The following is a 57,671-nucleotide window of genomic DNA, read 5'->3' as shown; positions in this document are numbered from 1 at the left end:
ACTCCTGACTGGTGCCGTTAGGCAATGCGAAATCCTGGGCCTTGAGCTCAAAACGGTTCGAACCCGGAGTGGTTTCCTGATAGGCCAGTGTGTAGCCGCCGTTGACTGCAACAGCATCACCCTGACTGTTCTTAAATTGAATATCCAACAGTGAGGCACACTGCTCTATGGCGACCGAAGCATCGGCCGCAGGCTCAGGCCTTACGGCCGTGGATAGGGTAGGCGACATAAGGTAACGTTCGCCGTAATTATCCATTCGCAGATCAGGCTTAACCGAATATTGAATACCGCTCTCAGAAGATTCGACAGTCAGCTGGAAATCGTGGTTCATCCCCTTGTTACCGGTAATATTAGCGGTGTTATTCAAAATTGGGGTGTGGTCAACACTGTCGGCGCGAATATAGCTGTAGGAGATCCCCTTGGCTGCGCCAGTGCTAGAGAGTTCATTAACAATTTGCGGATTGGTGTTAGTAAATTTTATTGTACCGTTGATCTGGTTGGGGGTGAGTTGTGCTTCGGCACTTGCCTGGGACGTCACCGTTGCCGAACAGGCAAGCAAGACTAACAGACTCAACTTGCTCAGAGGAAAGCGTGTTGGAATATATGAATGATCCATAATAGATCTCCGTACGTTCAGAGGCTAAAAAGGCCTCAATAGCTCGAAAATAATGGCAGACAGTTGAGCGGAACGAACGAATAGGGCCTGGACCCTGAACACTCCTACTCTTTTCGGTAACCGTTCGACCCCCGCATTTCTGCTTGGGCACTGGTTTTGCGTCGCCGGGTTACCCCGGGTTTGCCTTTATCGTAGAGCAGGTAATGAATATGAGGCTTGATGCCTGCATATCATTGGCACTTTACGAAGTGAAATGTTGCTGCCAATCAATGTATCAAAGTGTTTCGCACCTTGATTTAAGCGAACCATACCGAGTAAAAAATTCGTTGGCAAACAAAAAAATTACAACGTGAGGCAGAAAATTGGCGCATAAAAACGCCCAGTCGACAGGGAATTGACAAGTGTCAGTGGATTGCTTTTTTGACGAAATAAGTAAAAACAATAACCTATTTCACAAATCAAGATTGAGGCCGAGTCGCCCATATCTTGTAAAAAGATTTCATATTTAAGTGGTCTGATGTGATCTAAAGGTTAATTTTTGTGAGGAGTGACTAGGGCTGAGTCCTGGTAACAAGACATCCTTCTTGCCTGATTTTAGCCTAAGTACAGCATTCACTGCTTTGAATTAGCCATAAGATAATCTGAAGGAGTCGTAACCTTAGATTATTCATTTATTTGACGGGAAATAATATTTTTAAATTCGACTCTAAATCATAAAGTCGTTAATTTTACTTTCCCAACTCCAATCAGTGTTTCGTTTTGTGCTCAATGGGTTATAGTTGGATAGGGTTAGGTTTACTTGCTCTGATTTTTGGGGCTGGAACAGATAACTGGAGAGTTTCAATATGCGTCTATGGGTCATGATTAAAAGCCTATTATCAGGGATGTTATTAACTGTTTTTGTTTCTGGTTATGTGGATGCTGAAACTGCGTCAGATATCGTAGATAGGTCAGATGAACAGATGCGTGGTGATTCGAGCTATTCGGTAGCGACAATGAAGATCATTCGCCCGGACTGGACCCGCACCATGAGCATGAAAAGCTGGACCAAAGGTCAGGAGTTGTCACTGGTTCTGGTGACTGCACCGGCGAAAGATAAAGGTAGTGCATCTTTGAAGCGTCAAAAGGAGATGTGGAGCTGGATCCCGAGTATTGAACGGGTCATTAAAATTGCGCCTTCTATGTTGAGCCAATCATGGATGGGCTCAGATTTTACCAATGACGACCTGATCAACCAGTCCTCTATCGTGGTGGATTATGAGCATAAATTGGTCAAAGAGGAACTGTTCGATAACGACAACACCTGGGTTATTGACGCCATCGCGAAACCCGATGCTCCTGTGGTCTGGAGTAAGGTGAGATTATGGATATCGAAACAAACTTACCTACAGCGCAAAGTTGAATTTATCGATGAGTTTGATGAGCTGGTTAATACCATGGAAACCTATGATGTTAAGGAGCTGGGCGGTCGTAATATTGCGACCCGTATGACGATGGTTCCAGCTGATAAACCCGATCAAAGAACCGAATTAATCACCCATGAAGCTCAGTTTAACTTCGATATTGGCGATGACTTTTTCTCGCAGCAGCAGATGAAGGCGTTAAGGGATTAGTCTAATGCGGTCTTAGTACCTAGGTTCTAGGAGCTAGTTCCTTTTAAGGAAATCTTATGTTGATCAAGCTGGCTTGGCGAAATTTGTGGCGGCAGAAGCGGCGTACTATTTTAACGGCTATGGCGCTGGCGCTGGCTTTGGTGCTTTCTCTGTTTATGCGCAGTATGCAGGAGGGGAGTTATGCCAATAACATCGAGAACAGCGCTAAGTTTTCAACCGGATTGATTCAGCTACAGCATGTTGAGTTTGAGGAGAGCCAGAGCATTGAAGATCTCCTCCCGGCAACCGATGAGTTTATTGCCCCTGCCCGCGAAATGGATGATGTGGAGCGAATATTACCCAGACTGGAGTCTTTTGCTTTAGCGGCTGCCGGCGACAAGTCAAAAGGGGTCATGGTACTGGGCGTTATGCCTGCCCTTGAAGATGAATACTCAAGTATCTCCGATAAAGTGGTTGAGGGTGAGTTTATCAAGGCCGATGACAGTGCGGTGCTCATCGGTCAGGGACTTGCCGAGTATCTGTCTTTGGCTGTGGGTGATGAGCTGGTGCTGTATGGGCAGGGCTATCGGGGCCAGACCGCAGCGGGACTCTACAAGATTAAGGGAATAGTACATTTCCCTCTGCCTCAGCTTGATAATCTGCTTATCTACATGCCGTTACCACTGTCACAAACCCTGTTTAGTACCGGCGAGCAGGTTTCTGCCTGGGTTATCGATACTCGGGAGCTTACCCGGCTCGAACAGACGTTGGCCGATCTGAAGCGCGCTTATTCATCTCAAAAGCTAAAGAACAAGGTCAATGTTCGTGACTGGGAAGATCTGGCTCCCGAGATGGCGCAGCAGATCGCCATGGATAAGGCGGGGGGCATTTTTATGATGTACCTCCTTTATGGCGTGGTGGGCTTTGGACTCTTTGCGACTATTTTAATGATGACACTTGAGCGTTATCGAGAGTTTGGTGTGATGATGGCCACCGGATTGGTAAGGGCTAAATTACTTGGTTTGGTGGTGCTCGAATCGAGTTTTATCTCGTTACTTGGGGTTACAATAGGGCTGGCGCTCGGTACTCCTCTGGTGGTGTGGTTCCATTATCATCCTATTGAGTTAACCGGCGAAACGGCAGAGATGATGTTGGAACTGGGCTGGGAGCCTATCCTCCCCATGTTGTTATCGCCTTGGCTGTTTATCGATCAGATACTCATTGTGCTCGGGCTAATGTTGCTGTGCTTACTCTATCCTCTGTGGCGTATCTACCGGCTCGACCTGGTCACTGCGCTGAAGGGAGGTGCCCATGTTAATTAAACTGGCTTGGCGTAACCTGTGGCGTAATAAGTTGCGCACCGCGATCATGTTGTCTGCGATGGCCTTTGGCTTAATTGGTGTCGTGACCATGATAGGTTTTATGAATGGCATGTACGGCAACATGATCGATAACGCCATCTCCTGGCAGACCAGTCATGTGCAGGTTCATCATCAGGACTTTGTCGATAATCCTGAAACTACTCTGGCCATTGTCGAGCCTGAGCTGATCACGGCCGAGCTGGATAAAATAAGCGAGGTGATCGCCTGGTCTGAGCGATTTATTGTCGATGGTATGGTGGCCTCGGCGCGGTCATCCCGCGGTGTGCGGGTCAATGGTGTCGATATCGACGCAGAGGCCAGGGTGACACCGATAGCTTCAAGCGTTAAAGAGGGCAGTTGGTTACCAGCAGAAGGGCGCCATCCTGTCGTGGTGTCATTAAAGACCGCACAACGCTTGCGTTTAAAGTTAGGCTCTAAGGTTGTCATAACCTTCAGTAATGCGGAAAAAGATGTCACAGGTGCAGCCTTTAGAGTGTCAGGATTTTTCAGTACTCCCTCCAGTAATTTCGACGATGGCAATATTTATGTGAGGCGGACCGACCTGATGGCTATGGCTGGTATTGATGGCAGTCATGAGATCGCGGTGCTACTCGATGACAAGAATAAAATGTCAAATGCCTTGGCTATCTCGGTCAGGGACAAAATCCGGCTAATCACATCCAGTGAAAACAGCGTCAGAGACTGGCAGCAGATACAGCCTATGTTGGCATCAATCATTGCTCAGATGGGACCCAGTAATGCCATCTTACTGGGCATATTTGTACTGGCCATGGGGTTTGGTGTGGTCAACATCATGTTGATGTCTGTGTTTGAGAGAACCAGAGAGTTTGGCGTCTTAATGGCGGTGGGTATGCAGAAGCATAAGGTGTTTGCATTGATCATATTTGAGACCAGCCTACTTGGTGTTACAGGGGCGACACTGGGGCTTATGTCCAGTTTAGGCTTAATAGAGCTGCTTCAAATTACCGGTATTCCCCTGGGTAATATGGCGGAAGGATTGGGTGCGTTTGGTGTCGATACAACACTATACCCGCAAGTCGCTGCCAGCGAGTATCGTTATATCTTTATCACTGTAGTGCTGGTCTGTGTGTTGGCAGCCCTGTATCCGGCGAGGCAAATTTTGAAACAACGCCCGGTCGATGCCATGGCAGAGAAGCATTGATAACACAGACTAAAATTAATTTATCATTGCGGTAGCGGTTTAGAAGAAGGGAGAGAGCGGGTATGAGTATTCAAACGACTCAGCTTCGTAAAACTTATAATCAGGATACGGATTTTCCAGTTCATGCGGTTAAGCAACTCGACTTGAGTATTGAACAGGGGGAGTTTGTGGCCGTGATGGGACCGTCAGGTTCGGGGAAAACCACGCTGCTTAATATGATTGGTGGTATAGATATCCCCAGCGCCGGTACCGTGATAATTGACGGTATCGATATTTGCGCACTTAAAGATAAAGCGCTTATTGCCTTTCGGCGTGACAACATCGGCTTTATCTTTCAGGACTACAGCTTGTTGCCGGTATTAACAGCCCTTGAAAACGTCGAGTTTGTAATGCAACTGCAGGGGCATAGTGAGAAGGAGTGCAGAGAGCGGGCTATAACCTTGTTGGATCAGGTCGGTCTTGGAGAGCAGTTACATAAAATACCATCGAAACTCTCCGGCGGCCAACAGCAGAGGGTGGCCGTCGCCCGGGCATTGGCGCCGAGTCCGAGATTCGTGATGGCCGATGAACCAACGGCTAACCTGGATGCTAAAAGCACGGCGGAACTGCTCGACATTATGCAGCAGCTCAACGAGAAGGAGGGGACAACCTTTATCTTCTCGACTCATGATCCCAGAGTGATAAAGCGTGCCAGAAGGGTTATTGTATTTGAAGATGGCCAGTTAACTGAGGACAGGGCTCAATGAAGCCTGTCTGGGTTTGTTGTTTATCTCTCGCTGCCATCTTTTTCGGGGCACAGGCAACAACGCAGAGCCGAGCCGCTCCCATTCCCGGCCTCGAGCCTGACTCGAAATGGGACCTCGATGGTTATGTGAAATATATGGGCACAGGTACCTTTCCTGATACCAGCTCGGATCTCAGCGATCACCTGTTACACCAAAGGTTTAATTTCGAATACCGATTCGACAGTTCCTTAAGAATCAACATAGCCATGAGAAATAGAATTTTCTATGGGGATACTTCGAAAACGCCGGGTTATGGAGATTTGATCGAGTTTGACTCTGGGTATTGGGACATGTCATCGACCTGGATGGATAGAGATGGCTGGGTCGGCAACAGCCAGTTTGATCGCGCATATGTTAATTGGTCGCCAGCGGATGACTGGCAGCTGAGAATGGGACGGTTTCGCATCAACTGGGCCATGACAACCTTGTGGAATCCCAATGATATTTTTAATGCCTACTCTATATACGACTTCGATTATGAGGAACGTGCCGGTGCAGATGCGGTACTGGTTAGTCGAAAGCTGGGTTTTGCAAGCTCACTCAACCTTGTATATAACCCCAATCAGGACAGTGACCTAAATAGCTATGCGGCGAGATATCTGTTTAATTCTGATGGCTGGGATATGCAGGTCTTGCTGGGTAAGTCTGGCTTCGATCGCATTATAGGGGCGGGCTTTGCCGGAGATATATCCGGTGCGGGCTTTCGAGGGGAGTTTACCTATTTTGACCCTGTCTTTGACTATTGGCCAAGATTGCCTGAAGTTGGAAATGGTGTAAACAGACTGTCATCAGAACGCTTTGGCAGGGCACAGCCCACACCGGTTACACTATCCTCTCTCTCTGCCCCCTCTCCTGATGAACTTGAAGCGACAAGTGTTTCGACACTAGAGGCCGATTACAGTTTTACCGGCAAACGGAACTGGTTGATCAGAGGCTCTGTCCTGCATATATCAAATCCGACAGAATCAGATAGCGCTCTGCTTTATCTTAATCTGCCGCTGACGGCCAGAACCTTGAGCTTTACCGATTGGACCTACTATTTCGATGTGGGTTTTGATATCTCATCCCTCAGTCGCTTAACCTTGACGACCAGCTATTATCGGGACGGATCCTATTTTATCGGGGCAAACGGCAGTTATTCTCTGGCCGATGATTGGCAGTTGTTGATGGTACTGCAACGATTCGACGGCAGTAGCGATAGTCTGTTTGGTCAAACGGCGGCAACACTTGGCTTTGTACAGCTGAAGTGGAGTTTTTAAGGAGGGAACGAGTAGAGCTTGGTTAGAGGCGTGAGGATAAACGTCTTTGATTGAACCGACCCCCGACTCATTTCAAAGACGTTAAACTAGCTGCTAAAAAGGTGTGGATTTAGCAGGGATCACTCTTTATCGTTCAGGTGTTTGACGATGGTTTCAGCCGCTTCACTCTCGGTGGCTTTCTCTTTAGTGCATTCGATATTAGCTGTTGGAGTAACACCGGTAGCTTCTTCTGCGATATGCAACCAGTCCGGATGCCAATAGAAGCTGGCTCCGCCTATGGTGCTCCAATTACGCACTCCGCCTTTTTCACCTTGATAAATCAGATCTTGTATCTTATATGACATTGTTTAACCCCGATAAATATTTGTTATTAGAGTGTGTCATCCTGCGCTTAATGATATTTATTGTTTGGGAACTTGGTCACAAATAGAGGTTTTATCTGGATTATTTTAAATTTTTGGAGGAAAGTTCCGGTTTGTTCTGCTACCGCTGGTGGTTGTCGGGAGCCTGATCAAAAGAGTCATCAGAATAGTGGCCAGTTGACTGGCCATTTTCCAATGAGTTAGCCACGATGTTAGTCTTGTGGGCGGCTTAAGCGACGAATAACCTCTTCATGCTGTGGATATTCGGCCAATAAACTTTCCTGACTGAAAAGCTCAAAGTCATCGAAGGTAAATCCGGGAGAAACCATGCAGCCTACAAGCGAGAAGCCGGATTGATTCATTGCAGAACCAAATATACATCCTTTCGGTACCAGAAATTGTGGCCGCTCACCAGCGGCAAGATCCAGTCCCAGCTGCGCCGTCGTTAACTCTCCATCCTCGGAGATCATATAGATGGTTAATGACTCCCCCGCATGGAAGTACCACATCTCGTCGGCAGTTAAGCGGTGAAAGTGCGAAACTTCTCCGGTTCGTAGCAGGAAGTAGATGCTGCTCCATAACGCTCTTTTGTCGTCGAAACGGCTTTGAGAAGTAAAAGAGGAGCGATAGTAGCCCCCCTCGACATGTTGCTCTAACGCCAGTGCCTGAATGAATTCATCTGCGGTTTGCATACTTATGGCTCTCGATATCAATGGTTTTATTGAGTGTATGACACACCTTCAATAATCTCAGCATCGGCAGCAAAAAAGTTAGAGCTGTCATCAATTTTCATTTAAGGGAGGGGGTTTGCAGATCTCAAAATGAGGGAAGTTAGGTGGCTGGCTGTCATCCCGGAATCGAGGAGCGAGATATCCGGGATCCAGCTTTACTAACAAGCCTTAGATTCCGTAAAGTTCGTCCCTCACTTTACGGAATGAGGAACTAGTTAAAACTTCATTGATTTGGTACTGCGAACCAGGACTCGACGAGTTCTCGGGTCGGAACACTGCCCTTGTGTATCAACTGCTCATCTATGATCACCGCGGGTGTCGACATCACCCCGTACGCCATGATTTGTGATAGATCCTCAACCTTCTCAAGATTGATTTCTACACCGTTTGCCTCGGCTATCTCTTTAATAATCTGAGCCGTTGTTTTGCAGTTGGTACAACCTGAACCTAAAACTTTGATATTTTTCAAAATACTATCCTAATAAGTGTGGAGAGAAAGCATTGAACACCCAACCAACAAGGGTAAAGGCAGTCAACAGAACAAAAAACAGGGTCGCTAACAGACGCCATTGCATAACCTGTTTCAGCAAGATGAATTCAGGAAAGCTGGCTGCAACTGTACTCATACAAAATGCCAACGTGGTACCAATGGGCAAACCATTAATGATAAGGCTTTCCATTACAGGTATGACGCCTGTGGCGTTAGAGTATAACGGGATCCCGAGCAGTACGGCTGCCGGCACCGACCACCACTGTCCCTGACCTAAATGGGACTCTATCCAGCCAGCAGGAACAAAGCCATGAAGTGCTGCGCCAAGCCCGACGCCGATAAATACCCACTTCCATACCCGCATGAAAATTTGAACCGTCTCCTGTTTTGCAAACTTATGTCGCTCTTTCAGCGTCAGTTTTTGAGTCGTGTCCTGATGAGCTTCAATACCTTTCGCCTGTTGATTCTGCCCACGCTTTAAGGCGTCGGCGGCAAAAGACTGTAACCAACGTTCTGCCTTTATAGCATCGAGAAACAGACCACCTAACATGCCTACAGACATGCCTACAGCGATATATAGCAGGGTAAACTTCCACCCCAGTAGGCTCATTAAGAGCAATACCGCAACTTCATTGATTAAGGGAGAGGTGATCAGAAATGCCATAGTGATCCCAAGTGGGATCCCCGCAGAGGTGAAGCCTAAAAAAACAGGAATACTCGAGCAGGAGCAGAAAGGGGTGATAACACCAAACATGGAGCCAAGCATATAGCCGACAAAGCGATTTTTACCGGCCAGATAATCACGAACACGCTCGACATCTAACGAGGCCCGAATGACCCCAATGACGTAGATCATCACTATCAACAGCACAAATATCTTGCTGGTATCTTCTACAAAGAAATGTGCCGCATCGCCCAGCTTCGTCTCGGCTTGTAAGCCGAGCAGATCGAAGACCAGCCAGTTGGCAAATTCAGTGAAAATTTGGAACATTGATTACCCCATTACAGCTTTTTACCGATTGGTATTAGTCGCGTTACTGTTCAGGCTAATAGTTAAATTGAAATTCATTGAGCCTGAATTTGATTTACCTATAAGACGAAACTAAGTTGCAAAGGATGCATAAAAAAATAAAATATTTTTATTTTCGTGGTGTGTAGCAGCAAACGTTTTGATTTTCATCCAGTTTGACTTGGCAGGAGTTGCTCAGTTGTTGTTTAAGTTTTAAACGGGCCCTAAGCAGACGTGACTTAGTCGCACTGAGGGTGAGCCCATGGCGAGTGGCGTACTCTCCCTGAGGCATACCGTGAATATCGCACGCTTCGATGATTTCACAGTCCTGTGGCGGGAGTTCATTTAACACTCTGGGTAAACAGTTGGCTAATTTATCGACAACATCTTTATCGATGACATACTTATCGGTGAGGTAGGACTCTGACTCCTTGAGTTCCACATCTTCAACCATAGGTAACACTTGCTGTTTCCTGGCATGATCAACAAGCAGGTTTCCAGCGACTCTGAATAACCATGCCTTGGTATTTCGAATGTCGCAGAATGCTTGTTTTTGGTCCATGGCACGAATAAAGACGTCATGTAATATATCTTGGGCCAGGGAGTCGTCGCGGGTTTGGCTTTTTAACCAAAATGACAATGGACTCTGATGTTGAAGCCAGGCCTCCATCAGGCAAGGCATGGTGTTGTTTTCATTGGGAGTCAAATTGGGTTCTTTCATTAGGCTTACAGTCACGCCAACTTTAATCTGATAATAGATAAAAAAGTACCATACAAGCCAGATGAAGCATAACCCTGTCTTTGAAAAGTGAGAAGAGAGCGCAACCTAGGAAATATGGAAGGCCGGCAGCTCTCCACTCCTTTTGACCTACTAACCCTTATTTAAGAGCCCGAGGCTATTTGCTTAGTACGTAGGGCCGTTACAAGCCATGCGTACAGGGAAGCTACGGGTTAGCTCCGCGAATGCTATCGCCAATGGCTATGCTGAAGCACCTCTCTTCGTGGCCGATTGCCAGATTGACGACATCGGCGTCCAGCTTACCGTTATTGGTAAAGTTTTCTAAAATTTTGCGTACCTCATCTAATTTCATGCCATCCCTGTAGGGCCGGTCTTGTACTAAGGCCTGAAAAATATCGGCAACGGCAATGATCCTGGCCTCTACGCTCAACTCTTTTTTGTTGGGGTGAAACGGGTAGCCGACACCGTTGAGTCCCTCATGGTGGAAGGCCGCCCAGTGAGCAATTTCATCGAGTCCATCTATATGACGAAGAATTTCAAAGGTTTCGTAGCTGTGCTGCTTCATGATTGAGAGCTCAATCTCATTGAGTGGGCCTGGTTTTTCTAAAATGCTGTCAGGTGTGTGCAGTTTACCGAGATCATGCAGTAAGCCTGCAACTTCTATTTTTTCGCACTGTTCAGCAGATAAACCATAGATTGATGCAAGGTAACGGGCTAGCTGAGCCACCCTCATAGAGTGCTGTGCGGTAAAAGAGCTCTTCTGATCGACGATATAAGCCAAGATCAAGGAGAGCTGTTTAAGCTGAGCGATGCTTAATAACTGGCTGGTTTTTAACTGGCCCATGTCCCATGTATAACGGGTGATGTGACGGTTTTCCAATGCAATCCAGAAGGCTTCAGATGCTTCCAGCTCTGTGAAAGCATCGATCAGTTTAGGAGCAAAATAGCTGCCGGAATAATTAACGATGGTATTTACTATCTCTTTTCTGGCAAGCAAGATATCGGATTCATAATGTGTGGCAGCCATGATATCGATGCGATCCGCAAGGAAGATGAGGTTGGCCATGCGTGCATCTTGTTGAGTCAGATCTATCTGCTTTAGCTCCTCCCAAGGTGTGTGATGATACAAAATCGGCGTGGCAAATTTTGACAATGGCTCAAAATCTTTTAATAAACGATAGCCAATTTTGCAGTGAATATCGGCGTTACTCCAGTCAAAATAGTTGACCAGGTTTGTATGCATCTGCTCGGTGGAAACGCCGCAATCGTGGAGTAACCCCAGTTCAAATGCATACTGGATCTCACCGTCACTGAAACCGACTTGATGCCCGATCTGGCTGGCGATATAGCCGACGCGTTTACCGTGGTTTGTATCGTTCATCCCGACTTGAGAAACAGCTGTCTCAATCGCAATAATCATCTGACGAAGATCTACCTGTAACTGTGAAAGCGAACTCATTACGTCACCTTGATTTTATAGCTTTTTTAAACCTTTATTTGCTATAAAACTCCATGTGTATAACTCTCATACAGAAATGAAAGCTACTCCAAAATGTATACTATTTAGTTTAGTTCAACTTTCTATTCTTGTGGCTTTCATTACTCCGGTTAGGCGCTCAGCTTGAAGTGAGCACACGCTTCCTGGAGTGATGAACTCGACTCCATCAGTTGATGACACTGGTTAACCGTCTCTACCGCCGTTTGAGCGGTCGAGTGAATAACACTGTCAATGTTATGTAATCCTTGATTGAGCTCGATAGCCGCTGCCGTGTGTTCTTCAGTGCCTTGGGCGACGAGTGACATCTGCTGGGCGGTTTCATTCATCTGATTGACGATCCGATTGAATGTCGCCGCGCTCTTGAGTGAGTCGTGCTCGCCTGTGCTAATTTTACTTATGATCTCCTTGATTAATATTGAACTGCGCTCCGCCGCCTCACTCGAACGTAGTGCCAGATTACGTACCTCCTCGGCGACTACCGAAAACCCCCGTCCGTGCTCGCCGGCTCTCGCCGCTTCTATAGCGGCATTGAGAGAGATAAGGTTGGTCTGTGACGCTATCTGAGTAATGTCAGCCATGATCTGCTCAATTCTGGCTCCTGAGTGAGCGATCTCTTGCATGGATTGAGTTAATTTTTCCATGGACACCAACCCAAGCTTTGCTTCACTTAAGGCTTGTTGAGAATGCGAATGCAGACTCGAGACTGAATCGGAATTTAAGGTGATCTGACTTTCGATCTGATTCATTGCCGCACTCGTTGATTCGATTGACCTTGCTTGAATACTGGTTCCGTCTGCGACCAAGTTTCCATGCTGAGCTAACTGCACAGAACTGTTATCGATCACACCGGCTTTATTAATCACGTTTGCAATAATTTGGTTAAGATCACTTTGCATTTTTTTCAATGAAAGACCCAGTTTATCGACACTACTGCAGGGCACTATGTTTCCGGTTAAATTGCCGTTAGCGATATCTCCAGCGTGAGAAATATGATTTTTTTGCACCTTAATCAGACGCTGTAGCGCATTGGCTATTTGGCCTAACTCATCCTCTCTATTCAGTAGCTTTACCCATGGCGTCTTAGCAATTGATTGGAGTTCAATATCTCCTTTTGCAAGATCATCGATAGCCGCTACTAAAAGGTGGATCTTTGCGGAAATATGGTTAATCAGTAGTATTAACACGCTTAAAACGACGATTGCAGTCAACAAGGCTATGGCTAAGTTTGAGTATATCATTCGTTCTTTTGCCATTATTATTGGAGACTGCTTACTACCCGATATGACAATCCATCCGGTGTTTGCCTCTTTCTCTATCCAACCCGTGTAGGGCTGAACACCCTCCTGCCAGTCGATAAATCCGCTCTGCTTACAAAGGGAGTAGTATTGTTGGCTTTTATCACGCACTAATTCTGAATTGGGGTGGGCCAGTGGTGTGCAGTCGCTGTTTAAAATGAAGCTTAAATTATCTTTATCCTGCTCGGTGATATTGATGTAGCGATTGTAAAATTCCCCCAAAGGTAAGCTGATAAACAAGACGTCATCAAACCTGGTTCTTGCAGAAATAGTGAGTAAGGGTTTACCGTCAATACGGCTCAGCCTGGGCGGGGCAACATAAAGTTCGGCGCCTTGCTTAATTTCATTGAAGTAATTCATCTTGCTGTAGTCTGAACCTACTCTTTCAGGATTACTGGCCGCTATCGCAATTCCGTTATGGTCGAGTAGTGCGGCGTTTCTAAGATGATAGTTAGTTGCAAACCGGGTTAAATTTGCCGAGAGAGCTACTGTGTCATCTGGGCTTTGCTTTAGCCTACTGACGTCGGGGGCGTTTTGAGCCAGGGAGGTCGCAAGCTGAGTATTTAAGAAATACCAATTACTCAGGTTTTTAACGAGTAATGCATGGGAGGATCTCACTTTTACTTCGTTGAGTTGATTGATCTGTTGACTCGACTCTTGAGTCGAGAAGAGTGTCACACCCAGCAAACCAACTAAAATCACCGGGAGAACGCAACGAATAAACTGTCCTTTAATCTGCATCACAAACCTCAATTAGATTCTTATTCTATGGCTCTATTCTTTCATGTTGAAAAGTTGAGTTGTATGATCTGGTCGAGATTAGTTGGTTGTATTTAACTTTGGTTTATGTTTGAGTTCACAGTTTTATGCTTGCCTGAAAGATTATAAGGCGACTTAACGAAAGCGCGATGAACTGTTAATATCGACTCACGTTTAGCAAGCAACTTTTAGCAATCCCCTTTGGAGTTCGTTTGGCCCCTAAATTATTACAACCTCATTCCTTGCCGACAGTTAAGCTCTACTTTTGTCCTTTGGAGCTCACCTCGATGAACTTTGCGCAGGCTCAACTCATTCAATCTTGGCTGAGTGAAGATGAGTCGGTAAAGGTATCGCGCTATATTCAGCTTAACGCACGGGATAAAGGCTTGATGGTGAGGGGATATCTGCGTGGTATCTTGTCTATCTGCTCAGGGTATAAACATGATGACTCAATGGCTGACAAGGTTATAGCTCCGAACGAATGGCGTTTTCAATACGGCGAGAAGGGCAAGCCGTGTCTCGTTGCTGAGCAGAGGGAGATGACAGGGCTGGAATTTAACATCAGCCATAGCGGTGATTGGTTAGTCATTGCGGTGAGCAAAGATTCAGCTGCTGTTTCGGAGGATATCGAGCTTGGTGTTGATATTGAGCGCTATCGGACAAGTACCAATATCTATCCGATTTTGAATCATTACTTTACTCAAGGTGAGTCCGAGTCGTTATTGGCCTTAGATGAACATGAGCAACGAGACCGATTTTTCGATCTTTGGGCACTGAAAGAGTCATATATCAAGGCAAAAGGCCTAGGTTTAGCCCTGTCGCTTAAGTCATTTAGTTTTGGGTTTACCCAAGTAACGAGCCATGAGTTAGTTTTATATGAAGATAACACGCCTATTGAAACATTAAGTTTGCTGAGTGATCTGGAGCTTAACTTCCATAAAGAAACTTCTCTTACAGAGCCGAAGCAAGATGCTGTCAGTAAATATGCAAGTGATGAGTGGTCACTTTTTTTAGGGCGGTTAAATTCAGAGTATCGTTTCGCCGTTAGTATTGGCTCTGGAGCCAACTTTGGCATAGAGGCACATAAAATGGATCTGGGTAGTTTGCTGTCTCGGTTATCAGTGATCCGTTAGCCGAGTAAATGGAAGGGGAAAAAAGAGCAGGTAGTTAAGCTATTAATCGCTTTAGACCTGCTCAAAAGGGAGCGAGAAGAGAGTCTTTTGTTTAATGTATGCCCTAATTAAACAGTATCTCTGATTTTATTTTCAAAACAGAGTCGACCCTCTAGTGCACTTTTTGCCTGGTACGTTTGATTAGTACTTAGCTTGAAGCGTTAACCATAGTTTATCGGTATCGTTTGAGAAACCATAACCTGCATCGGCGCCACTGAAGCTGGCATATTTAACACCTACACTGTAGTGCTTAGCGAATGGGTATGTTGCTGCAACGCCCCATTCCTTACCCATGTCGATGTCGCTGTAGTCAGATTCGAACTTGTGGTATTTTGCCAGTAACTTAAGTCCTGCAAGTTTTGCAGTTAAGATAACATGGGTATCTACGATACCATTCTCCCAGTTACCCTTGCCGCCGAACAGGAACTTATCGGTCCAACCGTTGAAGGCGTGTAAGGTTGCCAGCGGAGTAATAAATCCGGCTGTACCGTCATCAGATCCCAGTACTTCGTAACCAACTTTAGCGCCGAATGCATCGAAACCGATACCTGCACCTAATTTGTAGTAAGAAGCGCTGTAGCTAACAGGGTTATCGCCACCTTCAGATTGCTGAGCATATTCAGCCTCATAGCTAAGCTTAATTGCGTCCAGCTTTAGCTTACCTGCTGCACGAACACCATAGGTATCGGTAGAGAAGGCGGCAACATTGCTGTTATCAATCAGATATGCGTAACCTGTGATATTGGCAATATCACCCGCTTTATAATTCAGGTTGAGTAGGCTTGTTTCGTTTGTGTGCGACTCTTTTCCTGAACCTTCAGGGAAGATACGGTTTACATTATTCACATATGAGTAGTAAGCCGTTAAATTTTCAATCGCAGTATTTTTTACCGAGAAAGCATCGTAGGTCTGTTCATTTTGACGGAAGCCTACACCACCAACGAAGCGTTGGTTGTCCAGCAGGATACGTTGACGACCATATTTCAATAGTGTCTCTGCAGGTGCCTTATAACCAATGAAGGCCTGGTTAATTTGCGTGTACTCATAATCGGCAATGAGCGGCTCATTATCGGTTGAGCGAACGTCATCAACTTCTGCTAGCGCGAAGAAGTTATAGATATCGCCTGTCTTGTAATTTAAACGAGTACGGATGGTTGTTTGGTCTTGCTTATCTACGGTATCGACATCAGCCTGTTCGAAACGTAAACGGAATTGAACTTTTACTTCAGAATCATCAATAAATGCTTTCTTTAGTGGGTCGACAGTGTCTGCTGCGACAGCGGAAGAAGCTAAACCAGCTAAAATTGCTAGGGTAAGTGCACGAACTTTCATTTTACAGTCCTTTTGTTTCATTATTGTTTCGTCATCATCTCAGGAGTGTTATACGCCTTGTTGCACTATGGTTTTCTTGATCTGAAACAAGTCTGGAGATTTTTTCAGATCTATAGTGGATAATTGTGATTAAGATCAATAGCTTGTACTTACAAGGAGGTACTCCTAAAGTAGTACTTTATTGACTTGTACTAAAGTAGAGTCCGGTTAATTGTTTGGTTTTTGTTGAACTGGTATCTGTCGGCGTAACAGATATTTCCGTTGTGAGCATCATCAGCGTGTGCTGATTGCAATAAACGAGAAAAGAGTAATGAAGATTTGCGCTTTAAAGAGCAGAATTTCTGCAAGACAGATTCTTGTTGAGAGGCGTTCAGGATTGGTTTTGAGAATATCAACTCACTCGGATCGGTTCACTATGTGGAAGATATGATAAAGCCCCTGAACATCCTTGTTATCTGTCAGAGGCTATATTGGAGGAGATGACACTTAATTGAAAGAGGTTTTCAGTTAGTGAGTGCTCAGAGGGACTATTTCAAATTCGCTATCAAACTCGACTAAGGTTGACGCTATTTTGTTGAACGCCTCACTGTCACCTGACATCGTCGCCTTACCTTGATCTATGAGTTCCTTTATCTTCGCTTTTCCTAATAGTATGTGAGTGATATCGGCTTGATTCACCGTTAGCGTGGCATCCGCTTGCTTGGCTTTACTCACCTCGATATTGCTCAGGTTGCCGTTACTCATCTCGACATAGAGTATTTTACTATTGTCCGGAGTGACTATGTTCATGGTTATTAGCCCTAGTTCGGCAGCTTTCAGGCTATCGACTTTCACGGCCAAAAAGTCGAACAGGGTCGGCAGATCCATCTCGCTGATAACATCGGCTGAAGCTGTTTTAGGTGTGCCCGGTTGAATGCCGGCTCTTAGCTCTTGAGCGCCAGTCAGATAGATGTTTCTCCAACCCGCTCCCTCGGCTTGATACCCTAACTGCTCATAGGTATCGGCAAGCAGTTGACGGGCACTGTGATTACCCGGATCGGCCATCACTACCTTATTGAGTGCTGTGGCAACGAAACGATATTCCCCCTGAGCAAAATCGACCTGGGCTTTAGTCATGACGGTTTCGGCACCACCCATATACTCGACAAATTTCATTGCTTCAGGCTGAGTCGGCAGCGGGTTGAGGTTAGCCGGGTTCATGTCAAAATAGCCCAGGTACATGTTGTACACAGCTTTAGCGTTATGGCTGTATGTGCCGTGGTAGCCATTGGTATGCCAGGCCTTGAAGATTGATTCAGGGATAACCTCTTGGATCGCATCACCAATGTCTTGAATCGTCACTCCCTGATTGGCCAGTCGAAGGGTTTGATTATGTACGAAACCATAGTTGTCACGTTGCAGCCTGAGGAAATCATTGATCTCTTTATTTCCCCAAATCGGTGCCGAGTGAGAGGCAAACAGAGTCTGTACTTCACCGCCGAAGGCGTTGATCATCTCATTGATATCTTTTGACCATTTCTGGGAGTCACGGACTTTAGCCCCGCGTAGGGTATAGACGTTGTGCATGCCCTGATAAGTGAGCTCTGCTGTCCATAGCGCCTTCATCGAAGGAATGTAGGTGATCATCTCAGATGCTGCTTCGGTGCCGGAGGCATCCATAAAGATCATCTCCAGGCCATCAATGGTCAGTGTTTCCCATTTTCCGTCGCCATTGAGCGTGTAGTCAGGTTTAACGTAAGTGATCTCGCCTTTTGATATTCCCTTCCCGAGCGCTGCATCGACAATGCCGTGATCATGTCTACCCAGTGTCGCGCCATATTGATAGGCGGCTCGTCGGCTCATGGCGTTGCCTGCTAATACGTTTTCATCGACAATCTCTTTTGTGATGTTGTCTGAGCCATACACTTTGACATCGGGATAGAGCTCCTGCACGCCACGGGCGCCGCCGAAATGATCGGCATGACTGTGTGAATAGATCATCGCCACAACGGGGAGGTCACCGTCTTTAGGCAGGTTTTTCATGGCAAATTCAAGTGACAACTTCGCCGCTTCCTTTGTCAGCAATACATCGTAGGCTATCCAGCCGTTATCGCTGCGGATCAAGGTCAAATTTGACAGATCGGTACCGCGCACCTGATAGATTCCGTCACGGACCTTATATAGGCCATTTGCAACCATGTTGAGTTGTGCCTGACGATGTAAAGATGGGTTGATCGAATCCGGTGCTTTATCTGTGAGGTATTCGAACTCTGAGCGCATGATGGCTGCTGTTTTTTCATCAAGCTCGGCTATCAGGTTTTTTGAAGACTGTTCAAATGCGGCGGTATCATTGAAGTTCAGTGTCTTAGCCGTAGCTTTGTTGACACTGGTCGTGTGCTGGGTTGCATCTTTACCTTCATAGCTTACGCTGATGTGATCATGTTCGTGTTGCGCTGCGAATGCGTTAAACGAAAAACAGGTCATGATGGATATGGCAATAAGTGATTTTTTCATAATATTTACCTTTAAATATTGGTTAAATTGAAATCGAAAATACTTTTAAATCACATCAGGTAACCATTGAGTCGCTGATGGAGCTGATTAATTGAACTCAGTATACGGCGGTTACATTCATTTATAATGTGCGCTAAATGGCTGTGTAATATTTATATTATGAATAAGTAGAGGCGTGAGCAGATGATGGTTTTTGTAAATTTTATGTTTGACTTCGCAAAGGAGGCTCTGGTTGAACTTATCGAAATAGAGGGCTAGTCTTATGATTAATATTTACATTGTGAATGTATAAGCGAGTTATTCATGCCACAAAATAAGCATTTTGATCTCAATTTATTACGGGTTTTTCTTGTGGTATGTAGAAGAGGTTCCTTTACGCTTGCGGCTGAAGAGTTGGATCTAACCCAGTCTTCGGTGAGCAATGCTATAGCACGTCTTAAAGCCGTTGTAGGTGAAGAGCTATTCCTGCGGGTTGGACGGGGAATAGAGCCCACTGCGACGGCGAAACACCTGTATGAGCAGCTCGACAGTCCTCTGTTATCGATTGAGAAGGTTATTCTCGGTATGGCGTCGTTTGATCCACTGAGAACGACACGTCAGTTTAGGGTATACGCTAACGATGTGGTCATCCGTGCCCTACAAACGCCACTGGAGAAGCTGGTTGAAGGTATAGGTATTGATATTATTTTTTGTGAACCACCGAGCCTAGATAGTGAACTGGAAACTGCTTTGCAGATGGAACAGGTCGATATGGTTATTGATGTGAACTTTCCGCAGCAAGCTTCGCTTTCAAGACTGAAGATAATGGAAGACATTCTGGTGTGTGTGGCTGCAAATAACCACCCTAGAATACAAGGCCGGATCACCCGGGATCAATATTTCGATGAGAAGCATGTATTTATGAGATTACGCAGGGCAAACTTAACCATTGCGGATCTTTTCACTACTGAGGTACTGCCTAAGCGCCAGATGCACAGCGAACAATCATCGCTATTAGGCTTATTGGCAACCATATCTAAGAGTCAGGCGATAGGCTTGTCCACTAAAAGGTATGCCCAGGAGTATGCAGAAGTTCTGGGGTATCAGGTATTAGCGTCACCGATTGAGGCGCTGCCTGTAGAAATCTATATGGTGTGGAAAACCAAATTAACCCAAAATCCGGCTCATAAATGGTTAAGGGAAACAATCTTAACCGCGATGGAAAATGCGAATTTGAAGTCGTCCGGTTAAGGTTATTTATTTCGTCAGTATGTCTGATGCTCGCTTTATTTTATCAAGGTTTTATGGATTGCTCAGTGTCAGGGTTTATCAACTTTCAGGAAGATAGATTTCATTAAAAAGCCCGACATATCTATCGGGCTTTGAAGATTGTGACAAGCTATTGTCTGGCCAATCTATGACTCTCTGGTGGATTCTCAAAGTCACTGCGATAGGGATTGATGTCTAAACCACCGCGGCGGGTATAACGGGCATATACCGTTAACTTTGCACAGTTACAGAAGCGTTTCAGATCGACAAAAATTCGTTCAATACACTGCTCGTGGAACTCATTATGTTGACGGAAAGAAATGAGATAACGTAGCAGTTTTTCGCGATCTATCTTAGGGCCCTGATACCGGATCATCACACTTCCCCAGTCTGGCTGAGAAGTGATTAAACAGTTAGATTTTAGCAGGTTTGAGCTGAGCGTCTCTGCAACCACAGCCTTATCATCTGTGCTGTCCTGTAAATAATCTGGGTTAAAACTGTAATCGTTGACTTCAATATCAAGATCATCGATACAGGTTCCTGGTAGTTCAACGACACGCTGAGTAGAAAACTGTTTTGGCTCGAGTACTTTGACTAAAACCTCACCCTGTGCACATTGACTTAAATCATCAGCCAGAGTGGATTGAACCTGCTCTACGCTGTCAAATTTAGTTTGGTTAAAGGTGTTAAGGTAAAGCTTGAATGATTTAGATTCGATCAAGTTCTGACTGTCAAAGCTTAGATAAAACTCGGCTATGGCAACCATAGGTTTGCCTTTTGCATTGAGCCACGACAATTCGTAACCCGTCCAGATATCGGTTCCATGAAAAGGGAGCGTTTCATTTAGGCCAATAGCGTCGCGGTTAAGTTTACGGGGGACCCCTTGTAGCAGAGATGCGTCGTACTCAGCCTGATAGCCTGTCGCTTTACCAAGCGTTAGTTCAGAGAGAGCTTCTGCACCAGTATAAGGATCATGAACTTGTGTCATCAATAGGTTTTCCATGTCAAAATAGCCCTACATTATACTTAAATTTTGGACTTCTGCTAAGTGTCTTCTTTACCTGCATTAGATAATTTTTTTAAAATATATCACCAAGCTTACATAGAACAGCTAGGTGAATCCCCCCGGTATTACCCCCAAGGTGAAGATTCTGTCTGTATCGAGGGGGAGTTCGATGCCAGCTCTAATCTCGACGATACGGTAATGTGGAGGCCGGTAAAAAGGCAAGAGAGTGGCTCTTTTCACAATGTCGACAGGGCTCTGGAGATCACTTTACGAACTGAAATTAATGCTTTTTTTGGCGATTATTTTTCGGCGCCTCTGTTATTTAACTCCGAGTGGGGCTATGGGGAGTTATTACAAGTCTGGAACGACACTGATTTTGAGTATCTGCAGCAGAATATGATTGGTCATCTGATGATGAAGCGTAAGCTGAAACAAGCGCCGACCTGGTTTATTGGAGTGTTGGGAGATGGCGATAAGATGCTAACGGTCGACAATAGTGATGGCAGTGTATGGATTGAGATACCCGGCGATCAGCCCTGTGAAAAACTAAGCGACAGTTTGAATGAATTTATCGCTGCTTTAACACCGAGAGTCGCGCCTCCCGAGTTACATATTGAGGAGTCTATGCCTGAGCTCGATCATCCGGGGATTTGGCAGCGTATCAAGTTGATGTGGCAAAATTTAAAAGGTAATTAGGCCCTAAATTCTAGGACCTAGCTCCTAGAATCTAGTCCCTTCTTTTAAAGATGATCCCAGGAGATATTTGAAACAATCCTGCAGTCGTCACAACGGAAATGAAACATATCCAGAAGTGGTTCTTCGAGCAACCACTCTTTATTTCCGCAACGTGGACAGGGACGAGCCTTCTCTGAATCCAGATCATCGCCACCAACACGATAGAGATAGTAGTAAGTCGGAATTTTTGTCAGGTATTCAATCCTGCCTCTTAAATCCCAACCGCGACGAAACAGATCGCTTTTTGGAGACGTCAGCTCCTCCAGTGCCGCAAATTCCGCTTTTGTGGCCGCAGCCATCTGTAATTCGTCGCAGGCTTGCCATTCAGTTTGCCAACGAATAATGCGCTTGTGATCACCGTTAAATGTCGCAGGAAGTTGATACAAGGGGATCGGTTGTAGCGTGTCACCATTGCGAACGGGAGAACACATATGTACATAACTGGTATACAGCAGTTGCCAGCTTGGTGTTTCGGTACTGCTTACCTCTGAATTGATATCTTGCCCGATATATTTTTCTCTTGGGGCTAGTAGTTTAGCTTCTGTTAACTCGCTCAGAGCCTGCTCGACCCATGGGCTATTGAATCGTTTTGATAAACTGCTCTTTTCCGGCATAAGGAGTCTGGCTCTAAATTCGCCTTCATTGAATGCAACGGCAAATTCCCGCCCCAATACTTGACCGTTTGCTCTGTATGCTTCAAGTAACCCATTGATCGCTTTTTCGGCAGCACTAATCGTAGTGTTGTCAAAACATTCAAATCTTAGCTCAACAACATGCATTACTTTTCTGCCTTATCTTTGTTTTCTTCCAAAAGTGTCAATCGGTCATCCATCGCCTTATATGCGGCTTTTAGCTGTGTGAGCTCCTGTTTTAGCTCTGCGATTTCAGCTTGTGCATCTTTTGGTTTGGCTTTTTCTGACGACACCTGTATCTCAGGTAGTTGATCGATTAAATCCTGTGACATGGATTTAAACTGCTGTAAGCCTTGTATGAGGGTCGGCATCGGGACACTGTTACCCAGTTTAGCCTTGATCAGCGCAAGGCTGGGAACCTTACCAGAGGATGCTATCGATTTTGCTGCGGCTAATACGTGTTCTATATTGCTCATAAATAGTAAATTTTCTCATCGGTTAGTCGATATTACTAACATAAAAGTTTTCGAATAAATAAAAAGCAAATTAAAACAGGTGGATACAGTTTTGGCCTGTGATTTGCTTTACCTCTTCTTATCATAATAATGAAACAGGAAGACATAGTGAAAACAAATTTAATGGGTTTAGTATTTATTGGGGTTGCAAGCTTAGGCCTAACAGGCTGTGTACTCAATGTTGGCGACAGTGAATCGGGCTGGGATAACCAAGCGAGCTGGGAGAAATCCCAAACTAAGAATAGAGCTAATTTAGCCAGATTGAGCCTGGGCATGAGCCGGGATCAAGTTCAGGTATTGATGGGGCAGGCCGATTTCAATGAAGCCTATATCCAGGAAGATAAAAAAGTACATGTACTCTTTTATCGTACCCAACATATGAATGGCGATGGAAAAACCACAAAAGATGAGTGTACTCCTGTGGTGATCAGCAATGGTGCGCTCGTAGGTTGGGGGGAAAAGGCTTACGGTAATATTTAGGGCCTGTCACTTTCTTAACTGGGCGTCTAAATGGTCGATGAGTTCTGACCATTGGGCGTCTTCCTCTATAGACTCTTTTAAGAAACTTTTTTGCGACTCATTCCAAATGTCAGCTTGAAAAATTAGTACCTTATCAGGAATGATATGACTACTAATAAACGTAGCGATACTCTCTTCACTATTTTCCAAACCAAGTTGTTCGAACAGGTGGCTAAGGTCTTGCGGCGTTGTATCCATCTATAGCTCCTTGCTATCAATTAAGTCGATAAAAATATAATGCTAGTATCAGTATGGAACAAACGCCAAAAACTGACTATTTTTAAAGCGATACATGATTGAGATTTACACTATTAAGCTTGCTTGCTACATTGTTAGATAATTGATCTAGATCAAAGGTTAACATTGATGACAAATGCTGAAGACCAACAATTAGAACAGTTTCGAGCCGTTTATCTTACTGCTGAAGATCTGCGAGTTGCAGCTTCTATACTCTATAACGCCTACCATGATGATCCATTTTTTTTCGACGCCCTGTATGGGGGCGATCTCGCGATGTACGAACAGAAGCTTAGAGGGGCGATTCGTGAGGAACTGAACGAATTATGGCAACAGGAGCAGGCCTTAATCGGATTGTTTGATGATGATCGTATGGTCGGTGTTGCTTGCATCGTCACACAACAAGTTCCTTTAGGGGAGGCGAGATACTGGCATTGGCGCTTAAAGATGTTAATCAGTACGGGCTGGCAATCGACTCAGGCTTTAATAAACAAAGAGGCCTGTTTGTTGGAGCACCTGCCTAGTCCACGTTGTGGCATTTTACAATTTATTGCCGTATCACCAACCGAGCAGAATAAGGGCTTAGGAAGCCAGCTTGTTGAAGCCGTATTGAGTTGGTGTGATGAGCAACCCGAACTCGATGGGGTAGGGGTGTTTGTTAGTGAGTCCAGTCATGCACAGCTATTTAGTAAGCATAGTTTTGCCCTTTTAGAAGCCATATCCATAGGAAATGTAGAAGGGGAGTTACTCTTTTATCGAGGACACGAAAATGAGTAATAATCTATGAGTAAACAGAAGCATAGAAAACAGGGATATAGCAGTTTTAAGGAGTTCTATCCATTTTATCTATCTCAGCATCAAGATCCCACCTGTCGTGGACTGCATTATGTAGGCAGCTTGTTGGTTTTAACTATCTTGATTGCGACAATTATAACGGGCAAGGTTGTATCACTCATATCATTGCCCATAGTTGGCTATGGTTTTGCCTGGCTGGGCCATTTTGTGTTTGTGAAAAACAGACCTGCCACTTTTGACTATCCCTTATACAGCCTCATGGCCGATTGGGTCATGCTTGGCCAAAAAATTCGCCGGGTTCTTGTCGCCGATAAGAGATAAGTTATTTACAGGATAATTTGTTTAACCTTCATTCTCCTATTGCCCGTGATTTATGTTATCTATTCAGGAATTTCATCAGTCTATTCAATTGGTTTGGCTTAGCTTCACAAATAAAACAAATCGGTGATCTCTGTATGCTCAGCTGCGCGTGTAAGAGATCTCTCACAAGTTTGCTGGTGGAGTTACCCGATACTTCTCTAATATCGCTGAAGTTAGAAGGTACTTACTATAATTCATTGTTTTACTGCATTCTTTTTATGTAGCAAAAAATTAACATGTGTAACTGCGCCCTCTGTTTTTCTATCTATCTCTGTATATTTTGTTAAAGCGATTTAAGTATCGTGATGTTTGCCTGCTAACTTCGGCGTCCTTATCGGCTGAGGCCTTATGCATAATAGGTCTCCTTTATTCCGGGTTAATTTATTGAGCCGGGAATTGGAGGATTTGTTGATGATTTTGAAATATGCTTATGTAGAACAACTAGATGGGTTTAGTTAGATACACATCGGTGATGAATATAATTATTGAAATAGCAGAGTTGGTAACTAATGGGAATATAGAAGCTTCAGCCGGATAGAGGCGCATTTTTCCTCAGTTTTCACATTTATCAAAGAAGTATTTATTTTACGTATATCCAATCTGCTAGCCTTCTTGTGAGAGATCTCTTACATGAGTGTGAGACATAAGAAATGTTTACTTGTAGTAAAACCTTACCCTGGATATTTTATCTTACTTAAACAGTGGCTTATGATGGATGTTGAAGTGAACTTTAGTTTTTATGAATGTTAAAGTTTAGTATTTGGCCAGTTTTTATCTCAATTTCCTCTAAAATTTAACTCGTACAAGGAAATACATGAACGAATGGAAGCGAAGGTCAGGATGACCAAAAGTGACTGATGGAACAGCACTGAAAGGAAAAGATCAAGGATGAGGCACTCCAGGATGGCGTGCTATACAGCAACTAAGGAAGGCTAAACAATCCAGGATGGAAGGTTTACCGTCTGGAAGACGGATTACAGGGAGTGTATTGAAAGGATGCAACAGGGATGAGATTGGATAGGCTTACGGAGTGAGCCAGCTCAGTAAATGGATAACTGAGACCAAGGATGAGTAACTACTTTTTAGTAGATACAGGGAAAAAATGGAATTTGTAGGGAAATACATGGATGACGTTGGACACGCTTATGGATGAGCTAGCTCAGTAAATGGATGACTGAGAGCAAGGAAGAGTAACTATTTGATTGGGTAACTATTCGATTGAGTAAGTACAGGGAATAAAAGGATTTATAGGGAAATACATGGATGACAATGGACACGCTTACGGAATGAGCTAGCTCAGTAAATGGATAACTGAGATCAAGGAAGAGTAGCTACTTTTTAAGTAGATACAGGGAAAATAGGATGTTACATGGATGATGCAGGGAGCACATTGAACGCATGGACGGTGCAGGGAGCACTATAAATAGCGGGATAGCTTAGCAAAGAGATAAAGGGCGCGACTCCATACGGGGCCGCGCTTTTTCTTTATTAGTACAACGACTACGATTATCTTTCAGAATCTGTAGGCTTACAGCCTTATTTACACTTCCCAGAATTGCAACTACCGCGAGAGCCACAACTACCACCCACTGAGCCGCGAGCTTCCGGTGCCTCTAACCATTCTGGCTCTGGAAATATAGGCCATTGTACTTTCTGAATTTTCTTTCCGTGCATCCAAATATGAGCCCGAAATTGATTTAAACCATCAGTACTAAACTCGAGAATATATTTTGCTTTCCAGGTGAGGCCACTGCTGCCACCTATGCTAGGTCTTGCCGACTCCATTGCAATAGCAAGCAGTTGTACCTTCTGTTTCTGGCATTCTCGCTCAGCAAATATCCGACTAAGTTCAGCCATTTGTCGAAGTTGCCAGAAGAATGCTGCAATAACAACAAGTGCAACAATGAGTAAAAAGTCAGTCATCATGCTTTTGTAACCTTAAATAATCCACCAATGGCAGCAGATAGCTGCGGACTTCTATTCGGGTTGCGAAGCTCGGCAAGCATTTGAGTTCGTAACACAGGGATCACCACAATATCAGCAAATATTTGATTAAAGAAGTGCTGTTCCTGTGCCGCGAGTGCTTCTAAGTAAATAGTGCGAGTTGCATCGTGTTTCAGTGCAGTCCAGTTTCTGGCGGCTATGGTGATTAACGCATCTGCATCGAGCAGGTTACTTTCTGCCAAGTGTAAAATAGCCTCTTGGGCCTGTGACGGATGAGATGCCAGTGCTCTCAGGTAGTAGAGTTTTGCTGTCTTATCTGCAGCGATCAACTTAGCTAGTATGATTTTAGCCAGCTCCTTATCTATCGTTAAATGCTCAAGACACTGACATATTGCGATTTGTACTTCTGTCGAGGCATATTCAAAACAAGCTTGAAGATGTTTAAGGTGATCTAACTCATTGGAACGAACGCAGATGTCCGCAATGCCTTGAAGGCCTATCTCTTGCCAGTTTTCGGCCTTCACCTGTCCGGAAATATATTGATAGGCAAACTCATACTGAGGTGAGGCTTTATCACCAAGCTGTTTACGTACCAGGGCGTTAAAAATGGCCAGCTTTTCTGCCGAAGGTTTAAATGCAAATGGATGGTTAGCCAATTTCTGCTGTTGCTCTTCTGATAGTGTCTGTGCCGGGTCTCGTCCAAGAGCCTCCACAATCATCTTAATAAACTGAGTTCTTGGTGCCGGTGATAGCAAGCCTCGTTCATCTAATGGTAATTTTAAAAACCAGATATAGTGTTGTTGGCTGGCATCCCAAAAAACGATTGCAAATTGTGCATGTCCTTGTAACGGGGATGGATAAGGCGAGTTCAGATTTTCTATTTCGTTAAATGCCATCATATCGATGTGCTGGACTCTTCTTCCCATATCATAGACTTGGAATTGTGTATTAGCTGTTGTCAGGAACTGGCTGAGGGTCGTTATTTCTGTCATTTGGCTGCCGTAACATAGATGTTCTGCTATTTAATGGGGGCTATTATACCCAAGCTACTTCAAGATGCGAGTTTCAGAACTGCCCTGGGATAGCCGGACATGTTTGTGATTTCTATAGCGCTTCTTACCATATCGATAGTTAGGGGCTGTTGACTTTTTATGGTTGTTTTTTACGACGATTTATTGGCCTTTTCTCTTTATCAATAAGAGTTAAGAAGAGCTTGTGTAGTGACTCTCGGTAACTGCTCCTGCGTTACTCTACCTTCAGCAACTGACCTCCATGGAGGGAGGAAATGTCTTATTTTTTATGGAACAAAATAGACCATGCAGTCGCACATCAATAAGCGAAACCCAGTAACTCTTGTTAATGAATATTGGCCAAACAACACTGCCCTATGAGCTCATATCAATGGATTTATTGCTTTGTTGAGAACTTTTCGCTTAAGCCATTAAGTGTCATCGCTCGACGCCTTGCACTAATTCCATTGGGATTGCGCAAAATTCAAGCCCGAAAGATAAACAGACCCTAGAATAAGGGAGATGGTATTATACCTTACTAAGGCCGTCGGGACGCCAAAGGTGTGTTCGATGTTTTACCTTTATTGGTGTTAATTACAAGGTTAGTAAAGTGCTCTATTTAAAGACAACTGAATTGCTCGAAAAGTTAGAGAGTGAACTCAGATTGCAATCACTATGGTCCTCAGTGAAACCTTCACCTGAAGCTATGAGTGATAGCTCGCCCTTTAGCTGTGAAGCTATGCCATTTGAGAATTGGGTTCAGTTTATTTTTATACCTAAGATGAAAGATTTGATAGACAGAGGTCAGGCTTTACCCACTAACATTGCTATAGCACCTATGGCCCATCATGTATGGAGTAGCAAGAAAAACTTACATACTTTGATTTTGATTTTTGACAATTTGGATACATTGCTCAGTGAACAAAGATAACATGCTAGAAGAGACGGTTGAGAAAGATCTACATATAGCTGAGTCTCCGGAAATGGTAGAAGGTGCTGTCGAAGAGTCTGCGCCCGAAATTGAAATTTTGTTTGAAGATGATGATGTGGTGGCTATTCATAAGCCGGCAGGCCTGTTAGTACATCGCTCTTATCTGGCACGTCGTGAGCGCTTTTTTGCGATGCAATTAACCCGCGATAAAGTGGGTTGTCATGTATTTCCTGTACACAGACTCGATCGTCCGACCTCGGGGGTGCTGCTGTTTGCCAAGAGCAGCGAGATGGCGAATAAATTGTGTGAGCAATTTGAAGCTAAAACCGTAGATAAGCATTATTTAGCCATAGTCAGGGGGAATATGCATGATGCCGACACCTTAGATTATGCGCTTAAAGTGGAGCTTGATGATCTAGGTGATAAAGATGTTGATCCAAATAAAGCAGCACAAGATGCGGTAACCAGCTACCAGCCATTACTTAATGCTGAAATCCCTTATCCGTCGGGCCGATATGCAACTAGTCGATTTGCGTTGGTGAAGTTAACTCCGCATACAGGACGAAAACATCAATTACGTCGTCATATGGCTCATTTAAGGCACCCTATTGTCGGCGACACTACCCATGGTGATGGTAAGCAGAATAAATTCTTCAGAGAGCACTTTTCGATGAACAGGCTATGGTTGATCGCCAAACATCTCTGTTTCGATCATCCCAGAAGTGGAGAGCGCATCACTATCGAAACAGAGTTGGAGGAGCAGTGGTTCACCCTGTTTGAGGCGTTTGGATGGGATGATGACAAGTTAGCGACGGATAGATCTTATTTGATCGTGTAAGAATGCGTAAGAAATTTAACGGCTGTATATTATCTTGTGTAGCGAAGATAATGGCCAGATGACGGCTTGCAAAGATTCTTGAGGCGTCAGAGCATCTATAAGAAAATGAGTAGTCTATAATCAATAGGTTACTCTTATCATTTTAATGGCTTTTACTTCTTGTGACTGGTCTCATTGTGTTGTGTGGTTTTATCATCTGAATACATAGATTGTGAAGGGGCATTTAATGTATTGCCGGATTGAGCTGTTCGAAAATAACACATGCGTCTGATATGAGCTGAACGATGAAGCTGTTTCAGGTGCTTTTGGCGTTTAGAATGGCGCATCTTATTGAGTCCTTGAAACTTCAATTGAATCAGTTGGCATGAAGCTGTCAATAAAGTATTGTTTGGATTATAAGTCTAAATTAATCACAGGGCGATCTGAAACATGAGAAAAGTGAATCTGATTTTTGGAACTGTCTATGGCAATGCTCAATTCGTAGCTGAAACTTTATGTAATGAGCTTCAATGCGAAGGTCGAGAGGTAGCATTGTTTCAGCATGATGAATTAGATGGTTTCATTCCCCCACAAGATGAAGTCCTATTGATCGTTTGTTCAACGACTGGGCAGGGAGATGTTCCGGATGACATACTTCCTTGGTTTGAAAATATCAAGAGTACAGCACCTTACCTTCCAGAGCTTAGGTATGGCGTGATCGCCCTTGGCGACTCTAGTTACGAAACTTTTTGTCGGGCTGGGATACAGTTTGATGAGGTGTTTACCGAACTGGGGTCGCAGCGAATTGGTGATATTTTAAAAATAGACGCCTGTGAAACAATGGAACCTGAGGTAGAAGCAAAGGCATGGCTGCAAAGCTGGAAAGAGCTAATCGATATGGAAACCGTTGCTTAAGTTATATTACTCAGCATTGGTTTAAATTTGCGCAAAGACTCAGTCAGGCGTTGTTGATCCCTATTGCCATTTTACCCGCGGCAGGGGTCATGATTGGATTGGCCAGTAACCCCATCCCATATATTCCTGACCAAGTGTCGGTACTAATGTTAACTGTGGGTAACCTCATTTTTACCATGATGCCTATGCTATTTGCCGTCGCTGTATCGATAGGCTTTTGTAAAGATCAGGGCATCGCAGCATTCAGTTCGGTGTTTGGCTTTGGTGTCTACCTCTCAAGTATGGCTGCCTTGGCTGAGGTGTATCAAGTTCCTACTCGTACTCTGTTAGGGGTTGAGACCATTGATACCGGAATTGCCGGAGGAATGCTTGTTGGAGCCGTAACCTGCTTTGCGGTAAATCAGAGTCAGAGGCTGCGACTTCCTGCGGTTTTCTCTTTCTTCGAAGGAAGGAGAAGCGCCCCCCTGTTAATGATCCCTTTCAGCATTATCCTCGCCTACCTGCTTATCCATATCTGGCCGTCGATGTCCTTATGGATTGAGAGGTTTTCCAATTGGGTAGTATATCAAAAGCCTGCTGAAGCCTTTGCTCTGTATGGTGCAGTAGAAAGGCTACTCATCCCACTGGGATTACATCATATCTGGAATGCGCCGTTTTATTTAGAGATGGGGCAGTACGTCAAAGATGGGGAAGTGATAAGAGGTGAAGTGGCTCGCTATCTTGCTGGCGATCCCCTTGCAGGAAATTTGGCTGGTGGTTACCTGATAAAAATGTGGGGATTACCTGCCGCTGCTCTTGCTATCTGGCGCTGTGCCGACAGAGACCAGAGAAACAGAGTCGCTGGCATTATGATATCCGCAGCTTCAGCAAGTTGGCTAACCGGTGTTACCGAGCCTATCGAATTTGCTTTTATGTTTATTGCTCCGTTGTTATTTTTATTACATGCCTTGATGACGGGGATCGCTTACGCGGTATGTATTACGCTTGAAGTCCATCATAGTATTGTATTTTCCCATGGGCTCGTTGATTTTTCTCTGTTGTTTGGCAATGCTAAAAATAGCGAGTGGTTTTTGATCTTGGGGCCACTGACGGCAGTGATTTACTACCTGGTTTTTAGAGGGGCGATTTTACTCTTTAACCTGAAAACACCTGGACGAATGGAGCAAGATAGCGAGCCTCAAGCTGGTTTGCTGACAATTATCAGAGCACTTGGAGGAGCGGACAACATCCTAGATTTAAGTGCATGTTTGACTCGTCTAAGAATCAGCGTAAAGCAACCTATGTTGGTGGATAAAATAAGGTTGAAACAGTTGGGGGCTAAAGGGGTTGTCGTTGTAGGCAATGGTGTACAGGTTGTTTATGGTACTAAGGCTGAAAGTATCCGCCGACTACTGCAAAGGTATATCGATACACGTTCTTAATTATATTTGTAAACATTAATTTTAACTTTGGTTTGGGGGAATGGAGATGGAACGTAAAGTATTGATCACCGACTGCGCGGATGCGCAGGGGTTAATAACGAAAATCACTGGAGTATGTTTTAAGCATGGTTTGAATATCATAAAAAACAGTGAATTTGTCGACAACGCTCAAGGACGCTTTTTTATGCGAACGGAGCTTGAAGGAGACTTCAATGACGAACTCATTCTATCCGATATTGATGAGGTGTTACCTGAGTCCAGTCACGTCAAGCTGGTTAGTACAGCTAAGAAACGAGTTGTTATTTTAGTCACCAAGGAAGCGCACTGTCTCGGCGATATTTTGATGAAAGCCTACTACGGGGGATTGGATATTGAAATTGCAGCGATTGTCAGTAATTACGATATTTTGAAGCCGTTAACGGATAAGTTTGATATTCCCTTTCACCACATTTCACATGAGGGAGTATCGCGCCTCGAGCACGAGCGCATGATGAGTAAAGTGATAGATAACTATCAGCCTGACTACCTTGTTCTAGCAAAATTTATGCGAATTTTAACGCCTGAATTTGTAGAGAAATTCCCCAATCGAATCATCAACATTCATCACTCATTTTTGCCTGCATTCATCGGTGCGGCTCCTTATCGACAGGCATGGGAGAGGGGAGTTAAAATTATCGGTGCAACGGCCCACTTCGTTAACAATTGCTTAGATGAAGGCCCCATTATCAAACAGGATGTCATTCCAGTCGATCATAGTTATAGCGCTGAAGATTTGGCCCGGTGTGGCCGGGATGTTGAAAAAAGCGTACTCAGTAAGGCGTTACAACTGGTACTGCATGAAGAAGTGATCGTGTATGGGAATAAAACTGTCGTTTTTTAAATCAATTATTTGATGTGAATTCCGAGTGGGTCTCAAAGTAACAAATTATGTGCCTGTCGTTATGAACTTTTACACTTTAACTTATAACCTGTAATGAGATTCATGCTGGTTAAAAATAAAAAACAGCCTCGTTTGAGGCTGTTTTATTTTGCAGGCTAATTAATAAGGCTTAGTAGTTCACGACCAATAGCTCGTCTGAATCATAAGTCATAGCCAAATCTTTAATTGTGACTTTACCTTTCATATATGGGGCAATCTTACTGGCGGTTCTATCTGCACCATAACTCAATGCAAATTCATGATAACTTTGCCCATTACAGACTAAGCGAGGGAAGACTCTCTGCTTGTTAATACGATAGCCTTTCATCGTATCGTTGAACTTAAACAGACTGTTGCTGGCTCCTGCTTTACAAACTTGTACCAATGTTTTTTCAATCTGAGGAGACATGGCTGCTGAAGCGTTAAAAGCAAGCGGGGTCAGGATTATGGCTGCGATAGCAATGAACTTTTTCATGGTAGCTCCTAGCGTCTTTTATTCGGGGTGTGTTATTGAGTAAAGACCCTTTTGGGCTGAAATGCTGTAAGCGATTTGTAGCTAAGTGTATCGAGATGTGCAGATGGGATCAGACTGTTTCTGTGAGTAACAAAGTGTGTATTTTGAGTCTGCTGTGCATGTATTTTTACGGCTTTTACTCTAGATACTTTTACTCTAGATATTAGTCGCGATGTTGACTAAATTTAATATATGCCCAATACCCTTGTACTTATTGTAACCTTTCTTTATTTATCTGGATTATCAAATATGTAGGCTGCTTTTGGCAAATGGAGTTGATATGAACAAACAAACAAAAATGGATTTCTTTTTAAAGGCCTCTGAAATCCCCCAAAATATATCGATTGCCTGGGCGATAATTGACAACCAATTTCACCTTAAACGTTTGAGTGAAGCATTTTTTTTACAGGTCAACAAGCCGATATCTTTGATACTTAACCAACCAATTAATAAGTGTTTTTCTTCGATAGACATTTCAACTATTGAACTTCCCTCACATGATTCCATGGTATTGAATTGGGTTGATGATAAAGGTAATGGGGTACAGGGTATGTTCTGCCCCTTGCTTGATTCATCAGATTTATGGTGTTTGCAAATCATCGAATTGAGTCTGGATGAAAAGTGGTTAATGGAGTTACACCCTGATTATCATCATGCCATTCAGTCTAGTGATGAATGGCTGACTCAAATAGAAAAGGTGATTATTTCTAAACCAGAGTCGGTGTTCCAAACTGCAGTGAACCAAGCAATTACTTTAACTGATAGCCAGATTGGGTATCTGCACCTTTACGATGAAAAACGCAGTGAAATATCGCTGACAACTTGGTCCGATTCGGCAGTAGCACAGTGTAAAATACCTAAGGTAAAGCATTTAGGGTTGGATGATGCAGGCTTATGGGCCGACTGTATTCGAACGCGAACGGCTGCAATTCACAATGATTGTGGTAGTGAGCAGATTATTCAGGAGTTTCCTGAAACTCTTTTTGAACTTACACGACATATGAGCGTCCCTATTATTTACCGTAATCGGATTGTAGGAGTGATTGGGGTTGGAAATCGTGAATTGCCATATACTCCTGTCGATGCTAAGTCATTAGCTGTATTTGCATCTATCCTATGGCATAGCGTTGAGCTGCCTCGGTCGATGAAAGTCCTATCGAAGCAATCCCAAGTGATTAGAACACAACGAGAAAAGCTCTCTCATGCTTTAGAGCAACTCATAGGTGCAGTATCTGATGCCGTTGAGTTAAAAGATGCTTATACGGCTGGGCATCAAAAAACAGTGGCGCAACTGGCATACCTCATAGGAGAGCGACTCGGATTGAGTCATGAAAGGTTAGAAGGGTTAAAGTTAGGTGCACTTATTCATGATATTGGTAAGTTGGGGATACCGACGCAGATTTTATCTAAACCTTCGAAATTAACAGACGAAGAATTTGCTCTGGTTAAAATGCACTCTGAGCAAGGGGCGGAGATTATCAGTGAGGTTGAGTTTCCATGGCCTATTATGGAGATGATTTTGCAGCATCATGAACGGCTGAATGGCTCTGGTTACCCTAGAGGATTAAAAAATAATGATATTATCTTAGAAGCTAAAATCATCGGCATCGCTGATGTTGCTGACTCGGTATTGAGCCATAGACCTTACAGGCCATCCTTAGGTATGAAAAAGCTTAAGGAGATTTTAGTCTCAGGTAAAGGGAGCCTTTATGATCCTAAGATTGTCGATATCTGTATCGACATGCTGGCTTCTCATCAGATTGAAAATATCCAATGTGTGTCTCATCTGCCCTTAGAGCCTGTTATATGTATTGAGCCGTATAATACTTTGGCCGAAGTCAGAGAGTTGCTTTGTGACAGTAATGCAAAAGTTGGCATCGTTCGTGATGAGTCTAAGGGCAAAGTCATTGGTATTGTGGACCAGATGATTTTAGATGTTTGGCATAGCCCTTTACTCGATACGGCTTCTGAGCGAACTGTTGACCGTAATATTCAAAACAAAAAGGTACATCAGGTCATGCGGCATAAGGTGCCCTTAGTGGCATCTAATACCATATTGAAAGATGCGAAACACCAGCTCGAAGGTGAGCAGTTGGAGTACTTGGTGGTGGCAGATGGAAATGAACCACTGGGGTGTGTGACGTGGAAAATTATGGCTAATGCACAGTCGTTTGATTTTGACACTGAATTTCAACGTCATTAAAAAAGCCAAGCAATAATTGCTTGGCTTAAGATACAGAACTACATCATCTGCTTAATCGACGATACGCAGAAGTTCGTTGATGCCAACCTTGCCGCGAGTTTTAGCGTCGACTTTCTTGACGATAATGGCGGCATAAAGATTATAGGTGCCGCATTTTGAAGGTAAGGTACCTGAAACGACTACCGAGCCAGCCGGTACTCTTCCGTAATGGATCTCACCTGTTTCGCGGTCATAGATACGGGTACTCTGTCCAAGGTAAACACCCATAGAAATAACGCTACCCTCTTCAACGATCACGCCCTCAACTACTTCAGAACGCGCTCCGATGAAACAGTTATCTTCGATGATAGTTGGACCAGCCTGTAATGGCTCCAACACACCACCAATGCCAACACCGCCAGATAGGTGAACATTCTTACCAATTTGTGCACAAGAACCCACAGTGGCCCAGGTATCGACCATAGTACCTTCGTCAACATAAGCACCAAGGTTCACATATGATGGCATCAGAACCGTGTTTTTGCCGATGAAAGAACCTTTACGTACCGTGGCTGGTGGAACTACCCGGATTGCTTCCTCTTTGAAGCGAGCTTCATCATAATCGGCAAATTTCATGGGAACTTTATCGAAGTATTTCGTTTCGCCACCATCGATAACACCGTTATCGAAGATACGGAAAGAGAGCAGAACGGCTTTCTTTAGCCACTGATGAACATGCCACTGACCATCAATTTTTTCAGCAACTCTAGCTTCACCTTTATCGAGCATGCTAATTGCTTTCTCTACATCAGCACGAACGCCCGGTTCTACTGAGTTAGGGGTTATTTCTGCGCGAGCTTCAAAAGCTGCCTCTATGCGTTGGCGTAAAGCCTCCATTAACGTCTCCCAATTGTGTCATTGATTGAATCTGGTTAAAAATTTATACCAATAGGTATTATATACACAAGCTACCGAAAAGTGCTGCCGAGTTATGAAATATGAAAGAGAGAATTAGAATAACTCACATAGCATTCATCTACGGGCACAGTTTGCTTGAGTCTTGCTCATAGATTAGACATTAAGCGCTAATATTGAGCTGGCTGTGTGAGCGCAGTGATTAAGTTCTGCCTCAACATCTCTTGTTGAGCTTCATTCAGCTGCTCACCCTCGGTATTTTGCAGAATAAAAAAATCTTCTGCTCGTTCACCAATAGTGGTTATTTTCGCTGCCAACAACTTGACTTGGCATCGATAAAGAATATCCCCTACTTTTGCCAGAAGTCCCGGGCTATCGAGTGCAATAAGCTCCATCATGCTGGTGCCATGGCGCCGGGAGGGTAAGAAATTTACCTGGGTTCGCACCCTAAAAGGTTTCATTTTCCGCGACAGCTTCTTAAATTTTGGTAGCTTAGATGTGTCACTGTTTAGCGCTTTAATGAGCGTCTTTTTGAGCCCCTGAATACGGGACACCCGCGATACCGGGCTACCATCCTGCTCTAAAATGACAAAAGAATCTAGCACATATTGATCCTTAGAGGCCATGATCCCGGCGTCGTGAACATCGATGTTTTTGTTGTCCAGCACGGCCATAACGGTCGCGAATAGCTTGGGTTTATCTTTTCCGTAGATGAACAGCTCAGTTCCACCTCTGGTCATGTGCTTAGAGATAAGCACCAGAGGTTCATCTTGCTTATGTTTAAGAATGGCTTCTGCGTGCCAGGCTATCTGATTAGGCTGATGACGCAAAAAATAATCGGCCTTAAATCGCTGCCATAATGCATCCAGGTTCTTCTCTTTCACTCCACGTCTGAGCAGCTCTTTTTTTGCCTTTGCCTGATGCTCCCTGACTCGGGCACGGATATCGACAGGCTTCTCTTTGCCTCGGGCTAACACGCGTTGTGTGGAGAAGTAAAGATCTCGCAGTAGAGAACCTTTCCAACTGTTCCAGGTCTTTTCATTGGTGGCGCAGATATCGGCAACGGTTAAGCAGTAAAGGTAGCTCAGGTGTACCGCATCCCTGACTTTATCGGCAAAGTCGGCGACCACGTCGGGATCGGAGATATCGCGCCTTTGCGCGGTAACGGACATCACCAGGTGATTTTCAACCAACCAGGCAACCATTCGGCCATCGTGATCGTTGAGCCCATGGAGTTTACAGAAATCAAGAGCATCAACAGCTCCCAGTTTACTGTGGTCGCCGCCACGTCCTTTCCCTATGTCGTGAAACAGAGCCGCCAGCACGAGCAGGCCTTTTTTAGGCAATTGATTGATGAGTACCGAGCCTAATGGAAACTCCTCTTTCTGTTCTGTTTGAGCGAAGCTTTCAATATTCTGCAGGAGTCTATGGGTATGCTCATCGACCGTATAAGCGTGAAAAAGATCGAACTGCATCTGCCCCTCGATATCTCGCCAGGCAGGTAGATATAAAGATAAAACACCATGTCGGTGCATTAAAGACAGGGCGGCGATGCCTCTGGGGTGACGCAATATCTCTGAGAAGACGGCTCTGCAAGCAGGAAGGTTCAACAGAGCTTGTGTCTGAGCGCGTCGGGCTTTCCTCAAGCTTCTCAAGGTCGGGGCATAAATCCCCTGAATATTGGAGTTTTTTGCCGCATGGAGAAACAGCGTCATTAATTGGACCGGGTCGTCAAAAAGGTTTTCTGTGATACTTTCTATAAACTTGCCACGAAGTTGAAAGTCGTCATTGATCCCTTTTATTTCCAGCGCTTTAGTATGACCCAGTGTGGCACGTTTAAAAAGTTGGAGTAGCATCTGGTTCAGCTCCATCACACGTCTTACTGTGCGATAGTAGCGTTTCATCATCTGCTCCACTCCAAGCTGTGTCGCATCTTCATAACCCAGTAGATCGGCCACCTGGCGCTGAAGGTCAAACAGTAAACGGTTTTCATCCCGTCCGGAGATTAAATGCAGCGCGAACCTTAATTCCCATAAGAAGGACTGACACTCAAGCAGTTCATCGAGCTCATCGGACTCGAGAAATCCATGTCCAACGAGCGCTTCGATGTTAGCTGCATCAAAGTAGCGCATAGCGACCCAGGAGATGGTATGGATATCTCTTAAGCCGCCAGGGCAGGTTTTAATATTAGGCTCAAGATCGAATGCGCTTGCCTTAGCGTGGCGTGCAATCTGTTCGTCACGTTTGGCAATATAAAAATCACTTGCGGGCCAAAAGTCATCGGCTCTGATACTTAGGTGTAAAGATTGATACAGTGCTTGGGGGCCACAAAGCAGTCTTGCTTCGAGAAGATTCGTGGCTATGGTGATATCGTTTCGCCCTTGCTCAAGGGTTTGCTCTAAGCTGCGAACACTGTGACCGACCTCCAGGCCAGCATCCCATAGAAAAGCGATGTATTGGCTTAACGCCTGTTCGGCACTTGGGGAGAGTTCGCTCTCAATCAGGAAAAGAAGGTCGACATCTGACTGGGGATGCAGCTCGGCGCGGCCATAACCGCCAACGGCGATGAGTGCGATGGGAAATTGATCTAACTGCTGCTCTTGCCAATGCTGCTGTAACAATTCATCGACGAATTGGCATCGTTGTTCGACTAAGTTTTTGATCGACTCCTCGTGACGAAAGCGGGTGAGGAGGTCGTGATTTTGCGAGAGTAGCAGAGCCTTGGCGAGTTGAGCTGGTTCCGTGGTCATCGATTCCCTTGAGCTGGTTAGTTCACTGGCTTAACGTACAAATAGTTAAGCCAGTGCGGATTATAGTTCTAATAAACTAGTGATTAATCACTCTTGGGAAGTCCTCTTCCTCACGCAGTGTGAGTACTTCGACTCCGGTCTTAGTGATTAGCAATGTGTGTTCCCATTGAGCTGATTTTTTACCATCTGAGGTCGTTACTGTCCAGTTATCATCTTTGTCGAGAATACAAGTATGGCGACCGGCGTTGATCATTGGCTCGATAGTGAAACACATGCCTGGGCGTAAAACAGTTTTATCGCTGTTTTTATAATGCATGACCTGAGGCTCTTCGTGGAAACCGGCACCGATACCGTGGCCACAGTAGTCTTTAACTATGCTGTATTTCTCAAGGCCTGTTTTCTTAGTCTTAATAAACTTCTCTACTATGGTACCGATTTCGCCTAGCTTCATACCCGGACGAACTTTACGTATGCTGGCATAAAGGCTCTCTTGGGCGATGCGGCAAAGACGCGTATCTTTAGCGCTGACCTCACCAATCAAAAACATCTTCGAAGTATCACCGTGGTAACCATCCTTGATGACAGTGATATCTATATTAATAATATCGCCATCCTTCAGGGCGCGTGAACTTGGGATCCCATGACAGATCACTTCATTGATCGAAGTACAGATAGACTTCGGAAAGCCGTGATAGTCGAGAGGTGCTGAGATAGCGCCGTGTTCTTCTGTAAATTTTGCGCAGATATCGTTTAATTCATCTGTTGTAACACCTACTTTAACAAAAGGTGCCACCATCTCTAAAACGTCAGCCGCTAATTTGCCGGCTGCACGCATTTTCTCGATCTCTTCTGCACTCTTTATCACTATACTCATTTAACTATCTCTCGTGTGTCTTTTCATGGCTATTTCGGCGAGCATATTTTACAGCAAAAGACAGCAAAAATTTGTGTTTGCTGTCTTAATATGGTATAAAGCGCGCCGTTATGTTTGACTCTAACCGGTCTTTGGCAGATGCGAGATACTCTCTATTCAATAGGATGGAGATTCAAGCAAAATGCTCAAGCGGTTAAAGCTAAGATGGCGGCCATTATACATGGCTATTTATTAAATACTAAATCACACACGTTTCGACACATTCTTCGGGGTGCCTATATAGGTCGAAGATATGGGAAGCGTGGAGGTCTAACCCCTAACAATTTAAGGTAATAAAATGACTACAGTTTCAATGCGCGACATGCTACAAGCCGGTGTTCACTTCGGTCACCAGACTCGTTACTGGAACCCAAAGATGAAGCCTTTCATCTTCGGTGCTCGTAATGGTGTTCACATCATCAACCTAGAGCACACTGTGCCTATGTTCAATGAAGCACTTGCTTTCATCAGCAATGTTGCATCAAAGAAAGGTAAAGTTCTTTTCGTTGGTACTAAGCGTGCTGCAAGCGAAGCTATCAAAGAATCTGCTATCTCTTGTGAGCAGTTCTACGTCGATCACCGCTGGTTAGGCGGCATGTTGACTAACTGGAAAACAGTTCGTCAATCAATCAAGCGTCTTAAAGACCTTGAGAGCCAGTCTGTAGACGGTACTTTCGACAAGCTTACTAAGAAAGAGGCGCTAATGCGTACTCGCGAGCTTGAGAAATTAGAAAAATCTCTTGGTGGTATCAAGAACATGGGCGGCCTACCTGACGTTATCTTCGTTATCGGTGCTGACCATGAGCATATCGCTATTAAAGAAGCTAACAACTTAGGTATTCCAGTTGTAGCTGTTGTTGATACTAACTCTTCACCAGATGGTATCAACTACATCGTTCCTGGTAACGATGACGCAATGCGTTCTATCCGTTTGTACACTGAATCTGTTGCTGCCGCTGCTAAAGCTGGCCGTGGTCAAGATCTAGCTGTACAGGCTGAGCAAGACGGTTTCGTCGAAGCTGAATAATAAGGCTGATGATTTTCATCTCCCTTATTAACCAAGATACTTGATTGGTGAACAGGGGCCCTAAGGCCCCTGTTTTTTATCTAATGAATTTGTAGAATTATCTGTAGAGGATTTAACAATGGCAATTACTGCTGCCCAAGTTAAAGAACTTCGTGACCGCACTGGCGCTGGCATGATGGACTGTAAAAAAGCACTGACTGAAACTGCTGGTGACATCGAGCTTGCGATTGATAACATGCGTAAGAGCGGTGCCGCGAAGGCTGCTAAAAAAGCAGGTAACATCGCTGCTGAAGGTACAATCCTTATTAAGAATGGCGAAGGTTTCGCTGCACTTTTAGAAGTTAACTGTCAAACTGACTTCGTTGCAAAAGACGCTAACTTCCTAGCATTTGCTAACGCTGTTCTGGATGTTGCTTCTGCTTCTAAAGTAACTATCGAAGATCTGAAAGCACAGTTCGAAGAAACACGTGTTGCACTAGTTGCTAAGATCGGTGAAAACATCAACGTACGTCGCGTTGAGTACATTGATGGTGCAAACCTTTCTTCTTACCGTCACGGTGAGCGTATCGGTGTTGTTGTTGCCGGTGAAGCTGATGAAGAGACACTAAAGCACATCGCAATGCACGTTGCTGCTTCTAAGCCTGAGTTCGTTAATCCTGAAGACGTTCCTGCTGATCTTGTTGAAAAAGAGAAAGCTCTTCAGATCGAAATCGCTATGAACGAAGGCAAGCCTGCTGAGATCGCTGAGAAGATGGTTATCGGTCGTATGAAGAAGTTTACCGGTGAGATCTCTCTGACTGGCCAAGCTTACATCATGGAACCTAAGAAAACTGTTGGTGCAATTCTTAAAGAGAAAGGCGCTACAGTAACAAACTTCGTTCGTTTAGAAGTTGGCGAAGGTATCGCGAAGAAAGAAGAAGATTTTGCTGCTGAAGTAGCTGCACAAATCGCTGCTACTAAGGCTTAATCTCCTTTTGTAAGCACTCCTAAGACCGCGGCCCTTGCTGCGGTCTTATTGTATTATTTTACCTATCGGCAAAAAATCAGGACTATAAAAATGAGCACAAATCCTAAACCTGCATTTCGACGTATTCTTCTAAAATTAAGTGGCGAAGCCTTGATGGGCGAAGAAGGCTTTGGTATCGATCCTAAAGTATTAGATCGTATGGCTCAGGAGATAAAAGAACTGGTTGAGCTCGGCATTCAGGTAGGTGTTGTTATCGGTGGTGGAAACCTATTTCGTGGTGAAGGACTGGCACAAGCCGGCATGAACCGCGTTGTTGGTGACCATATGGGTATGCTTGCAACTGTGATGAATGGCTTAGCAATGCGTGATGCTTTGCACCGTGCTTATGTCAATGCAAGACTGATGTCTGCCATTCCCTTGAAGGGCGTGTGTGACGATTATAACTGGGCTGAAGCGATTAGCTTGTTAAAATCAGGACGTGTGGTTATTTTTGCTGCGGGAACGGGTAATCCTTTCTGCACCACAGATTCTGCCGCGTGTCTGCGTGGTATCGAAATTGAAGCTGAAGTCGTATTGAAAGGCACTAAAGTCGATGGTGTTTATTCAGATGACCCGGTTAAGAACCCAGATGCAGTAAAATATGATGAAATGGGTTACGATGAAGTTCTCGACAAAGAATTAAAAGTGATGGACCTGGCAGCATTTACTATGGCCAGAGATCACAATATGCCATTATTGGTATTTAATATGAATAAACCTGGTGCCCTTCGTCGTGTAATAATGGGTGAGCAGGAAGGTACAATGATCAAGGCTCAATCAGCCGAGTGATAATGGCTCCTGTAGCTGAAGCTGAGTGGTCAAAAAAGAATAAGCAATTAGTGAATCAGAAAGGATATTTATCGTGATAAACGAAATCAAACAAGATGCTCAAGCACGTATGGCCAAGTGTGTTGAATCCACTAAGACTCAAATGGCAAAGGTTCGTACTGGCCGTGCACACCCAAGCCTATTAGATACAATTAAAGTTTCTTATTACGGTTCAATGACGCCCCTTAAGCAAGTCGGCAATGTATCGATTGAAGATTCACGAACTCTTGCTGTCAATGTTTTCGATCGTACTATGATCCAAGCCGTTGAAAAGGCAATTATGAGTTCAGATCTTGGACTTAACCCTATGTCTGCCGGCGCGACTATCCGTATTCCGTTGCCGGCATTAACGGAAGAGCGTCGTAAAGATTTGATTAAAGTCGTTCGTGCCGAAGCCGAAAATGGTCGAATTGCAGTGCGTAACGTTCGTCGTGATGCTAACTCAGACGTTAAATCTCTTGAAAAAGAAAAAGAGTGTACTGAAGACGACGTTCGTCGTACTGAAGATGAAGTCCAGAAATTTACCGATGCTCACATCAAACTTATCGATGAAATATTGACTGCAAAAGAAGCAGAGTTGATGGAAGTCTAATCTAGGACTAAGAAACTAGAGTTCAGACGCCGTGTAGAGGTATACTACACGGCGTTTGTCTATTTTAAGGGTTGTAATAGATGTCAATCGACTCCCAATCCAGTTCAGAGTTTACTCCTGAGGAGGTCGCTGAACTTGTTAAGCTGTCAATTCCCAAGCACGTAGCCATAATTATGGATGGAAACGGACGTTGGGCACAGGCACAAGGGAAACCTAGAGTGATGGGGCACCGAGCCGGTGTAAAGGCGGTGCGTCGTGTGGTAAGCACTGCCAGAGAGATGGGTATCGGGTCACTGACACTGTTTGCCTTCTCGAGCGAAAACTGGCGTAGACCCGATAAAGAGGTCACGCTGTTGATGGAACTGTTTTTTACTGTTCTACAGCGCGAGATTAAGTTACTGCATAAAAATGGTGTCCGACTCAATATCATAGGAGATATTAGTCGTTTTCCTGAGCGTTTACAGAAACAGATCGCATCGGCTGAGGCAAAAACTGCTGAAAACTCTGATTTGATTCTTAACGTTGCGGCTAACTATGGAGGCCGTTGGGATATCATGCAGGCCGCGACAGCTTTGGCTAAAAAGGTCGAATCTGGTGAAATGACCAGCAGTCAGTTCACCGAAGAGGCGCTAAATGAACATTTATGCATGCAAAATCAGCCTGAAGTTGATTTAATGATCCGAACTGGCGGTGATTACCGTATCAGTAATTTCATTTTATGGCAGGCTGCCTATGCCGAGTTGGTGTTTACCCATACTTTATGGCCAGACTTTGATGAAAATGCATTCAGGCAGACGGTAGCCACTTTTGCATCTCGTCAGCGTCGTTTTGGCTTAACGGGATGCCAGATCGAATCTATGCAGGCTCAGAAATAAATTTAGAGGGATATTTTTTGCTAAAACAACGAATAATAACAGCAATTTGGTTAATTCCCTTGGTTTTGGGAGCTATTTTTTGGCTTCCTACGGAGTACTTTTCATGGGCTTTAATCCCTGTATTCCTTATCGCGGCCAAGGAGTGGGGACAAATAATAGATAAACGCTGTCAAATTACGCAATGGAGCTTTACTGTCACCATTGGCGTTTTACTGGTGGCGTTAAATATATTTGTGCCTACAGATGAACTTTGGTTTAAAGGGCATCTTCATCCTGTCTTCCTGTCGGTTATCTTAATCGGTGCAATGTGGTGGGCAATCTCTTTTCTTTTAGTCCTCTCTTTTCCGAAGAGTTCGGCGATGTGGCAAAAAAGCCATATGTTCAAGTCGATGTTTGGACAGCTGACCCTAATTCCATGCTTCGCCGCATTGATCGCCTTGAAAGGGTTAAGCTCTGATGCGACTCCTTATTACGGTGGAACATTAGTCTTCTTGGTTATGCTCGTGGTTTGGGCGACCGATTCCGGGGCCTATTTTGCCGGTAAAGCATTAGGTAAGCACAAGTTGATGCCCAATGTGAGTCCGGCTAAAACCATCGAGGGCTTACTAGGTGGTTTGGCAACCAGCATGATTGTTGTTTTCGGTGTTATGACAGTTTCTCCTGAACAAGAGCTTGGACTTGTGGTCGTTGTCACTCTATTCGTTGCATTGGTTTCCGCTGTCGGCGACCTCTCCGAGAGTATGTTCAAACGTGTAGCCGAAATTAAAGATTCGGGTACAATTTTACCCGGGCATGGGGGGATACTCGATCGTATCGATAGTTTAACTGCCGCACTGCCTGTATTTACTCTTATATATATTGCATTTTGGATGTAACCCATGCAGAAAATGGTAATTTTAGGTGCGACAGGTTCTATTGGCACGAGTACTTTAAGTGTCATAGAAAGCAATCCTGATACCTACAGTGTGTATGCCTTGGTCGCCAATACCAATGTAGATAAAATGCTCGCTCTGTGCGAGACACATCGCCCTAAAATTGCTCATATGGTCGATGCGCAAGCAGCTAAATCTCTCGAGCAGAGATTACCAGCTGGCCTGAATGTTGAAATATCCACAGGCGAAGATCAACTACTTGATATCGTCAGTGCAAGCTGTGTCGACAGCGTGATGGCTGCAATTGTGGGCGCTGCGGGTTTATTGCCTACACTGGCAGCAGTAAGAGCGGGTAAACGTGTACTGCTTGCGAATAAAGAATCATTAGTCATGTCTGGTCGACTCTTTATTGAGGAGATGAGACGTTCTGGTGCCCAGGTTCTTCCCGTCGATAGCGAACACAATGCTATTTTCCAGGCGCTTCCTGAGTCGATGCAGAAAAACATTGGTTACTGTGAGCTGGAAAAAGCAGGGGTTTCTCATATTCTCCTCACCGGGTCCGGTGGACCATTTTTAACCTCTGAGCTCGCATCACTGCCCTCAATGACTCCTGCACAGGCTTGTAAACATCCGAACTGGTCGATGGGTCGTAAGATCTCTGTCGATTCAGCGACTATGATGAATAAGGGGTTGGAGTATATAGAGGCTCGTTGGTTGTTTAATGCGGCCGATGACCAGCTTAAAGTCGTTATTCATCCACAGAGTGTTATTCACTCTATGGTGCAGTATTTAGATGGCTCAGTTTTAGCCCAGCTGGGTAATCCTGACATGCGCACGCCTATCGCTCACTGCATGGCCTACCCGCAAAGAATTCATTCCGGAGTTGAACCTTTAGACTTTTTCAAAGTCGGACAGTTAAGCTTCTTAGAACCCGATTACAATCGTTTCCCATGTTTAGCCTTGGCTATGGAGGCTTGCAAGCAGGGGCAGGAAGCGACTACGGTAGTCAATGCGGCTAACGAGATATCTGTTCAGGCATTTTTAGATAACAAGATTAAGTTTACAGATATTGTTAAAGTTAATGAAGCCTGCTTAAACCAGGTTGCACCGCAGTCGTTGAACAGTATTGAAGATATTCTTAGGCTGGATCTTCAATCACGCAGCTATGCTGCAGAATGGGTTAAGAAAATTTAAATAATCTCTGAGGAAGGGAATGATAGATTTTTTATGGAACTTGGGTTCCTTTGTCATCGCTTTAGGTATGCTGATCACGGCACACGAATATGGTCACTTTTGGGTTGCCAGACGTTGTGGCGTTAAAGTCGAGCGTTTCTCTATCGGTTTTGGCAGAGCTATCTGGCGAAAAGTCGGACAAGATGGTACTGAGTATGTGCTTGCCATTATTCCACTGGGTGGTTATGTCAAGATGCTCGACGAACGCGTCGAGGAAGTGCCCGATGAATTAAAAGATCAGGCATTTAATCGCAAAAGTGTTTGGAAACGGATCGCAATCGTCGCAGCGGGTCCATTAGCCAATTTTATTTTTGCTATCTTTGCCCTCTATTTCATGTATTTAATCGGTGTTCCTTCATTAAAGCCGGTTATCGAATCGACACAACTCAATACTCCGGCCGCTCAAATTCAGGTTGATGAGCCAATGCTTATCACCTCTGTTGGTGGTAACAGGGTTAGAAACTGGGAAGAGGTAACGTATGCCTTAGTGGGGCATATTGGTGACCCTGAGATTGATATCTCCGTCTCTCCCTTGAGTCGTAGCAGTGATTACACTGACAGTGAAGCCACGTCCCGAGGGACCCATTACACCTTAGATACTAAAGGGTGGCAGTTTGACCCTGAAAAGGAATCTCCGATAACGTCTCTTGGGTTAGGTATATTCAGACCAGAGATCACCCCTATCTTAGGCTTAGTTTCCCCCGATGGTGCAGCGGCTGCGGCTGGCGTTGAGGTTGGAGACACCTTAGTTGCACTCAACGGCGAACCTTATGGGGAGTGGGATGATTTTGTCACTACCATTAAGTCTTCACCTAACCAAGCCGTACAGGTTACGGTGAGACGAGAGGGTGAGCAGTTACAGTATAAAGTTATTCCTCAAGCACGTGAAAACGCGCAAGGGCAAATGGAGGGAGTAATTGGTGTCGCTCCTACTCAGGCTGAGTGGCCTGAGAATATGCAACTGCAGTTAGAGTATGGCTTCATCGAGTCATTTGGGGTTGCAGCAGATAAAACATGGCAACTTGTCGTCGTCAGCATTAAGATGATTGGCAAGTTGGTCACCGGCGATGTGTCGGTAAAGAATTTAAGTGGACCAATATCGATTGCACAAGGTGCAGGAAGTAGTGCTAACTACGGTTTGGTTTACTTTTTAGGTTTCCTCGCATTGATCAGCGTAAACTTAGGCATTATTAATTTATTGCCTTTGCCAGTGCTTGATGGAGGACACCTGTTATATTACTTCGTTGAAGTGATCACTGGCAGGCCTGTACCCGAGAAGATACAGGAAATTGGATTCAGATTTGGGGCAGCGATGCTGCTAATGTTGATGAGCATAGCGCTTTTCAACGATTTCTCCCGACTCTGAGCAAGGACACACACATAACTAGAAGCGCTCTATGAGATTGAATAAACTTTTTGCCTCGATGGTATTAGTCGGTGCGTCTTTATCAGGGAACGGTTGGGCAGAAACATTCCAACCTTTTGAAGTAACCGATATACAAGTGCAAGGGTTACAGCGTGTAGCTCTTGGTGCCGCGCTACTGACCATTCCAGTTAAGGTCGGTGATACGGTTGATCAAGTTAAACTCCAACAAGCAATTAAGAGCTTGTATGCCTCTACTAACTTCGAACATATCGAAGTGAGTCGTGATGGCGGCGTATTGGTGGTCACGGTCAAAGAGAGGCCAACGATCAGTACCGTCACATTCGAAGGCAACAAAGATATCAAAGACGAACAGCTTCAGGAGAGTCTGGATGGCTCCGGGGTCAAGGTCGGTGAGTCATTAGACCGCACCATGTTGTCGGGTATCGAGAAGAGTCTTCAGGATTTCTATTATGGTGTGGGTAAATATGGAGCTAAAGTTGAAGCTCAGGTTATTAACTTACCTCGTAATCGTGTAGAGCTAAAGTTCAATTTCACTGAAGGCTTGGCTGCCGAAATTAAACAGATCAACGTCGTCGGTAATGATGTCTTCTCCGATGCCGAACTTATCGGCATGCTGGAACTTAAAGATTATGTAGCCTGGTGGGATCTGTTCGGGGAACGTCGCTACCAGAAGCAGAAGCTTCAAGCCGATCTCGAGACAGTTAAATCTTTCTATCATAACCGGGGTTATATTCGCTTCGATGTCACCTCGACACAAGTCGCGATGACGCCTGACCGTAAGGGTCTCTACATCACAATCAATGTCGATGAGGGTGAGCAGTATAAGGTTAAAGAAGTTAACCTGACTGGCGACCTGATGGGACGTGAAAAGGTAATGGCGGCAATTCTTCCTATTAAAGAGGGAGACATGTATAACGGCGCCGATGTGACATTTGCCGAAGAGATGTATGGTAAGTATCTGGGCCGTTTCGGTTATGCCTATCCGGAAGTTAAGACCTATCCTGAAATTAACGATGAGACTAAAGAGGTTAGCCTCAACGTTAATATTCAACCGGGTAAACGTGTCTACGTACGCAATATTAACTTCGCCGGTAACCAGGTTACCAAAGATGAAGTACTGCGTCGTGAGCTGCGTCAGATGGAAGGCGCATGGTTAAACTCGGCACAGGTTGAGCAGTCGAAAGCCCGTTTGAACCGTTTAGGTTATTTTGAAACCGTTGATACTGAAACAATACAGGTACCGGGCACTGACGATTTAGTCGATGTTGCGTTCAATGTAAAAGAGCAGCCATCGGGTTCATTTAATGCCGGTGTCGGTTATGGTACCGAATCAGGATTGAGTCTGCAGTTTGGTGTTCAGCAGAGTAACTTCCTAGGTACGGGTAACCAGGCCGGTATTAACTTAAATACCAACAAGTACTCCAAAAATGTGACCGTCTCTTATACTGACCCTTACTTTACTAAAGATGGTGTTAGCTTGGGTGGTAACCTCTACTGGAACGAGTTTGATGCTAATGAGGCTAACCTCGAGCGTTATAAAAACAGCTCATACGGTATTGCGTTAACCTCAGGTTTTCCAATCAACGAAACCAATCGACTTAACGGTGGTATTGGCTACCGCCACAACTCGATCTCTGAGATCTCTGCTTATGAGCAGGCTCTGCGTTTTTATAACATCTATCGTGACTCAGATGACCCGAATGCCGATCTGTCTTTCGATAACTTCGAGGCTAACTTAGGTTGGTACCGTAGTACGCTTAACCGCGGAACCTTCCCATCGGATGGTTCATCTCAGCGATTGAGTACTAAAGCGACGATACCGGGTTCAGATCTGCAATACTTTAAGGCAGATTTTGATACCAGCTTCTACTTCCCAATTAATCGCAGCCACAGCTTTGTTATGCTGACTAAGGCGCGTATCGGTTATGGTAATGGTTATGGTCAGTTTAATGATAATGACCAGATCTTGCCTTTCTGGGAAAACTATTACTCAGGCGGAAGTAGTTCATTACGTGGCTTTAAGTCTAACTCTGTTGGACCGCGTTCATTCTACCTATATCGCGGAAGTGAGCCTTGTTCACCAGATCCTTCAGGTGATGGTTGTTCATTGCCAGGCGATCCTAATAAGATTCAGGTCAGCGATGGTCGTTCAATCGGTGGTAATGCAATTGCAACAGCCAGTATTGAGATGATCGTACCAACGCCATTCTTGGATGAGGCTTACACCAATTCAGTACGTACCAGCTTCTTCGTCGATGCAGGTAACGTATGGGATACCGAGTTTGATTATGACTCATACCGTTATCTTCCTGCGCACGAGTTTGATAAGCTTGAAGATTATTCCGATCCTAGCCGGATCCGCGCATCTGCGGGTATGAGTGTACAGTGGCTGTCACCGATGGGACCTATGGTGTTTAGTCTTGCTTGGCCAATTAAGGAATACGAGGATGATGAAACTGAAATCTTCTCGTTCAATATTGGTAAAACTTTCTAAATTAAAACTAAGTTAAATTAAGAATAATCGGCAAGTTTTGCTGAATTAAAGGAGTCTATTTTGAAAAAGATGTTTAATCGCGCGATGATGGTTTTGGTTCTTCTTGCTGCACCTATTGCGGCACAAGCCGAGAAAATTGCAGTCGTTGATATGCAAGCCGTTTTCGAGCAGTTGCCACAACGTGAAGCGGTAAGCAAAACACTTAAAACCGAGTTCGGTGACCGTGTTGCCAGCGTTCAGAAGATGCAGGAAGAGCTGCGTGGCATGCTTGAGAAGCAGCAACGTGACGGTGCACTTATGAGTGAGTCTCAGAAGACTGAGATGGTTCGTAAGATGGAGTCAATGAAGTCTGAGCTGCAGCTTAAGGGGAAGGCTCTTGATGAAGATATGCGTCGCCGCCAAGGCGAAGAGCAGAACAAGCTTTTAGTTAAAGTTCAGCAAGCGATAAACAAGATCGCTGAAGCAGAAAGCTATGACATGGTGCTTCAACGTGGTGCGGTTATCTATGTTAAGCCAACTGCTGACATCAGCAGTAAAGTCGTTGATGCACTAAGCAAAGGTTAACGGCAAAGGCTGATTATTGATGAAAAGCTACACCATAAAAGAGTTGGCTCTTGAGCTTGGCGCCGATATTCAAGGTGATGAGACACTGGTTATTACCAGTGTGGCTACCTTGGAGAACGCCGGAGCAGGCCAACTCTCTTTTTTAGCAAATTCGAAATATCGCGCTCAATTGGAGTCAACCCAAGCAAGTGCAGTGTTGATCTCTCCTAAAGAGCTTGATGGTTTTTCCGGAAATGCGATCGTTTTAAACGATCCCTATGTAGGTTTTGCCCGAGTATCTCAGTTATTAGATACCACGCCAAAGGCCGCAAAGGGCATCCATCCATCGGCAGTTATTCATCCGACAGCTAAGCTGGGTGAAGGGGTTGCCCTTGGTGCTAATGTTGTTATCGCTGAGAATGTTATTCTTGGTGAGCAGGTGCAAATTGGTGCCGGCTCCGTGGTCGGTCAAGATAGTATTTTAGGCTCAGGCACACGCCTGTGGGCTAATGTTACCATTTATCATGATGTTCACCTTGGTCAGGATTGTATTATCCATTCCGGTGCCGTGATAGGTTCCGATGGTTTTGGTTATGCCAATGAAAGGGGTCAATGGATTAAAATTCCACAGACTGGTGGCGTAAGAGTGGGTGACCGTGTCGAAATCGGTGCCAGTACTACGGTGGACCGTGGTGCAATTGAACACACTGAGATACATGACGGCGTGATACTCGACAATCAGGTTCAGATTGCTCATAACGATATTATCGGTGAAAATACCGCTATTGCGGGTAACTCAACTGTGGCGGGAAGCACGCGGATTGGAAAGTACTGTATCATAGGTGGAAACAGTGCAGTAGCGGGCCATTTAAGTGTAGCCGATGGTACCCATATCTCGGGTGCCACCAATGTCACCAGCATTATTCGTAAGCCTGGTGTCTATAGCTCGGCAACTATCGCTATGGATAACAAATTATGGCGCCGAAATACCGTTCGTTTCAGACAACTGGATGAGCTTTTTCAGCGTGTTAAAAAGTTAGAAAAGAATGTACCATCAGAAGATTAACTGCCTAAAGGCGGATTAAGGAAAAATTAGTGTCAAATCAATTAAATACCATGGATATCAAAGAAATCATGAACTCTTTGCCCCATAGGTACCCATTTTTATTGATAGATCGTGTATTGGACTATACTCCGGGTGAGACGCTTCATGCGATCAAGAACGTCACTATCAATGAACCTTTCTTCCAGGGGCACTTCCCGATTCAGCCGGTAATGCCTGGCGTATTAATTCTGGAAGCTATGGCACAGGCAACAGGCTTATTGGCATACAAGACGATGGAAGCCGCCACTGATGATTCATTGTACTATTTTGCCGGTATCGATAAGGCTCGTTTTAAGCGAGTAGTTGAACCTGGTGATCAGTTACACTTTGAAGTGAAGATGGTAAAAGAACGCCGTGGGATTGGGGTGTTTACAGGTGTAGTTAAGGTTGACGGCGAGTTAGTTTGCTCGGCTGAAATCATGTGTGCTCGCAGAGAGATCAAAAAGTGATAGATAAATTAGCGTATATTCATCCTGATGCAAAAATTGGTAACAATGTCACTATCGGCCCCTGGACCTATATCGGTGCAGATGTTGAGATAGGTGACGATTGTTGGTTAAGCTCCCATGTGGTAGTTAAAGGGCCAACGGTTATCGGCAAAGGCAATAAAATTTTTCAGTTTGCCTCTGTGGGTGAGGATTGCCAAGATAAAAAGTATGCAGGGGAAGCTACGCGACTCATCATGGGTGATAATAATATCATCCGTGAATCGGTGACAATTCACCGTGGAACGACTCAAGACAAAGGTGAGACTCGTATAGGCTCTAACAATCTGTTTATGGCCTATGTGCATATTGCCCATGACTGTGTCGTTGGCAACAACGTCATCATGTCAAACAATGCGTCGATTGCCGGACATGTTCATGTTGGGGATTGGGCCATTCTGGGTGGTTTAACGGGTGTGCACCAGTTTGTACACATCGGAGCCCATGCGTTTACAGCAGGTTATTCCTTGATCCTGCAAGATGTGCCTCCGTTCGTGATGGCTTCGGGTCAACCGGGGATCCCACGCGGTTTAAACAGTGAAGGTATGAAGCGTCGCGGTTTCTCGAAAGAGAGCCAGATGGCGGTGCGTCGCGCCTATAAGACACTATACCGTAAGGGGCTGACTGTCGAAGAGGCTATTTCTGCGTTATCGGAAGAGTCAGATGATGAACAAGTAAAGTTTATGATCGATTTTGTCTCCAACTCCAGCCGCGGTATAATTCGCTAACAGCCGAACACCAGAGCCCGTTAACAACGGGCTCTTTGCTTTATACCTATCTGTGATAGTCATTCAGAAGTAACAGGTGCGCTGACCGAACGTATGCTGATATAGATGAATATTAATCCCTTTTTCAAAACGTAACCTAAGACCTGATCCTATGAGTGAACCCAAACAAATTACTTTTGCATTAGTTGCCGGGGAACTCTCCGGAGATATCTTAGGCGCAGGCTTAATTAAAGCATTGCAGCACCAATATCCAGATGCACGTTTTGTCGGTATTGGTGGACCGCGTATGGAAGCGCTGGGTTTTGAGTCTATCTTCTCATTCGAAGAACTTGCGGTAATGGGAATTGTTGAAGTGCTTTCCCGTTTACCTCGTTTGTTGAAAGTCCGTAAAACCCTGATCGATGAGATCTGTTCCATCGAACCTGCCTGTTTTATCGGTATCGATGCTCCGGACTTCAATATCGGTTTAGAGTTAAAACTTAAAGCTAGGGGCATTAAAACGGTTCACTACGTGAGTCCCTCAGTCTGGGCCTGGCGCCCTAAACGTATCTTCAAGATAGCCAAGGCAACCGATATGGTGCTGTCACTGCTTCCTTTTGAAAAGGCGTTTTATGATAAGCATGATGTCCCATGCACATTTGTCGGTCATACATTAGCCGATGATATCCCTTTAGTAAGCGACAAGGCTGCTGCCCGTAAATTGTTGGAGTTGGATGCCGATGCCGAGTACTTAGCGGTACTTCCCGGCTCCCGGGGCGGCGAGTTGAAACAGCTGGCTGAGCCTTTTGTTAAGGCTGCGGGCCTAATTAAGGCTAAGTATCCCGATATCCGCTTTGTCACGCCACTGGTTAATCAAAAGCGCCGTGATCAATTCGAAGAGGCACTTAAGCTACATGCACCAGATCTGGAAATTACCTTAGTCGAAGGGCACTCCAGGGAAGTGATGGCAGCGGCTGATTGCATTTTGCTCGCATCGGGTACTGCGACATTAGAAGCCATGCTGGTTAAGCGCCCTATGGTTGTTGCGTACCGCCTTAATCCCATCACCTATAAGATAGCCAAGGGCATGATGCAAGTTGACCAATATTCTCTACCTAATCTGTTATCGGGTGAGACCTTGGTGACAGAGTTGATACAGGAAAATTGTACCGAATCTTTGATTGCCGACGCTGTCTCTGAGCTGCTGGACAGCGACTTCTCACCGATGAAAGACAAATTCATGCAGCTACATCTGGCGCTGAAATGTAATGCCAGTGAGCGCGCTGCCGAAGCTGTAATAAAACTGATTCAATAGTCATTAATTCCCTATACAAAGTTGGTACCCATTTATGGCTGTAATTAAAGCTATCACCCCTGAACAAGTCGAAACGTTAACCTCAGGTCTGTATGCCGGGGTTGATGAGGTGGGCCGCGGCCCTCTGGTCGGTAATGTGGTTACGGCCGCGGTTATCCTAGACCCGGCTAAACCCATTGCCGGCTTAAATGACTCAAAGAAACTCTCTGAGAAGAAGCGGGAAGCTCTGTTTACCGAAATCCATAAAAAAGCATTAGCTATCAGTATCGGCTACGCGTCGCCCGAGGAGATAGACGAGCTTAATATCTTGCATGCGACCATGCTAGCCATGCAGCGAGCCGTTGCAGGCCTTGTGATTGCACCGAAAAGTGTATTGGTCGATGGAAATCGCACGCCTGCTTTTTTTCATGGAGAAGAGGTTGATACCAATATTGAGAGCCATGCAATTATTAAAGGCGACGGGTTAGTCGCCGGTATCAGCGCCGCCTCTATCGTTGCCAAAGTGATCCGCGACAGAGAGATGGATCTACTCGATATGGAGCATCCTCAATATGGCTTTGCCAAACATAAAGGCTATCCAACCAAGGCGCATTTCGAAGCATTAGAGTTACATGGCGTGCTGCCAGAACATAGAAAAAGCTTCCGTCCGGTAAAAGAGCGTCTCGCTAAAAAATAAGCGGTGCTCCGAGTTATAACTGCAATTCCTTCTTACTGTAACCGGTAAGCTAGCTTGGTGAGATTGACTCTGTTAATCTCACCTAAATCTGAGTTTTTCCCCAATTTAAAAGTAATAGGTACTATGTCTGATCCCAGTTTCGTGCATCTACGTGTTCACAGTGACTTTTCTATGTCAGATGGTTTGGCAAAAGTTAAACCCATCATAGGGAAAGTAACAGAACTTGGGATGCCTGCCGTTGCGCTTACAGATCAAACTAACTTGTGTGGATTAGTTAAGTTTTATGGTGCCTGTCATGGTGCCGGCATTAAGCCACTAATTGGTGCCGATTTTTGGGTGAAAGTGCCGGGGTTCGATAAAGATCTGTGTTCAGTGACCGTTTTGGCTATGGATAACGATGGCTATTTGAACTTAACCTTACTGATCAGCGATGCCTATCTCAGAGGTCATATAGATGATAGGGCAGTCATAGATCATGAGTGGCTGGCTAAGTACAATAAGGGATTGATCCTGCTCTCAGGTGGCCGACACGGGGATGTTGGGCGGGCACTGTTGAAAGGCAACGAGGCCCAGGTAGACTCACTCGTCGAGTTTTATCAGACACATTTTGCAGATAGATATTACCTGGAGCTATTGCGTACCGGTCGTCCCGATGAGGAGCGCTACCTGCATATGGCAGTTGAGCTTGCGGCGGAAAAGGACTTACCTGTTGTGGCGACTAACCAGGTTGTCTTTAATAGTCCTGAGTTTTTTGAGGCCCATGAAATCCGTGTGGCTATTTCAGATGGCTTTACTCTGGCAGACCCTCGTAGACCGAAGAAATACAGCGCCGAGCAGTATTTCAAGAGCAGCGAGCAGATGTGTGAGCTATTTGAAGACATTCCCGAAGCGATCGAGAATACGGTTGAGATAGCTAAACGTTGCAATGTTACCGTTCGCCTCGGCGAGTATTTCTTGCCTAATTTCCCTACGGGCGATTTAACCATTGAAGACTACCTGGTCGAAGTATCTGAGAAAGGACTCGAGGAGCGATTAGAGTTTCTCTTTCCCGATCCTGAAGTGAGGGCGGAGAAACGACCTGCGTATGATGATCGTCTCGATGTCGAGCTGAAGGTTGTTAACCAGATGGGATTCCCCGGTTACTTCCTCATCGTGATGGAGTTCATTCAGTGGGGTAAAGATCATGATATTCCAATCGGCCCGGGCCGTGGTTCCGGTGCGGGTTCCTTGGTTGCATACGCCCTTAAAATTACCGATCTGGACCCACTTGAATATGAACTGCTGTTCGAGCGATTCCTGAACCCCGAACGTGTTTCCATGCCGGATTTCGATATCGATTTTTGCATGGATAGGCGTGATGAGGTGATCGATCATGTTGCCGAGCTTTATGGTCGTGATGCGGTATCGCAGATCATCACCTTCGGTACCATGGCGGCAAAAGCTGTTATTCGCGATGTTGGGCGTGTGCTGGGACATGCCTATGGTTTTGTAGACCGGATATCTAAAATGGTGCCCGCCGAACCCGGTATGACGCTGGCGAAGGCGTTTGAGGTCGAGCCGGCACTACAGGAGTCATACGACGCCGATGAGGAGGTGAAAGACCTTATCGACATGTGCCGAATTTTAGAAGGTGTCACGCGTAACGCGGGTAAGCACGCCGGTGGTGTGGTTATCTCACCAACCACCATTACCGATTTTTCGCCAATTTATTGTGATTCAGAGGGGCTTAACCCGGTCACTCAGTTCGATAAGAACGATGTTGAAACTGCAGGCTTAGTTAAGTTCGACTTCCTGGGACTGAGAACCCTGACGATTATCGATTGGGCACTGCAGATGATCAACCCCAAACTGAAGAGGTTGGGCAAAGATCCTGTGCGTATCGAGTCTATTCCACTGGACGACCCAGCCAGCTTCAGGTTATTGCAGCGTTATGAGACGACGGCGGTTTTTCAGCTCGAATCCCGGGGTATGAAAGACCTGATTAAACGCCTACAGCCGGATTGCTTCGAAGATATGATCGCACTGGTGGCCCTGTTCAGACCCGGCCCGTTGCAATCGGGCATGGTAGATAACTTTATCGAACGTAAGCATGGCCGTGAGGAGGTCTCCTATCCGGATTCCGAGTATCAGCATGAGTCGCTGCAATGGGTACTCGAGCCCACCTACGGCATTATCCTCTATCAAGAGCAGGTGATGCAGATCGCTCAGGTGCTTGCGGGATACTCCTTGGGTGGGGCGGATATGCTTCGTCGTGCTATGGGTAAGAAGAAACCCGAGGAGATGGCCAAGCAGCGTGGTACCTTCGAAGAGGGCGCGATTAATAACGGTATCGACGGTGAGCTGTCGATGAAGATCTTCGATCTGGTGGAGAAATTTGCGGGTTACGGGTTTAACAAGTCTCACTCGGCCGCTTATGCACTGGTTTCTTACCAAACGCTCTGGCTGAAGACTCACTATCCGGCCGAGTTTATGGCTGCGGTAATGTCTGCCGATATGGATAACACAGACAAGATCGTTATTCTGGTCGATGAGTGTGAGCGCATGGGCATGCCTCTGCTACCGCCTGATGTTA

54 protein-coding genes and 1 riboswitch (2 of these 55 only partly in view) are annotated in these 57,671 nt (G+C 45.0%); of the genes, 33 read left to right on the top strand and 21 right to left on the bottom strand.

Annotated features, from left to right (window positions below; translation table 11 throughout):
* A protein-coding gene (locus EKG39_RS23510; RefSeq protein WP_221767373.1) for a hypothetical protein crosses the window boundary here: on the bottom strand, window positions 1–616 show its 5' end (the start). Its footprint begins 2,303 nt before the window's first position; the window shows 616 of its 2,919 coding nt (coding positions 1–616); the start codon lies at window positions 614–616; its stop codon lies off the left edge, out of view.
* 112 nt (window positions 617–728) lie between these two features.
* Window positions 729–811: riboswitch (cyclic di-GMP riboswitch) on the bottom strand.
* A 650-nt stretch (window positions 812–1,461) separates the two neighbouring features.
* Here EKG39_RS23510 and EKG39_RS09970 point away from each other — a divergent pair.
* From EKG39_RS09970 to EKG39_RS09950, 5 genes are all read left to right on the top strand, one after another.
* Window positions 1,462–2,229, top strand: coding sequence for an outer membrane lipoprotein-sorting protein (locus EKG39_RS09970; RefSeq protein ID WP_221767372.1), 768 nt, complete (start codon window positions 1,462–1,464; stop codon window positions 2,227–2,229).
* A gap of 56 nt (window positions 2,230–2,285) precedes the next feature.
* The gene (locus EKG39_RS09965; protein ID WP_126505596.1) at window positions 2,286–3,530 is read left to right on the top strand and encodes an ABC transporter permease; all 1,245 of its coding nucleotides are present in this window, start codon (window positions 2,286–2,288) and stop codon (window positions 3,528–3,530) included.
* Window positions 3,520–4,752, top strand: a complete 1,233-nt coding sequence (locus tag EKG39_RS09960) for an ABC transporter permease (protein ID WP_126505595.1) — start codon at window positions 3,520–3,522, stop codon at window positions 4,750–4,752. Before EKG39_RS09965 ends, EKG39_RS09960 begins: the two co-directional genes overlap by 11 nt.
* 62 nt (window positions 4,753–4,814) lie before the next feature.
* Entirely contained in the window at window positions 4,815–5,498 is a 684-nt protein-coding gene (locus EKG39_RS09955; RefSeq protein ID WP_126505594.1) for an ABC transporter ATP-binding protein, read from the top strand.
* Complete coding sequence (locus EKG39_RS09950; protein ID WP_126505593.1) at window positions 5,495–6,796, top strand: hypothetical protein; 1,302 nt, start codon at window positions 5,495–5,497, stop codon at window positions 6,794–6,796. Before EKG39_RS09955 ends, EKG39_RS09950 begins: the two co-directional genes overlap by 4 nt.
* Before the next feature lie 119 nt (window positions 6,797–6,915).
* On the opposite strand, the gene EKG39_RS09945 is transcribed toward EKG39_RS09950, so the two are convergent.
* The 7 genes from EKG39_RS09945 to EKG39_RS09915 all read right to left on the bottom strand — a co-directional run bounded on the left by EKG39_RS09945 (window position 6,916) and on the right by EKG39_RS09915 (window position 13,661).
* Window positions 6,916–7,140 (bottom strand): hypothetical protein, encoded by a 225-nt coding sequence (locus EKG39_RS09945; RefSeq protein ID WP_126505592.1) that lies wholly within the window; start codon window positions 7,138–7,140, stop codon window positions 6,916–6,918.
* A gap of 230 nt (window positions 7,141–7,370) precedes the next feature.
* Window positions 7,371–7,850 carry a cupin domain-containing protein gene (locus EKG39_RS09940; protein WP_126505591.1) on the bottom strand — a complete coding sequence of 160 codons (480 nt, stop codon included), beginning with the start codon at window positions 7,848–7,850 and terminating at the stop codon, window positions 7,371–7,373.
* Between the two features lie 262 nt (window positions 7,851–8,112).
* On the bottom strand, window positions 8,113–8,358 hold the full coding sequence (locus EKG39_RS09935) for a thioredoxin family protein (protein WP_126505590.1): 246 nt from the start codon (window positions 8,356–8,358) through the stop codon (window positions 8,113–8,115).
* 4 nt (window positions 8,359–8,362) lie between these two features.
* A complete protein-coding gene (locus tag EKG39_RS09930; protein WP_126505589.1) occupies window positions 8,363–9,370 on the bottom strand; it encodes a permease in 1,008 nt (335 codons plus the stop codon).
* Window positions 9,371–9,518: 148 nt separating this feature from the next.
* On the bottom strand, window positions 9,519–10,109 hold the full coding sequence (locus EKG39_RS09925; protein ID WP_012143523.1) for a sigma-70 family RNA polymerase sigma factor: 591 nt from the start codon (window positions 10,107–10,109) through the stop codon (window positions 9,519–9,521).
* A 223-nt stretch (window positions 10,110–10,332) separates the two neighbouring features.
* Window positions 10,333–11,586 (bottom strand): HD-GYP domain-containing protein, encoded by a 1,254-nt coding sequence (locus EKG39_RS09920; RefSeq protein WP_126505588.1) that lies wholly within the window; start codon window positions 11,584–11,586, stop codon window positions 10,333–10,335.
* 149 nt (window positions 11,587–11,735) lie between these two features.
* Entirely contained in the window at window positions 11,736–13,661 is a 1,926-nt protein-coding gene (locus EKG39_RS09915; protein WP_126505587.1) for a methyl-accepting chemotaxis protein, read from the bottom strand.
* Window positions 13,662–13,966: 305 nt separating this feature from the next.
* Between EKG39_RS09915 and EKG39_RS09910 the strand changes: the two genes are divergently transcribed.
* Window positions 13,967–14,812, top strand: a complete 846-nt coding sequence (locus EKG39_RS09910) for a 4'-phosphopantetheinyl transferase family protein (RefSeq protein WP_281276240.1) — start codon at window positions 13,967–13,969, stop codon at window positions 14,810–14,812.
* Window positions 14,813–14,992: 180 nt separating this feature from the next.
* Here EKG39_RS09910 and EKG39_RS09905 read toward each other — a convergent pair whose 3' ends face one another.
* Both EKG39_RS09905 and EKG39_RS09900 read right to left on the bottom strand, forming a co-directional pair.
* Complete coding sequence (locus EKG39_RS09905) at window positions 14,993–16,183, bottom strand: alginate export family protein (protein WP_126505585.1); 1,191 nt, start codon at window positions 16,181–16,183, stop codon at window positions 14,993–14,995.
* Between the two features lie 507 nt (window positions 16,184–16,690).
* Complete coding sequence (locus EKG39_RS09900; RefSeq protein WP_126505584.1) at window positions 16,691–18,676, bottom strand: alkyl/aryl-sulfatase; 1,986 nt, start codon at window positions 18,674–18,676, stop codon at window positions 16,691–16,693.
* 303 nt (window positions 18,677–18,979) lie between these two features.
* Between EKG39_RS09900 and EKG39_RS09895 the strand changes: the two genes are divergently transcribed.
* Complete coding sequence (locus tag EKG39_RS09895) at window positions 18,980–19,906, top strand: LysR family transcriptional regulator (RefSeq protein WP_126505583.1); 927 nt, start codon at window positions 18,980–18,982, stop codon at window positions 19,904–19,906.
* Window positions 19,907–20,054: 148 nt separating this feature from the next.
* Here the strand turns inward: EKG39_RS09895 and queF are convergent, their stop codons facing one another.
* Window positions 20,055–20,912, bottom strand: a complete 858-nt coding sequence (gene queF / locus EKG39_RS09890) for an NADPH-dependent 7-cyano-7-deazaguanine reductase QueF (RefSeq protein ID WP_185817563.1) — start codon at window positions 20,910–20,912, stop codon at window positions 20,055–20,057.
* A 60-nt stretch (window positions 20,913–20,972) separates the two neighbouring features.
* On the opposite strand from queF, the gene syd reads away from it, so the two are divergent.
* Window positions 20,973–21,626: a SecY-interacting protein gene (syd, locus tag EKG39_RS09885; protein ID WP_126505581.1), complete on the top strand. Its 654-nt coding sequence runs from the start codon at window positions 20,973–20,975 to the stop codon at window positions 21,624–21,626.
* Window positions 21,627–21,670: 44 nt separating this feature from the next.
* Here the strand turns inward: syd and EKG39_RS09880 are convergent, their stop codons facing one another.
* On the bottom strand, window positions 21,671–22,444 hold the full coding sequence (locus tag EKG39_RS09880) for a Zn-ribbon-containing protein (protein ID WP_126505580.1): 774 nt from the start codon (window positions 22,442–22,444) through the stop codon (window positions 21,671–21,673).
* Window positions 22,444–22,773, bottom strand: coding sequence for a hypothetical protein (locus tag EKG39_RS09875; RefSeq protein ID WP_126505579.1), 330 nt, complete (start codon window positions 22,771–22,773; stop codon window positions 22,444–22,446). Before EKG39_RS09875 ends, EKG39_RS09880 begins: the two co-directional genes overlap by 1 nt.
* A gap of 162 nt (window positions 22,774–22,935) precedes the next feature.
* Between EKG39_RS09875 and EKG39_RS09870 the strand changes: the two genes are divergently transcribed.
* Window positions 22,936–23,292: a DUF3192 domain-containing protein gene (locus tag EKG39_RS09870; RefSeq protein WP_185817577.1), complete on the top strand. Its 357-nt coding sequence runs from the start codon at window positions 22,936–22,938 to the stop codon at window positions 23,290–23,292.
* A gap of 6 nt (window positions 23,293–23,298) precedes the next feature.
* On the opposite strand, the gene EKG39_RS09865 is transcribed toward EKG39_RS09870, so the two are convergent.
* Window positions 23,299–23,529, bottom strand: a complete 231-nt coding sequence (locus EKG39_RS09865; protein ID WP_126505577.1) for a DUF2789 domain-containing protein — start codon at window positions 23,527–23,529, stop codon at window positions 23,299–23,301.
* 168 nt (window positions 23,530–23,697) lie between these two features.
* Between EKG39_RS09865 and EKG39_RS09860 the strand changes: the two genes are divergently transcribed.
* Window positions 23,698–24,345: a GNAT family N-acetyltransferase gene (locus EKG39_RS09860; protein ID WP_126505576.1), complete on the top strand. Its 648-nt coding sequence runs from the start codon at window positions 23,698–23,700 to the stop codon at window positions 24,343–24,345.
* 6 nt (window positions 24,346–24,351) lie between these two features.
* Window positions 24,352–24,684: an Mpo1-like protein gene (locus EKG39_RS09855; RefSeq protein ID WP_126505575.1), complete on the top strand. Its 333-nt coding sequence runs from the start codon at window positions 24,352–24,354 to the stop codon at window positions 24,682–24,684.
* Window positions 24,685–26,259: 1,575 nt separating this feature from the next.
* Here the strand turns inward: EKG39_RS09855 and EKG39_RS09850 are convergent.
* On the bottom strand, window positions 26,260–26,649 hold the full coding sequence (locus EKG39_RS09850; protein ID WP_126505574.1) for a DUF3301 domain-containing protein: 390 nt from the start codon (window positions 26,647–26,649) through the stop codon (window positions 26,260–26,262).
* Complete coding sequence (locus tag EKG39_RS09845) at window positions 26,646–27,659, bottom strand: DUF3549 family protein (protein WP_126505573.1); 1,014 nt, start codon at window positions 27,657–27,659, stop codon at window positions 26,646–26,648. The genes EKG39_RS09850 and EKG39_RS09845 overlap by 4 nt, the downstream gene beginning before the upstream one ends.
* Before the next feature lie 628 nt (window positions 27,660–28,287).
* On the opposite strand from EKG39_RS09845, the gene EKG39_RS09840 reads away from it, so the two are divergent.
* Together EKG39_RS09840 and truC are read left to right on the top strand one after the other, a co-directional pair.
* Window positions 28,288–28,608, top strand: coding sequence for a YqcC family protein (locus EKG39_RS09840; RefSeq protein WP_126505572.1), 321 nt, complete (start codon window positions 28,288–28,290; stop codon window positions 28,606–28,608).
* The gene (truC, locus tag EKG39_RS09835; protein ID WP_185817562.1) at window positions 28,595–29,446 is read left to right on the top strand and encodes a tRNA pseudouridine(65) synthase TruC; all 852 of its coding nucleotides are present in this window, start codon (window positions 28,595–28,597) and stop codon (window positions 29,444–29,446) included. Before EKG39_RS09840 ends, truC begins: the two co-directional genes overlap by 14 nt.
* 152 nt (window positions 29,447–29,598) lie before the next feature.
* Here the strand turns inward: truC and EKG39_RS23370 are convergent, their stop codons facing one another.
* Window positions 29,599–29,772 carry a hypothetical protein gene (locus EKG39_RS23370; RefSeq protein WP_185817561.1) on the bottom strand — a complete coding sequence of 58 codons (174 nt, stop codon included), beginning with the start codon at window positions 29,770–29,772 and terminating at the stop codon, window positions 29,599–29,601.
* A gap of 103 nt (window positions 29,773–29,875) precedes the next feature.
* Here EKG39_RS23370 and EKG39_RS09830 point away from each other — a divergent pair, with 103 nt between their 5' ends.
* Genes EKG39_RS09830 through purU form a run of 3 tightly spaced genes read left to right on the top strand, consistent with a single transcriptional unit; the run spans window position 29,876 to window position 32,641 of the window.
* Complete coding sequence (locus tag EKG39_RS09830) at window positions 29,876–30,340, top strand: flavodoxin (RefSeq protein WP_126505571.1); 465 nt, start codon at window positions 29,876–29,878, stop codon at window positions 30,338–30,340.
* Entirely contained in the window at window positions 30,292–31,761 is a 1,470-nt protein-coding gene (locus EKG39_RS09825; RefSeq protein ID WP_126505570.1) for a PTS transporter subunit EIIC, read from the top strand. The genes EKG39_RS09830 and EKG39_RS09825 overlap by 49 nt, the downstream gene beginning before the upstream one ends.
* A 46-nt stretch (window positions 31,762–31,807) precedes the next feature.
* Window positions 31,808–32,641 carry a formyltetrahydrofolate deformylase gene (gene purU, locus EKG39_RS09820; RefSeq protein WP_126505569.1) on the top strand — a complete coding sequence of 278 codons (834 nt, stop codon included), beginning with the start codon at window positions 31,808–31,810 and terminating at the stop codon, window positions 32,639–32,641.
* Window positions 32,642–32,810: 169 nt separating this feature from the next.
* On the opposite strand, the gene EKG39_RS09815 is transcribed toward purU, so the two are convergent.
* Window positions 32,811–33,155, bottom strand: a complete 345-nt coding sequence (locus tag EKG39_RS09815; RefSeq protein WP_126505568.1) for a DUF3718 domain-containing protein — start codon at window positions 33,153–33,155, stop codon at window positions 32,811–32,813.
* A gap of 319 nt (window positions 33,156–33,474) precedes the next feature.
* Between EKG39_RS09815 and EKG39_RS09810 the strand changes: the two genes are divergently transcribed.
* On the top strand, window positions 33,475–35,397 hold the full coding sequence (locus tag EKG39_RS09810; RefSeq protein ID WP_126505567.1) for an HD domain-containing phosphohydrolase: 1,923 nt from the start codon (window positions 33,475–33,477) through the stop codon (window positions 35,395–35,397).
* Between the two features lie 51 nt (window positions 35,398–35,448).
* Here EKG39_RS09810 and dapD read toward each other — a convergent pair whose 3' ends face one another.
* The 3 genes from dapD to map form a co-directional block, all read right to left on the bottom strand.
* Window positions 35,449–36,273, bottom strand: a complete 825-nt coding sequence (gene dapD, locus EKG39_RS09805; RefSeq protein ID WP_126505566.1) for a 2,3,4,5-tetrahydropyridine-2,6-dicarboxylate N-succinyltransferase — start codon at window positions 36,271–36,273, stop codon at window positions 35,449–35,451.
* A 188-nt stretch (window positions 36,274–36,461) separates the two neighbouring features.
* Window positions 36,462–39,041 (bottom strand): bifunctional uridylyltransferase/uridylyl-removing protein GlnD, encoded by a 2,580-nt coding sequence (glnD, locus tag EKG39_RS09800; RefSeq protein ID WP_126505565.1) that lies wholly within the window; start codon window positions 39,039–39,041, stop codon window positions 36,462–36,464.
* A gap of 76 nt (window positions 39,042–39,117) precedes the next feature.
* Entirely contained in the window at window positions 39,118–39,915 is a 798-nt protein-coding gene (map, locus tag EKG39_RS09795) for a type I methionyl aminopeptidase (RefSeq protein ID WP_126505564.1), read from the bottom strand.
* A 337-nt stretch (window positions 39,916–40,252) separates the two neighbouring features.
* Here map and rpsB point away from each other — a divergent pair, with 337 nt between their 5' ends.
* The 16 genes from rpsB to dnaE form a co-directional block, all read left to right on the top strand.
* On the top strand, window positions 40,253–40,981 hold the full coding sequence (gene rpsB, locus EKG39_RS09790) for a 30S ribosomal protein S2 (RefSeq protein ID WP_126505563.1): 729 nt from the start codon (window positions 40,253–40,255) through the stop codon (window positions 40,979–40,981).
* Between the two features lie 118 nt (window positions 40,982–41,099).
* Window positions 41,100–41,948, top strand: a complete 849-nt coding sequence (gene tsf / locus EKG39_RS09785) for a translation elongation factor Ts (RefSeq protein WP_126505562.1) — start codon at window positions 41,100–41,102, stop codon at window positions 41,946–41,948.
* A gap of 90 nt (window positions 41,949–42,038) precedes the next feature.
* Window positions 42,039–42,776, top strand: a complete 738-nt coding sequence (pyrH, locus tag EKG39_RS09780; protein ID WP_126505561.1) for a UMP kinase — start codon at window positions 42,039–42,041, stop codon at window positions 42,774–42,776.
* A 73-nt stretch (window positions 42,777–42,849) separates the two neighbouring features.
* Window positions 42,850–43,407, top strand: coding sequence for a ribosome recycling factor (gene frr / locus EKG39_RS09775; RefSeq protein ID WP_126505560.1), 558 nt, complete (start codon window positions 42,850–42,852; stop codon window positions 43,405–43,407).
* Between the two features lie 80 nt (window positions 43,408–43,487).
* A complete protein-coding gene (locus EKG39_RS09770; RefSeq protein WP_126505559.1) occupies window positions 43,488–44,282 on the top strand; it encodes an undecaprenyl pyrophosphate synthase in 795 nt (264 codons plus the stop codon).
* 17 nt (window positions 44,283–44,299) lie between these two features.
* A complete protein-coding gene (locus EKG39_RS09765) occupies window positions 44,300–45,157 on the top strand; it encodes a phosphatidate cytidylyltransferase (RefSeq protein WP_126505558.1) in 858 nt (285 codons plus the stop codon).
* A 3-nt stretch (window positions 45,158–45,160) separates the two neighbouring features.
* On the top strand, window positions 45,161–46,348 hold the full coding sequence (gene ispC, locus EKG39_RS09760; protein WP_126505557.1) for a 1-deoxy-D-xylulose-5-phosphate reductoisomerase: 1,188 nt from the start codon (window positions 45,161–45,163) through the stop codon (window positions 46,346–46,348).
* Between the two features lie 19 nt (window positions 46,349–46,367).
* Window positions 46,368–47,753 (top strand): sigma E protease regulator RseP, encoded by a 1,386-nt coding sequence (rseP, locus tag EKG39_RS09755; RefSeq protein WP_126505556.1) that lies wholly within the window; start codon window positions 46,368–46,370, stop codon window positions 47,751–47,753.
* Between the two features lie 31 nt (window positions 47,754–47,784).
* Window positions 47,785–50,268, top strand: a complete 2,484-nt coding sequence (gene bamA / locus EKG39_RS09750) for an outer membrane protein assembly factor BamA (protein ID WP_126505555.1) — start codon at window positions 47,785–47,787, stop codon at window positions 50,266–50,268.
* A 69-nt stretch (window positions 50,269–50,337) separates the two neighbouring features.
* Window positions 50,338–50,832, top strand: coding sequence for an OmpH/Skp family outer membrane protein (locus EKG39_RS09745; RefSeq protein WP_012143486.1), 495 nt, complete (start codon window positions 50,338–50,340; stop codon window positions 50,830–50,832).
* A gap of 19 nt (window positions 50,833–50,851) precedes the next feature.
* Window positions 50,852–51,877, top strand: a complete 1,026-nt coding sequence (gene lpxD, locus EKG39_RS09740) for a UDP-3-O-(3-hydroxymyristoyl)glucosamine N-acyltransferase (protein WP_126505554.1) — start codon at window positions 50,852–50,854, stop codon at window positions 51,875–51,877.
* Window positions 51,878–51,906: 29 nt separating this feature from the next.
* Window positions 51,907–52,365, top strand: coding sequence for a 3-hydroxyacyl-ACP dehydratase FabZ (gene fabZ, locus EKG39_RS09735; RefSeq protein WP_126505553.1), 459 nt, complete (start codon window positions 51,907–51,909; stop codon window positions 52,363–52,365).
* A complete protein-coding gene (lpxA, locus tag EKG39_RS09730) occupies window positions 52,362–53,129 on the top strand; it encodes an acyl-ACP--UDP-N-acetylglucosamine O-acyltransferase (RefSeq protein WP_126505552.1) in 768 nt (255 codons plus the stop codon). Before fabZ ends, lpxA begins: the two co-directional genes overlap by 4 nt.
* A gap of 151 nt (window positions 53,130–53,280) precedes the next feature.
* Complete coding sequence (gene lpxB / locus EKG39_RS09725) at window positions 53,281–54,423, top strand: lipid-A-disaccharide synthase (RefSeq protein WP_126505551.1); 1,143 nt, start codon at window positions 53,281–53,283, stop codon at window positions 54,421–54,423.
* 34 nt (window positions 54,424–54,457) lie between these two features.
* Window positions 54,458–55,099: a ribonuclease HII gene (rnhB, locus tag EKG39_RS09720; RefSeq protein ID WP_126505550.1), complete on the top strand. Its 642-nt coding sequence runs from the start codon at window positions 54,458–54,460 to the stop codon at window positions 55,097–55,099.
* Window positions 55,100–55,222: 123 nt separating this feature from the next.
* Window positions 55,223–57,671 carry the 5' portion of a DNA polymerase III subunit alpha gene (gene dnaE / locus EKG39_RS09715; RefSeq protein WP_126505549.1) on the top strand. 1,025 nt of this gene lie beyond the right edge of the window, so only the first 2,449 of its 3,474 coding nucleotides appear in the window; its start codon is at window positions 55,223–55,225; its stop codon lies beyond the right edge, outside the window.

It is taken from the genome of Shewanella atlantica (assembly GCF_003966265.1).
GTDB classification, from domain to species: Bacteria; Pseudomonadota; Gammaproteobacteria; order Enterobacterales; family Shewanellaceae; genus Shewanella; species Shewanella atlantica.
Note: the sequence above shows the minus strand (reverse complement) of the source record. Positions and strands in the feature narration are given on the sequence as shown.

Coding starts and splice junctions, on each gene's coding strand:
- EKG39_RS09970 (WP_221767372.1), top strand. CDS start 1,462: ATGCGTCTATGGGTCATGATTAAAAGCCTATTATCAGGGATGTTATTA.
- EKG39_RS09965 (WP_126505596.1), top strand. CDS start 2,286: ATGTTGATCAAGCTGGCTTGGCGAAATTTGTGGCGGCAGAAGCGGCGT.
- EKG39_RS09960 (WP_126505595.1), top strand. CDS start 3,520: ATGTTAATTAAACTGGCTTGGCGTAACCTGTGGCGTAATAAGTTGCGC.
- EKG39_RS09955 (WP_126505594.1), top strand. CDS start 4,815: ATGAGTATTCAAACGACTCAGCTTCGTAAAACTTATAATCAGGATACG.
- EKG39_RS09950 (WP_126505593.1), top strand. CDS start 5,495: ATGAAGCCTGTCTGGGTTTGTTGTTTATCTCTCGCTGCCATCTTTTTC.
- EKG39_RS09945 (WP_126505592.1), bottom strand. CDS start 7,140: ATGTCATATAAGATACAAGATCTGATTTATCAAGGTGAAAAAGGCGGA.
- EKG39_RS09940 (WP_126505591.1), bottom strand. CDS start 7,850: ATGCAAACCGCAGATGAATTCATTCAGGCACTGGCGTTAGAGCAACAT.
- EKG39_RS09930 (WP_126505589.1), bottom strand. CDS start 9,370: ATGTTCCAAATTTTCACTGAATTTGCCAACTGGCTGGTCTTCGATCTG.
- EKG39_RS09925 (WP_012143523.1), bottom strand. CDS start 10,109: ATGAAAGAACCCAATTTGACTCCCAATGAAAACAACACCATGCCTTGC.
- EKG39_RS09920 (WP_126505588.1), bottom strand. CDS start 11,586: ATGAGTTCGCTTTCACAGTTACAGGTAGATCTTCGTCAGATGATTATT.
- EKG39_RS09915 (WP_126505587.1), bottom strand. CDS start 13,661: ATGCAGATTAAAGGACAGTTTATTCGTTGCGTTCTCCCGGTGATTTTA.
- EKG39_RS09910 (WP_281276240.1), top strand. CDS start 13,967: ATGAACTTTGCGCAGGCTCAACTCATTCAATCTTGGCTGAGTGAAGAT.
- EKG39_RS09905 (WP_126505585.1), bottom strand. CDS start 16,183: ATGAAAGTTCGTGCACTTACCCTAGCAATTTTAGCTGGTTTAGCTTCT.
- EKG39_RS09900 (WP_126505584.1), bottom strand. CDS start 18,676: ATGAAAAAATCACTTATTGCCATATCCATCATGACCTGTTTTTCGTTT.
- EKG39_RS09895 (WP_126505583.1), top strand. CDS start 18,980: ATGCCACAAAATAAGCATTTTGATCTCAATTTATTACGGGTTTTTCTT.
- queF (WP_185817563.1), bottom strand. CDS start 20,912: ATGACACAAGTTCATGATCCTTATACTGGTGCAGAAGCTCTCTCTGAA.
- EKG39_RS09880 (WP_126505580.1), bottom strand. CDS start 22,444: ATGCATGTTGTTGAGCTAAGATTTGAATGTTTTGACAACACTACGATT.
- EKG39_RS09875 (WP_126505579.1), bottom strand. CDS start 22,773: ATGAGCAATATAGAACACGTATTAGCCGCAGCAAAATCGATAGCATCC.
- EKG39_RS09870 (WP_185817577.1), top strand. CDS start 22,936: ATGGGTTTAGTATTTATTGGGGTTGCAAGCTTAGGCCTAACAGGCTGT.
- EKG39_RS09865 (WP_126505577.1), bottom strand. CDS start 23,529: ATGGATACAACGCCGCAAGACCTTAGCCACCTGTTCGAACAACTTGGT.
- EKG39_RS09860 (WP_126505576.1), top strand. CDS start 23,698: ATGACAAATGCTGAAGACCAACAATTAGAACAGTTTCGAGCCGTTTAT.
- EKG39_RS09855 (WP_126505575.1), top strand. CDS start 24,352: ATGAGTAAACAGAAGCATAGAAAACAGGGATATAGCAGTTTTAAGGAG.
- EKG39_RS09850 (WP_126505574.1), bottom strand. CDS start 26,649: ATGATGACTGACTTTTTACTCATTGTTGCACTTGTTGTTATTGCAGCA.
- EKG39_RS09845 (WP_126505573.1), bottom strand. CDS start 27,659: ATGACAGAAATAACGACCCTCAGCCAGTTCCTGACAACAGCTAATACA.
- EKG39_RS23370 (WP_185817561.1), bottom strand. CDS start 29,772: ATGCGCCATTCTAAACGCCAAAAGCACCTGAAACAGCTTCATCGTTCA.
- EKG39_RS09830 (WP_126505571.1), top strand. CDS start 29,876: ATGAGAAAAGTGAATCTGATTTTTGGAACTGTCTATGGCAATGCTCAA.
- EKG39_RS09825 (WP_126505570.1), top strand. CDS start 30,292: ATGGCTGCAAAGCTGGAAAGAGCTAATCGATATGGAAACCGTTGCTTA.
- purU (WP_126505569.1), top strand. CDS start 31,808: ATGGAACGTAAAGTATTGATCACCGACTGCGCGGATGCGCAGGGGTTA.
- EKG39_RS09815 (WP_126505568.1), bottom strand. CDS start 33,155: ATGAAAAAGTTCATTGCTATCGCAGCCATAATCCTGACCCCGCTTGCT.
- EKG39_RS09810 (WP_126505567.1), top strand. CDS start 33,475: ATGAACAAACAAACAAAAATGGATTTCTTTTTAAAGGCCTCTGAAATC.
- dapD (WP_126505566.1), bottom strand. CDS start 36,273: ATGGAGGCTTTACGCCAACGCATAGAGGCAGCTTTTGAAGCTCGCGCA.
- glnD (WP_126505565.1), bottom strand. CDS start 39,041: ATGACCACGGAACCAGCTCAACTCGCCAAGGCTCTGCTACTCTCGCAA.
- map (WP_126505564.1), bottom strand. CDS start 39,915: ATGAGTATAGTGATAAAGAGTGCAGAAGAGATCGAGAAAATGCGTGCA.
- rpsB (WP_126505563.1), top strand. CDS start 40,253: ATGACTACAGTTTCAATGCGCGACATGCTACAAGCCGGTGTTCACTTC.
- tsf (WP_126505562.1), top strand. CDS start 41,100: ATGGCAATTACTGCTGCCCAAGTTAAAGAACTTCGTGACCGCACTGGC.
- pyrH (WP_126505561.1), top strand. CDS start 42,039: ATGAGCACAAATCCTAAACCTGCATTTCGACGTATTCTTCTAAAATTA.
- EKG39_RS09770 (WP_126505559.1), top strand. CDS start 43,488: ATGTCAATCGACTCCCAATCCAGTTCAGAGTTTACTCCTGAGGAGGTC.
- ispC (WP_126505557.1), top strand. CDS start 45,161: ATGCAGAAAATGGTAATTTTAGGTGCGACAGGTTCTATTGGCACGAGT.
- rseP (WP_126505556.1), top strand. CDS start 46,368: ATGATAGATTTTTTATGGAACTTGGGTTCCTTTGTCATCGCTTTAGGT.
- bamA (WP_126505555.1), top strand. CDS start 47,785: ATGAGATTGAATAAACTTTTTGCCTCGATGGTATTAGTCGGTGCGTCT.
- EKG39_RS09745 (WP_012143486.1), top strand. CDS start 50,338: ATGTTTAATCGCGCGATGATGGTTTTGGTTCTTCTTGCTGCACCTATT.
- lpxD (WP_126505554.1), top strand. CDS start 50,852: ATGAAAAGCTACACCATAAAAGAGTTGGCTCTTGAGCTTGGCGCCGAT.
- lpxB (WP_126505551.1), top strand. CDS start 53,281: ATGAGTGAACCCAAACAAATTACTTTTGCATTAGTTGCCGGGGAACTC.
- rnhB (WP_126505550.1), top strand. CDS start 54,458: ATGGCTGTAATTAAAGCTATCACCCCTGAACAAGTCGAAACGTTAACC.